Origin of the sequence: Streptomyces sp. NPDC048506 (assembly GCF_040651315.1) — a bacterium.
Classification (GTDB): domain Bacteria; phylum Actinomycetota; class Actinomycetes; order Streptomycetales; family Streptomycetaceae; genus Streptomyces.
Map to the genome: position 1 here is coordinate 57,672 of NZ_JBEZIX010000006.1, position 57,671 is coordinate 115,342.

The 57,671-nt window shown below is 72.4% G+C and carries 44 protein-coding genes and 1 tRNA gene (1 of these 45 only partly in view); 20 read left to right on the forward strand and 25 right to left on the reverse strand.

Translation table 11 applies throughout. The annotated features are described in order from the left end of the window. The 5 genes from AB0C96_RS06175 to AB0C96_RS06195 all read right to left on the reverse strand — a co-directional run. Positions 1 to 1,317 carry the 5' portion of a protein phosphatase 2C domain-containing protein gene (locus AB0C96_RS06175; protein ID WP_362914209.1) on the reverse strand. The gene continues 114 nt to the left of window position 1, outside the view, so only the first 1,317 of its 1,431 coding nucleotides appear in the window; the start codon lies at positions 1,315 to 1,317; the stop codon falls past the left edge of the window. Position 1,318: 1 nt separating this feature from the next. Further along, the gene (locus AB0C96_RS06180) at positions 1,319 to 3,928 is read right to left on the reverse strand and encodes a tetratricopeptide repeat protein (RefSeq protein ID WP_362914211.1); all 2,610 of its coding nucleotides are present in this window, start codon (positions 3,926 to 3,928) and stop codon (positions 1,319 to 1,321) included. Continuing rightward, the gene (locus AB0C96_RS06185) at positions 3,925 to 5,250 is read right to left on the reverse strand and encodes a hypothetical protein (RefSeq protein ID WP_362914213.1); all 1,326 of its coding nucleotides are present in this window, start codon (positions 5,248 to 5,250) and stop codon (positions 3,925 to 3,927) included. The genes AB0C96_RS06180 and AB0C96_RS06185 overlap by 4 nt, the downstream gene beginning before the upstream one ends. A gap of 232 nt (positions 5,251 to 5,482) precedes the next feature. Further along, complete coding sequence (locus AB0C96_RS06190) at positions 5,483 to 6,505, reverse strand: glutamate ABC transporter substrate-binding protein (RefSeq protein WP_362914215.1); 1,023 nt, start codon at positions 6,503 to 6,505, stop codon at positions 5,483 to 5,485. 20 nt (positions 6,506 to 6,525) lie between these two features. Next, complete coding sequence (locus AB0C96_RS06195; protein ID WP_362914455.1) at positions 6,526 to 7,878, reverse strand: hypothetical protein; 1,353 nt, start codon at positions 7,876 to 7,878, stop codon at positions 6,526 to 6,528. A gap of 362 nt (positions 7,879 to 8,240) precedes the next feature. Here AB0C96_RS06195 and AB0C96_RS06200 point away from each other — a divergent pair, with 362 nt between their 5' ends. Together AB0C96_RS06200 and AB0C96_RS06205 are read left to right on the forward strand one after the other, a co-directional pair. Further along, entirely contained in the window at positions 8,241 to 8,933 is a 693-nt protein-coding gene (locus tag AB0C96_RS06200) for a FadR/GntR family transcriptional regulator (protein ID WP_362914217.1), read from the forward strand. A 215-nt stretch (positions 8,934 to 9,148) separates the two neighbouring features. After that, a complete protein-coding gene (locus tag AB0C96_RS06205; RefSeq protein WP_362914218.1) occupies positions 9,149 to 9,472 on the forward strand; it encodes a hypothetical protein in 324 nt (107 codons plus the stop codon). Between the two features lie 136 nt (positions 9,473 to 9,608). On the opposite strand, the gene AB0C96_RS06210 is transcribed toward AB0C96_RS06205, so the two are convergent. From AB0C96_RS06210 to AB0C96_RS06240, 7 genes are all read right to left on the reverse strand, one after another. Continuing rightward, on the reverse strand, positions 9,609 to 10,589 hold the full coding sequence (locus tag AB0C96_RS06210; RefSeq protein ID WP_362914220.1) for a BadF/BadG/BcrA/BcrD ATPase family protein: 981 nt from the start codon (positions 10,587 to 10,589) through the stop codon (positions 9,609 to 9,611). Then, positions 10,580 to 11,872, reverse strand: coding sequence for a 6-phospho-beta-glucosidase (locus AB0C96_RS06215; RefSeq protein ID WP_362914222.1), 1,293 nt, complete (start codon positions 11,870 to 11,872; stop codon positions 10,580 to 10,582). Before AB0C96_RS06215 ends, AB0C96_RS06210 begins: the two co-directional genes overlap by 10 nt. 6 nt (positions 11,873 to 11,878) lie before the next feature. Then, complete coding sequence (locus tag AB0C96_RS06220; RefSeq protein WP_362914224.1) at positions 11,879 to 12,787, reverse strand: carbohydrate ABC transporter permease; 909 nt, start codon at positions 12,785 to 12,787, stop codon at positions 11,879 to 11,881. 6 nt (positions 12,788 to 12,793) lie between these two features. After that, on the reverse strand, positions 12,794 to 13,771 hold the full coding sequence (locus tag AB0C96_RS06225; RefSeq protein ID WP_362914226.1) for a sugar ABC transporter permease: 978 nt from the start codon (positions 13,769 to 13,771) through the stop codon (positions 12,794 to 12,796). 65 nt (positions 13,772 to 13,836) lie between these two features. Beyond that, positions 13,837 to 15,177 (reverse strand): ABC transporter substrate-binding protein, encoded by a 1,341-nt coding sequence (locus tag AB0C96_RS06230; RefSeq protein ID WP_362914228.1) that lies wholly within the window; start codon positions 15,175 to 15,177, stop codon positions 13,837 to 13,839. A gap of 82 nt (positions 15,178 to 15,259) precedes the next feature. After that, positions 15,260 to 16,399, reverse strand: a complete 1,140-nt coding sequence (locus tag AB0C96_RS06235; protein WP_362914230.1) for an ROK family transcriptional regulator — start codon at positions 16,397 to 16,399, stop codon at positions 15,260 to 15,262. A 372-nt stretch (positions 16,400 to 16,771) separates the two neighbouring features. Next, positions 16,772 to 17,860, reverse strand: coding sequence for a mechanosensitive ion channel family protein (locus AB0C96_RS06240; protein ID WP_362914232.1), 1,089 nt, complete (start codon positions 17,858 to 17,860; stop codon positions 16,772 to 16,774). A 292-nt stretch (positions 17,861 to 18,152) separates the two neighbouring features. Here AB0C96_RS06240 and AB0C96_RS06245 point away from each other — a divergent pair, with 292 nt between their 5' ends. Continuing rightward, entirely contained in the window at positions 18,153 to 18,689 is a 537-nt protein-coding gene (locus AB0C96_RS06245; RefSeq protein WP_018088296.1) for an HNH endonuclease, read from the forward strand. A gap of 135 nt (positions 18,690 to 18,824) precedes the next feature. Here the strand turns inward: AB0C96_RS06245 and AB0C96_RS06250 are convergent, their stop codons facing one another. After that, positions 18,825 to 21,827: a beta-N-acetylglucosaminidase domain-containing protein gene (locus AB0C96_RS06250; protein WP_362914457.1), complete on the reverse strand. Its 3,003-nt coding sequence runs from the start codon at positions 21,825 to 21,827 to the stop codon at positions 18,825 to 18,827. 498 nt (positions 21,828 to 22,325) lie between these two features. Here AB0C96_RS06250 and AB0C96_RS06255 point away from each other — a divergent pair, with 498 nt between their 5' ends. The 8 genes from AB0C96_RS06255 (at position 22,326) to alc (ending at position 31,554) form a co-directional block, all read left to right on the forward strand. Continuing rightward, positions 22,326 to 22,595: a hypothetical protein gene (locus AB0C96_RS06255; RefSeq protein ID WP_362914234.1), complete on the forward strand. Its 270-nt coding sequence runs from the start codon at positions 22,326 to 22,328 to the stop codon at positions 22,593 to 22,595. A gap of 6 nt (positions 22,596 to 22,601) precedes the next feature. Next, positions 22,602 to 24,812 carry a 4-alpha-glucanotransferase gene (malQ, locus tag AB0C96_RS06260; RefSeq protein ID WP_362914236.1) on the forward strand — a complete coding sequence of 737 codons (2,211 nt, stop codon included), beginning with the start codon at positions 22,602 to 22,604 and terminating at the stop codon, positions 24,810 to 24,812. Between the two features lie 130 nt (positions 24,813 to 24,942). Further along, positions 24,943 to 26,607 carry an alpha-L-fucosidase gene (locus AB0C96_RS06265; RefSeq protein WP_362914238.1) on the forward strand — a complete coding sequence of 555 codons (1,665 nt, stop codon included), beginning with the start codon at positions 24,943 to 24,945 and terminating at the stop codon, positions 26,605 to 26,607. Positions 26,608 to 26,666: 59 nt separating this feature from the next. After that, entirely contained in the window at positions 26,667 to 26,915 is a 249-nt protein-coding gene (locus AB0C96_RS06270; protein ID WP_362914240.1) for a hypothetical protein, read from the forward strand. Between the two features lie 262 nt (positions 26,916 to 27,177). Then, positions 27,178 to 28,155 (forward strand): acyl-ACP desaturase, encoded by a 978-nt coding sequence (locus tag AB0C96_RS06275; RefSeq protein ID WP_362914242.1) that lies wholly within the window; start codon positions 27,178 to 27,180, stop codon positions 28,153 to 28,155. A gap of 148 nt (positions 28,156 to 28,303) precedes the next feature. Further along, entirely contained in the window at positions 28,304 to 29,236 is a 933-nt protein-coding gene (locus AB0C96_RS06280; protein ID WP_362914244.1) for a DMT family transporter, read from the forward strand. Between the two features lie 17 nt (positions 29,237 to 29,253). Continuing rightward, on the forward strand, positions 29,254 to 30,252 hold the full coding sequence (locus AB0C96_RS06285; RefSeq protein ID WP_362914246.1) for a LysR family transcriptional regulator: 999 nt from the start codon (positions 29,254 to 29,256) through the stop codon (positions 30,250 to 30,252). A gap of 150 nt (positions 30,253 to 30,402) precedes the next feature. After that, positions 30,403 to 31,554: an allantoicase gene (alc, locus tag AB0C96_RS06290; protein WP_362914248.1), complete on the forward strand. Its 1,152-nt coding sequence runs from the start codon at positions 30,403 to 30,405 to the stop codon at positions 31,552 to 31,554. A 159-nt stretch (positions 31,555 to 31,713) separates the two neighbouring features. Here the strand turns inward: alc and pepN (AB0C96_RS06295) are convergent, their stop codons facing one another. Then, positions 31,714 to 34,287, reverse strand: coding sequence for an aminopeptidase N (gene pepN, locus AB0C96_RS06295; RefSeq protein ID WP_362914250.1), 2,574 nt, complete (start codon positions 34,285 to 34,287; stop codon positions 31,714 to 31,716). Positions 34,288 to 34,435: 148 nt separating this feature from the next. Between pepN (AB0C96_RS06295) and AB0C96_RS06300 the strand changes: the two genes are divergently transcribed. Then, positions 34,436 to 35,026, forward strand: a complete 591-nt coding sequence (locus AB0C96_RS06300) for a Uma2 family endonuclease (RefSeq protein ID WP_362914253.1) — start codon at positions 34,436 to 34,438, stop codon at positions 35,024 to 35,026. Positions 35,027 to 35,104: 78 nt separating this feature from the next. Here AB0C96_RS06300 and AB0C96_RS06305 read toward each other — a convergent pair whose 3' ends face one another. Further along, the gene (locus AB0C96_RS06305) at positions 35,105 to 36,136 is read right to left on the reverse strand and encodes an aspartate-semialdehyde dehydrogenase (RefSeq protein WP_362914255.1); all 1,032 of its coding nucleotides are present in this window, start codon (positions 36,134 to 36,136) and stop codon (positions 35,105 to 35,107) included. Positions 36,137 to 36,581: 445 nt separating this feature from the next. Here AB0C96_RS06305 and AB0C96_RS06310 point away from each other — a divergent pair, with 445 nt between their 5' ends. Further along, positions 36,582 to 38,327 (forward strand): TIGR03767 family metallophosphoesterase, encoded by a 1,746-nt coding sequence (locus tag AB0C96_RS06310; RefSeq protein WP_362914257.1) that lies wholly within the window; start codon positions 36,582 to 36,584, stop codon positions 38,325 to 38,327. A gap of 197 nt (positions 38,328 to 38,524) precedes the next feature. Here AB0C96_RS06310 and AB0C96_RS06315 read toward each other — a convergent pair whose 3' ends face one another. Together AB0C96_RS06315 and pepN (AB0C96_RS06320) are read right to left on the reverse strand one after the other, a co-directional pair. Further along, a complete protein-coding gene (locus tag AB0C96_RS06315; protein ID WP_362914259.1) occupies positions 38,525 to 39,547 on the reverse strand; it encodes a hypothetical protein in 1,023 nt (340 codons plus the stop codon). 124 nt (positions 39,548 to 39,671) lie between these two features. Continuing rightward, complete coding sequence (gene pepN, locus AB0C96_RS06320; protein ID WP_362914261.1) at positions 39,672 to 42,275, reverse strand: aminopeptidase N; 2,604 nt, start codon at positions 42,273 to 42,275, stop codon at positions 39,672 to 39,674. A gap of 156 nt (positions 42,276 to 42,431) precedes the next feature. On the opposite strand from pepN (AB0C96_RS06320), the gene AB0C96_RS06325 reads away from it, so the two are divergent. Beyond that, the gene (locus AB0C96_RS06325) at positions 42,432 to 43,076 is read left to right on the forward strand and encodes a DsbA family protein (RefSeq protein WP_362914263.1); all 645 of its coding nucleotides are present in this window, start codon (positions 42,432 to 42,434) and stop codon (positions 43,074 to 43,076) included. 126 nt (positions 43,077 to 43,202) lie between these two features. Here AB0C96_RS06325 and AB0C96_RS06330 read toward each other — a convergent pair whose 3' ends face one another. The 3 genes from AB0C96_RS06330 to AB0C96_RS06340 form a co-directional block, all read right to left on the reverse strand. Beyond that, on the reverse strand, positions 43,203 to 43,844 hold the full coding sequence (locus tag AB0C96_RS06330; protein ID WP_362914265.1) for a superoxide dismutase: 642 nt from the start codon (positions 43,842 to 43,844) through the stop codon (positions 43,203 to 43,205). Positions 43,845 to 44,020: 176 nt separating this feature from the next. Further along, the gene (locus tag AB0C96_RS06335; protein WP_362914267.1) at positions 44,021 to 45,463 is read right to left on the reverse strand and encodes an amino acid permease; all 1,443 of its coding nucleotides are present in this window, start codon (positions 45,461 to 45,463) and stop codon (positions 44,021 to 44,023) included. A 310-nt stretch (positions 45,464 to 45,773) separates the two neighbouring features. After that, entirely contained in the window at positions 45,774 to 47,201 is a 1,428-nt protein-coding gene (locus AB0C96_RS06340) for an amino acid permease (RefSeq protein ID WP_362914268.1), read from the reverse strand. 358 nt (positions 47,202 to 47,559) lie between these two features. On the opposite strand from AB0C96_RS06340, the gene AB0C96_RS06345 reads away from it, so the two are divergent. After that, the gene (locus AB0C96_RS06345) at positions 47,560 to 48,159 is read left to right on the forward strand and encodes a biotin transporter BioY (RefSeq protein WP_362914270.1); all 600 of its coding nucleotides are present in this window, start codon (positions 47,560 to 47,562) and stop codon (positions 48,157 to 48,159) included. Positions 48,160 to 48,262: 103 nt separating this feature from the next. Here AB0C96_RS06345 and AB0C96_RS06350 read toward each other — a convergent pair whose 3' ends face one another. Further along, complete coding sequence (locus tag AB0C96_RS06350) at positions 48,263 to 49,720, reverse strand: amino acid permease (protein WP_362914272.1); 1,458 nt, start codon at positions 49,718 to 49,720, stop codon at positions 48,263 to 48,265. Positions 49,721 to 49,934: 214 nt separating this feature from the next. On the opposite strand from AB0C96_RS06350, the gene AB0C96_RS06355 reads away from it, so the two are divergent. Next, entirely contained in the window at positions 49,935 to 50,420 is a 486-nt protein-coding gene (locus AB0C96_RS06355) for a ribose-5-phosphate isomerase (protein ID WP_362914274.1), read from the forward strand. 102 nt (positions 50,421 to 50,522) lie between these two features. After that, on the forward strand, positions 50,523 to 51,341 hold the full coding sequence (locus AB0C96_RS06360; protein ID WP_362914276.1) for a DNA-formamidopyrimidine glycosylase family protein: 819 nt from the start codon (positions 50,523 to 50,525) through the stop codon (positions 51,339 to 51,341). A 28-nt stretch (positions 51,342 to 51,369) separates the two neighbouring features. Here the strand turns inward: AB0C96_RS06360 and AB0C96_RS06365 are convergent, their stop codons facing one another. Continuing rightward, entirely contained in the window at positions 51,370 to 52,599 is a 1,230-nt protein-coding gene (locus AB0C96_RS06365; RefSeq protein ID WP_362914278.1) for a GNAT family N-acetyltransferase, read from the reverse strand. 128 nt (positions 52,600 to 52,727) lie between these two features. On the opposite strand from AB0C96_RS06365, the gene AB0C96_RS06370 reads away from it, so the two are divergent. Both AB0C96_RS06370 and AB0C96_RS06375 read left to right on the forward strand, forming a co-directional pair. Next, positions 52,728 to 53,873 (forward strand): PP2C family protein-serine/threonine phosphatase, encoded by a 1,146-nt coding sequence (locus AB0C96_RS06370; RefSeq protein WP_362914280.1) that lies wholly within the window; start codon positions 52,728 to 52,730, stop codon positions 53,871 to 53,873. A 190-nt stretch (positions 53,874 to 54,063) separates the two neighbouring features. Then, positions 54,064 to 54,951 carry an ABC transporter ATP-binding protein gene (locus AB0C96_RS06375; RefSeq protein ID WP_362914282.1) on the forward strand — a complete coding sequence of 296 codons (888 nt, stop codon included), beginning with the start codon at positions 54,064 to 54,066 and terminating at the stop codon, positions 54,949 to 54,951. Between the two features lie 27 nt (positions 54,952 to 54,978). On the opposite strand, the gene AB0C96_RS06380 is transcribed toward AB0C96_RS06375, so the two are convergent. Then, positions 54,979 to 56,148, reverse strand: coding sequence for an acyltransferase family protein (locus AB0C96_RS06380; protein WP_362914284.1), 1,170 nt, complete (start codon positions 56,146 to 56,148; stop codon positions 54,979 to 54,981). A gap of 625 nt (positions 56,149 to 56,773) precedes the next feature. On the opposite strand from AB0C96_RS06380, the gene AB0C96_RS06385 reads away from it, so the two are divergent. Beyond that, positions 56,774 to 56,968, forward strand: coding sequence for a hypothetical protein (locus AB0C96_RS06385; protein WP_361313555.1), 195 nt, complete (start codon positions 56,774 to 56,776; stop codon positions 56,966 to 56,968). Between the two features lie 54 nt (positions 56,969 to 57,022). Here the strand turns inward: AB0C96_RS06385 and AB0C96_RS06390 are convergent, their stop codons facing one another. Together AB0C96_RS06390 and AB0C96_RS06395 are read right to left on the reverse strand one after the other, a co-directional pair. Continuing rightward, the gene (locus tag AB0C96_RS06390) at positions 57,023 to 57,394 is read right to left on the reverse strand and encodes an arsenate reductase family protein (RefSeq protein ID WP_362914286.1); all 372 of its coding nucleotides are present in this window, start codon (positions 57,392 to 57,394) and stop codon (positions 57,023 to 57,025) included. A 134-nt stretch (positions 57,395 to 57,528) separates the two neighbouring features. Then, positions 57,529 to 57,599: transfer RNA gene (locus tag AB0C96_RS06395), tRNA-Gly, on the reverse strand. Positions 57,600 to 57,671 lie beyond the last annotated feature (72 nt).

Below are 57,671 nucleotides of genomic sequence, written 5' to 3' on the forward strand. Positions count from 1 at the left end.
CGGCCTGCCGGGGGCGTCGTGCGGCAGCACCGCGGCCATCTGCTGGGCGGTCTCTGCGTAGTTCCAGAGTCCGTCCGTGCACACCACCACGATGCCGGGGCCGTCCGGTTTGAACGCCGCGGTGTGCGGCTCGACCTCGTACGCGTCGGCGCCCAGCCAGCCGGTGATGGCGTGCGCCCGCTCGTCGGCGTTCGCCTCCTCCTCCGACATCAGGTTGTTGGCGACCATCTGGGCGGCCCAGGAGTCGTCCTCGGTGAGCCGGACGGGCGGTGCCGTGCGGTCGTCGGGGATCCAGTAGGCGCGGCTGTCGCCGACCCAGCCGATGGTGAGCAGTCCGCCGCCGACCACCGCGCCGACGAACGTGCAGGCCGGGGCGTTCTGCTGCTGTTGCTCGTGATGCGCCAGGGCGGGGTCCGCGGCCAGCGCGTCAACCGCGGCGGAGGCCGCCAGGACGGCCTGGTGCATGGCCTGCTGGGGGTGCGTGCCGCGCGGCAGCTCGGCCCGCAGCGCCTCACCGGCGGCCTCCGACGCCGCCTTGGACGCGTCGTCCGGGCGGGTCGCGGAGGAGACCCCGTCGCAGACCACCGCGATCACCGCGGGCGAACCGTCGGGCAGCGCGGTGGCCCGGAGCGCGAAGAAGTCCTCGTTGCGGTGGTGGCGGTGGCCCCGGTCGCTGACCGCCGCCATCCCCGCCAACTCGCGCTCCATGTGGTCGCGTTGCCGGGGCCGGGCGTGGCCGCACCGCTCGCAGTGGCCGTCCACGTCCACCGCACCGGAGCGACACACGGCGCAGACCGCGGAGTCCTCGACGGAGGCGTCGGTCGCCTCCGCCGCCGCGACCGGCTCCGCGGGCTCCGCCGCGGACCGGGCCGCCGCCTCCGCCGCTGCGTCGGCGACCACCTCGTATCCGGCGACCCGGGGGTCGGCGGGCGGCTGCGCCCCGTCCGCCGCCGCGGGGCCGGACGGCGCCGCCGGGGCACCGCCCGGCACCGGCGGAGCGATGTCGTCCCCGTCCGGCAGACGGGTCCCCGGATCCGGCGGCGGGGGCCCCACCGGCCCCACCGGGCCGGCCGGCCGGACGGCCGCGGCCGCTGCGGGCGGTGCCGCTGCGGGCATCGCCGGAGGTGCCGGAGGCGCAGGCGGTACCGGAGGCCTCGGCGGCAGCGGCGGTACCGGCGGCGCGGCGGCCGCCCCGTACGCCGGCGACACCGCGTACCCCGGCGTCAGCGACGCGGCTCCACACCGGCCGCAGAACTTGTCCCCCGCACCGAGCGGTTCACCGCACCCCGTACACCGGGACGGCCCAGTCACACCCATGTCACACCCACGTCCTGGGGCGGAAGCGGTTGGCCCGTTCCACCAGCTCGATCCTTCTCTCGCCACGCTGCGCCAGCCGTGCCAGCAGTCGGTACGACCGCTCCAGGCCGAAGCGCAGGCCGCGCTCGTCCAGCGGGCTGCCGAGCAGCGCCGGCCGCCCGTGCCCGCGTCCTTCGCCCTCCGCCGTCGCGCCGTGGCTCCCGGAGAGTACCCAGTCCAGGGCGCTGCCCAGTACCTCGGCGGTGAGGTGCTCCCGGCGCTCGGCGTCCAACCCGAAGTCCGCCAGGGCCTCGACCTGTTGGGCGGCCGCCCGCAGGTCCGGCAGCAGCGGATCGTCCGGCGGGCGCTGCCGCAGTCGGGCGCGCACCGCCGCGATCCGCGCCGCGGTGTAGTGGATGGACGACTCCGGTACGGACTCCAGCGCCTCGACCGCGCCCGTGCGGTCGCCCGCCGCGAGCCGCACCCGGGCCAGTCCGAACGCGGCGCTGACATAGCTGCGGTCGGCCGCCCACACCAGGCGGTAGTACTCCACCGCATTGTCCAACTGGTCCAGCAACTCCGCGCAGACGCCCAGGGCCAGCTTGGGCGCCGGCTCGCCGGGGAAGGCGTCGTAGGCCGCGTCGAAGGCCAGCGCGGCGCCTTCGAGGTCCGCCGTCGCCAGCGCCACCAGGCCGCGGTGCCACACCACCCGCCAGTCGGCTCCGCACGCCCCGGCGCCGCCGTGCCCCGTGCCCGACCACGGCTCGGCGGGCTCCGCCGCGATCGCCTCCAGCACCGCCCGCGCCGCCGTGCCGTCACCCGTCTCCAGGTGGGCGCGCAGCTCCCGCAGCCGGACCTCCAGCGAGCCGGTGGGCGCCGAGCGCAGCGCGGCGAGCAGTTCGGCGGGGGCGGCGGTCAGCAGCCCGGCGAGCAACCCGGCGTTCGGATCGGTCGGATCCACCCGTGGCACCGGCAGGGCGAGGGCGGCCCCGGCGACGTCCAGGGGGCGCAGCACCGGACCGCCGTGACCGCCGTGACCGCCAGGACCGCCAGGACCGCAGTACTCCGCGCCCGCGGGGCGCACCGCCGCCCCGCGGGCTCCCAGCAGCGAACTGTCCCCCTCCTGGGGAGCCAGCACCTCGGTGTCCACGGCGCGCAGCTCGGGCCCGAAGAGCGTCGACAGGGCCGGCCGCGGCTCGCCCGACTGGAGCGCCACCACCTCCCGCAGCACGCCGGTCAGCTGCTCGGCCATCTCCTCCGCGGAGCCGAACCGGCGCTCCCGGTCCGGGTCCGTGGCGCGCACCAGCAGCCGGTAGAAGGACTCGTAGGTGCGGAACACCTCGATGTTGTCGGGGTCGGGCAGGGAGTCCGCGAAGACGTTGGTGTAGCCCTGGAAGTCGAAGGTGAGGACGGCGAGGGTGCGCGCGACCGTGTACAGGTCGGAGGAGACCGACGCGCCCAGCTCGGCGATCTCCGGCGCCTGGTAGCCGATCGTGCCGTAGATCGGGCTCTCGTGGTCGTCCATCCGGCGCACCGCGCCCATGTCGATCAGCTTGAGCTGGTCGTGCTGCTGGATGGCGTTGTCGACCTTGAAGTCGCAGTACAGGAAGCCCCGGCTGTGCAGGTGCCCGAGCGCCTCCAGGGCCTCGATGCCGTAGGCGCAGGCCTGATCGACCGGCAGCGGATCGCGCCTCCCCTGGGGCGTACGCCGGTCGTTGGCGAGGTCCTTGAGCGACTTCCCGCCGACGTACTCCATGACGATGTAGCCGTCGAGGCTGCCCGTGGCCCGGTCGAGGTGCTCCACGAAGTTGTAGATCCGCACGATGTTGGAGTGCTCGATCTCGGCGAGGAAGCGGCGCTCGGACATCGCCACCGACAGCGCCTCCTCGTCGCCGGTGTCCAGCAGCCCCTTGAGGACCACCCAGCGGTCCGAGACCGCGTGGTCCATCGCCAGGTAGATCCAGCCCAGCCCGCCGTGCGCCAGGCAGCCGACGACCTCGTACTGGTCGTGCACCATCTCACCGGGCCGCAGTTTGGGTACGAAGCTGTACGGATGGCCGCACTTGGTGCAGAACCCCTCCGTGCGGCCCACCAGCTCACCGCGCGAACGGCCCACCGGCGCACCGCAGTCCAGGCGGCTACAGAACCGCTTGCGCTCCGGGACCTCGGGACGCTCCAGTACCGCCGTCCGCGGATCGGGCCGCGGCACCTGCGGCACCGCCACCAGGCCGGCGCCCAGCCGGCCGCGCGCCGACCCGGAGGACGCGCCGCTGCCCGCGCTGCGCACCAACACCGCCGCCCTGCCGCGCGTCGGCCCGCCGCCGGACGGCGACCGCGACAGCCGTCCGGAGACCGAGCGCCGGGACGGTGCCGAGCGCGCGGACCGCGACGTACCGCCCGAACCGGGGCCGGGGGAGGGGACCGTCAGCAGCGCCCCGGCCGTATCGCGGCCCGACGCGACACCCGCCGGTGCCCGGCCGGTCAGGCCCGTCGGCGGTGAGGACAGCAGGCCGCCCGGCGAGACCACCGGTGCCAGACCGCAGACGTCGCAGTACCGCTCCCCGCCGCCGACGTCCTCGTAGCTGCCCGTGCACTCCCGCCGTTGGCAGCGCTCGCCGGCCCGCTCCGTCACGAATCCCCCTCACCCTCCAGCGGCGGCGAGGCCATCGCCTCCGCCGCCGCCTGCTGATAGCGCCACACCGCGTGCTCGGCCGCCCGCAGGTCACACGGCGCGCTCCACAGCATCCGGCGGGCCACGTCGTACCGCTCTGTCAGCAGCGGGTCCTCCGCCATGCCGTGGCGCGCCACCTTCGCCTTGTACGCGTCCAGCCGGCCGCGCAGTTCGGCGCGGACCGCGAGCGGCGCGGTCACCGCCGTCAACGACTCGCGGGCGCGGTGGAGTTCGTCCTCGGCCCGATCCTCCAGGCTGTCCAGCAGCGGCGAGAGGCGGTGCCACTGCGCGCGCCTGCGGTACTCCGCGGCGGCGGCCAGCTGCTCGTGCAGCGCCGTCGACGGCCCGCTGACCGCCGGCACCTCCGAGGCGGCGATCTTCGCCAGCACCTCGCCGCGGGCCTGCCGCGCCTCGGTCAGCGTGCGGTCGGCGCGGGACAGCACGTCGCGCAGCAGCATCAGCCGCCGCTCGGCGTCCTGCCGGACGTCCAGCACCGCCGCCACCTCCCGCCGGATGTCCTCCAGCGCCCGCGCCGCACGGTCGTAGCGCGCGGTGTCCGGACGGCCCCCGCCGGGCGCCGAACTCCCCGCCGCCGACGACACCCAGAACGCCAACGGATCGGCGATCACCCGGGCGCGCAGCCGGTGCAGTTCGTCCGTGATCCGCTCCAGGTCGTCGCCCGCCGGGTGTTCGCCGGGCCGCACCCCCACCGAATGCGCCAGCGACCGCGTGCGTTGCAGCTCGGCGGAGAGCAGGTCTATCCGGGCCGGCAGCGCCGACCAGACCGCATCGGCGGCGACGATCACGTCCAGCGACCGCGCGTACAGCCCGTTCATCCGCCCGACGAGGTCCTCCAGGGTGTACCGCTCGGTCCGCCGGGCCGGGCCGCCTTCCGGGCCACCGCCCGCCGCGGTCGTGCCGGGCACCGTCACCGACTCGCCGTGCAGCAGCTCCGTCAGCTCCGCCAGCTCCTGTGGGCTCGGCCAGCGGTGCCGGGCCCGCAGCGCGCGCGCCGCCTCCAACGTCGCCGTATAGGCGTCGAACAGCGACCACAGGACCGCGATGGAGCGCTCGGTGGCGGCCCAGCGCTCCTTGGTGGTGCCCGACAGGTCGGCGCCCTCCAGCAGCCGGCGCCCGGCGTGGTCCTGTAGTGCCAGCAGCGACGTCTCGATCGCCTCGTACTCGGCGCCGAGCCGCGCCAGGGCACGGTCCACCTCCTCCCGGCCCAGCACCGGGGCATCGGGACTCCCCGGAGAACCGGGGACGGGTCCAGGGACCCCCATCGATCACCTCTCCAATACGCGTACGGTGCACGGCGATTGCTGCGACCGAGTGGCTGCTGCGGCGTCGGCTCCTGCGGCTACCTCTTCCCCGTTCCCTTCCCGCTCGTCCCCGTTCCCCTTCCTCGTTCCCGCCTCTTCATAGTGAACGCCATCGAGCCGCTGCGCGGGAGCGATCGGTCTCCCGCTCCGCTCCTTGGGGCGGTCCTGCGGCGGAGTGGGCCACACCGGCCGGTCAGTCGCTGTACTCCGGCGACGGCGGCCCCGATATCTCCGGCATGTCGGCCCGCAGCCACTTGCGGTAGGCCTGCATCCAGGGGCTGCCGGCGGCCCCGCCGCCCCGGTAGTCGTCCAGGACCTTGTTGACCCGCCGCACCAGATCCGTGTCGTCCTTGTTCATCGCGACGCCGTACGACTCGTCCGTGAACGGCTTCCCCTTGAGCTGCACCGTGGGGTCCTGCGCCGCCTGCGCCGCGGCCAGGGCGTTGTCCGTGACGACGGCGTCTGCCTGGCCCAGTTGCAGCCGTACCAGGCAGTCGAGTTGGTTGGGCACCGTGAGCACCTCGGCGCCGTGCCGCTGCGCCGTCAGCTCCGCCTCGCCCGTCGACCCCGCGGCCGTGCACACCCGCTTGCCGCGCAGCGAGTCGTCGAACGCCTTGATCGCCGACGACTTGGGGGCCAACACCTGCTGCCCGGCCTGGAAGTACGAGGTCGAGAACGCCACCTGCTGCTTGCGCGCACAGTTGATCGTCATCGTCCGCACCACCATGTCGACCGCGCGCTTCTGGAGGGCCGGTATCCGCTGGTTGGTCGGCACCGCCTTGAAGACCACCTTGGCGTCCGGCCCCAGGATGTCCTCGGCGATCGCCCGCGCCAGATCGATGTCGAAGCCCTCCAGCTTGCCGGTGGCCGGATTGCGGTACCCCCACCGGTAGGTGTTCTGGTCGACGCCGACGACCAGTTGCCCCTTCTCCTTGATCCGTGCCACCGCCGTGCCCTCGCCCGACGACGGCCGCAGGCTCTCCGCCGCGGTGCGCTCGGTGCACCGGGCCGCCGTCGGTGTGGCCGCCACCCCCGGCCCGTAGGTGCGGTGCGTCGCCGGCGGCGCGGACGCACCGCCGCGGCCGGCCCCGTCGTCGGCGTCGCTGCCCAGCGTCGGCACCAGAACGGCCGCAGCCGCCGCCATCACGGACATCCCCGACGCGACCGGCGCCAGGACGGCACGCAGATTCATCAGCCCTCGCGCGCGCATCCTCATGTCCCCCTCCCCGGGCCCCATCACCGGTACTCCGCCAGCCTGCGGCCGATCCCCAGCACCGCGCCGACCGCGGCCAGCGCCGCCAGCACCCCGGCGCCCACCGGCAGTCCGCCCAGCGCCCCGCGCCCGTCGTCCGCCGCCGACCGGAACTCCTCCTGCTCGTGCACCAGCGCCGCCTGCAACCCGGCCGCCACCCGGTCGAACGACTCCCCGGTGGAGCCGTCCGCGCCGATCACCTTCTTCAGCGCCCGTTCGTAGTCGCCCCTGTCGTCCGCCGCCCGCGCCTGGGCGTGCCGTGCCTGCCACTGCCGTACCTGTGTCAGCGCCTCGCGCACCGGGCCCCGCCCCGCCTCGTCGTCGGCCAGCGCCAGCGCCGCCCCCAGCCGGCCCTTCGCGGCTGCCGCACCATGATCGCCCGTCCCCACCAGATCCTTCATCCCGGTACGGAAACCGACCTCGTAGAAATCCTGTTGGTCGCCCGTGAGCACCGCACCGCGCGCCACCAGCGTCAGGTTCTCGTCCCCGCGCGCCTGTAGGGCATCGATCCGCGCCTCGTTGAGCACCCGCAGCGACCGGGCACCGTGCTCGTACGACTCCGTCAGTCCCGTACGCGCCACCGTTTGCCCCACCACCAGCCACATCAACACCGCGACGGAACCGGCCGTGGCGGCCAGCAGACCGCGGTTGAACACCCGGTTGGTGCGCCGGTAGTGCCGCCGCTGCGCCCACCCCAGCGCGCCGAGCGCCACGACGCCCGCCCCCAGCGCGAACCACGGCCGGGCCGTGGCGTCGTCGTAGTCCGCGGCGAGCCGTTCGGTCTCCGCCTCGTACAACGCGCGTGCCGCCGGCAGAAGTTCCGTACGCATCCGCTCGTTCGCATACCGCAGGTACGCGCCGCCGAGCGGCAGTCCCTGGCGGTTGTTCGCCCGCGCCGTCTCGACCAGGCCCGTGTAGCGGGGCAGCTGGCGGTTGAGACGGGCGATCTGCTCGCCCGCGCCGTCCGGACCCCGGGTGCTCTGCGCGGCCTTGGTCAGCAGGTCGGCCGCCGTCGCGATGTCGCGGTCGTAGCGCTCGCGGGTCGCCTTGCTGCCCTCCACCCCCGCGAGGAACCCGCCGGCGGCCGTGGTGTCCGCGTCCGCCAGCGACCGGTAGATGCTGGCCGCGTCCGTGGTCAGCGGCTGGCTGCGCTCCACGACGTCGTCCGCGGCCGTCGCCCGGTCCGTGACCTGCCAGGCCGTGGCCGCGCCGAACACCACCACCAGGAGTGCGAGTACGGCACCGATCACCCGCAGCCGGCCCGGTTCGGTCGTCGCCGCGGCCCGCAGGTCGTCCAGCCCCTCGACCCAGGCCGGCCGGCGCCCCGCGGCGGGCAGTGTCACGCTGCTGGTCGACGCCGAGCCGGTGGACACCGGGCTGGTCGACACGGACGACACAGAACCTCCCCCTGGTTGCCAACTGAGGGTCCGGCCGCGGCGCCGGACGCCCGAGAGCGCTCACGACAAGGACCGGTGCATGGGCAGCAGTATGTCCGCCGCCACTGACACGCACACCGCTATTGACCCGATCTTGTTCGGATCGCGATCCGCGGGGCGGTCCGGGGCGCGGGCGCGCGCGGGCGGTCCGCGCCGGCACGCGCGGCATTACAGTGACCGCATAGTCATCAGACATCAGGTGACCCCGGGCACCGGCTGACACGGGCACCGGGTGACACGGCCACGGAAGGGAGCGTGATCTCGTGCGATCGGTCCGCAAGGGCAGGGTGTCGCTCGTGGAGATCGCGACCGACGAGATCCGCGCCCAGATCGTGAACGGCACCTGGCCGGTGGGCAGCCGTATCCCGCCCGAGAGCGCCCTCTCCGAGACCCTCGGGGTGAGCCGGGCCTCGGTCCGTGAGGCCGTCCGCTCCCTCGTCCACACCGGGCTCCTCGAACCCCGGCAGGGCGACGGCACGTTCGTGATCTCCGACGACGACAGCGCGGTCGCCCTCCGCCGCCGCTTGGAGCGCGCCGAACTCACCCATGTCACCCAGATCCGCCAGGGCCTCGACGTGGTCGCCGCCCGGCAGGCCGCCAAGCACCGCACGGATGCCCAACTCGCCGGCATCGAGGCCGCGCTGGACCGCCGCAAGGCCGCGCTCGCCGCGCACGACACCGATGCCTTCATCGCCGCGGACGCCGAGTTCCACGTCCTGGTCGCCGAGGCCGGGGCCAACCCCGTCCTCGCCGACATCTACCGCTCGCTCAGCGCCGCGCTGCGTGCGGAACTCCGCCGCGCCGCCTGCCTGGACACCGCGACCGCGGCCGCCACCGACCCGCACGCCCGTCTCACCGACGCCATCCGCGCCCAGGACCCGCAGGCCGCCGTCGACGCCGCGGTCCTCCTCCTCGCCGGCCACGTGCGCGATCTCGCCCTGCCGCTCGACGACTGACCGGCCGCGGGGCGGCGGCGACCGTCCCGCGACGGAACGACCTGGCGTGTTCCGCGGGGCGCGCGCCCTCTTTTTCACTCCCGTGCGCCCTGCCAGGCCCACCCTCCTTCAATTACTCTGAGTGACGAAGGTCGACCTTGAAACCGACACCCGTCACAACGAACGGCGTGGGCCCGTCCACGCCCCACGAAGCGGAGGTACCCAGCATGCGCCGCATGGCGAAACTCCTCGGCCCCCTCACGGCCGCCCCGTCCCGAGGCGCCCCGGGCGCCCTCACATCCGCCTCGGCCAGGGGCTTCCTGACGATCGGCGGTACCACCTACATCGACCCCGGCGGCGGCAGCTACCCCCTCGACCACGGGATCGACGGCTCCGCCACCCTCGTCGTCAACGACACCGACCAGCACATCACCATCATCACGGAGCGCAACCACCATGCGCCCGCCGCGGCACCGGCCCACGCCCCGCCGCCGGTCGTCGTCCTCGCGCCGGGCGAGCGCACGGAGACCAGGACCGGGGACAGCGTGCTGGTCGGCTGAGCGACGGTGGCCGCGGGGGGGCGTGGCGTGGCCGTCCAGGGGTTTGCCTTGGGGCCGGTGGGTACGGGCCCGCCAGGTGCCAGGTGCCAGGTGCCAGGTGCCAGGTGCCAGGTGCCAGGTCCGGCAGGCACCGGGGCTACGCCCACGCGCCCCTCAGTCGGGCAGCGGCCCCCGGCTCCGCGCCCGCCCGGTCCAGCGCGTCGAGGGCCGCGCCCAGCACCGGGGGTGCGGTGACGACCTGGGGGACCGCCTTCGGGGCTCGTTCGGAGAGGAGGTGCAGGACACGGTCGTGGAGGAGGGGGTGGCGGGCCGCGAGCACGCCGCCGCCGAGGACCACGGGAGTGGGCTCGGCGAGGAGGTCGAGGCGCTGGAGGGCGACGGTGGCCATCAGGACGATCTCCTCGGCCTGGCGGGCGACGATGGCGCGGGCCATCGGGTCCCCGGCGGCCGCAACGGCGAAGAGGACCGGGGCCAGTTCATGGCGGCGGTGGTCGGGGATGCCCTGGAGGTGGAGTGCCTCGATCAGCTCGCCCATGGTCGTCAGGCCGAAGTGGGCGGGGAGGACGCGGGCCAGGTCGGTCGGGTCGCCACGGCCGTCCGCGGCGCGCGCCGCGGACCACAGGGCCTCGTCGGCGAGGTGGGAGCCGCCGCCCCAGTCGCCGGAGATCCGGCCGACGGAGGGGAAGCGGGCGGTGGCTCCGTGGTGGCCGAGGCCGGCGCAGTTGATGCCGGCCCCGCACACCACGGCGACGCCCACCGGCTCCCCGTCGTCCGGCAGTCCGGCCCTGAGCAGGGCGAAGGTGTCGTTGCGGACGGAGACCGTGCGCGCCCAGCCGCGGCCGGTGAGCTCGGTGGTGAGCACCGTCTCCTCGGCGGGGAGGTCGGCGTTGGCGAGGAAGGCGGAGAGATGGTCGACGGGGCCGGTCAGCGCGGCCTGGGCGAGGGTCGCGTCCACCAGCGGTGCCAGGGCGTCGACCGCGCGGCCGGCGCCCACCACCGAGGGTTGGAAGCCGCCGCCGCGGGCGGTCCCGAGCAGTCTGCCGTCCGTGGTCACGAGCGCCACGTCGGTCTTGCTGTTGCCCGCGTCGATGGCGAGCGCCGTGCCGGTCAGGCCCACGTGAGGTGCTCCCGGTTGTGCGCGATCAGCTGGTCGGTGAGCCGGTCCGCGTCGTCGATCTGGCCGATGAGGGGGTGTGCGAGGAGGGCGGAGAAGACCCGGTCCCGGCCGCCCTTCAGGGCCGCCTCCAGAGCCAGTTGCTCATAGCCGGTGACATGGGCGATCAGGCCGGCGTAGAGGGGCTCCAGAGAGCGTACGGGGAGGGGGGTGGGGCCGGCGGCACCCACCGCCGCCGGGACCTCGATCACCGCGTCGTCGGGGAGGAAGGGCAGGGTCCCGTTGTTGAGGGTGTTGACGACCTGGGTGTCGCCGGTGTCGCCGAGCAGGGAGGAGGTGAGTGCCACGGCGGCCTCGGAGTAGAAGGCGCCGCCGCGCCGCGCGAGGAGCTCCGGCTTCTCGTCGAGGGCGGGGTCGGCGTAGAGGCCGAGGAGCTGCTGCTCGATGGCGGCGACCTCGGCGGCGCGGGAGGGCTTGCTGCGCAACTCCTCCACCACCGCGTCGTGTTGGTAGTAGTAGCGCAGGTAATAGGAGGGCACGGTGCCGAGACGGTCGAGCAGCGGGCGCGGCATGTGCAGGTCGTCGGCGATGGCGTCGCCGTGTTCGGCGAGGAGCCGGGGAAGGACGTCCTCGCCGGCGACGCGGACGGACCGCTCCCAGGTGAGGTGGTTGAGGCCGATGTGCTCCAGCTCCACCCGGTCGGGGGAGACGCCCAGCAGCTTCGCGAACTTGCGCTGGAAGCCGATCGCGACGTTGCACAGGCCGACGGCCTTGTGGCCGTGGGTGAGCAGCGCTCGGGTGACGATACCGACGGGGTTGGTGAAGTCGACGATCCAGGCCTCGGGGTTGCGGCGGCGCACCCGTTCGGCGATGTCCAGGACGACGGGCACGGTGCGCAGCGCCTTGGCGAGGCCGCCGGCACCGGTGGTCTCCTGGCCGACGCAGCCGCACTCCAGCGGCCAGGTCTCGTCCTGGTTGCGGGCGGCTTGCCCGCCGACCCGCAGCTGCAACAGGACGGCGTCGGCGCCGTCGATCCCGGCGTCCAGGTCGTCGGTCCAGGAGATCGTGCCCGGGTGGCCCTGCTTGGCGAAGATCCGGCGGGCCAGGGCGCCCACCCTCTCCAGTCGGTCCGGTGCCGGGTCGATCAGGACGAGCTCCGCCAGCGGCAGGACGTCACGCAGCCGGGCGAATCCGTCGATGAGTTCGGGGGTGTAGGTCGAGCCGCCGCCGACCACGGCGAGTTTGACGCGGGGGCGCGGGGATCGTCCTTGGGGGGACGGCAGCATGCTGAATCAGCCCTTTACTCCGGTGAGGGTGACGCCTTCGACGAAGGCTTTCTGTGCGAAGAAGAAGACGATGACGACCGGCGCCATGACCAGAAGTGTTGCCGCCATGGTCAGGTTCCAGTTGACGCTGTGGGCGCTCTTGAAGGACTCCAGGCCGTAGGAGAGCGTCCAGGCGGCGGGGTTCTGCGCGGCGTAGACCTGCGGGCCGAAGTAGTCGTTCCAGCAGTAGAAGAACTGGAAGAGGGAGATGGCGGCGATGCCCGGCCGGGCCATCGGCACCACGATCCTCAGCAGGGTGCGCAACGAACCGCAGCCGTCGACCTTCGCGGATTCGAGGTACTCCTGAGGGATCGTCAACAGGAACTGTCGCAGAAGGAAGACGGAGTAGGCGTCGCCGAACGCCATCGGGATGATCAGCGGCCACAGCGAGCCCGCCAGGTGCAGCTGCTGCGCCCAGACCAGGTACATCGGGATCACGATGACCTGCGGTGGCAGCATCATCGTCGAGATGACCAGGATCATCGCGGTGCGGCGCCCGCGGAAGCGGAACGAGGCCAGCGCATAGGCGACCGGGACGGCCGAGCAGACCGTGAGGAGGGTGCCCAGGCCCGCGTACAGCAGGGAGTTCTTCCACCAGTCCAGGAACCCGGGGGTCTCGACGACGGTGACGTAGTTGGACCAGTGCCATGTGTGCGGCCACAGCTCGCCGCTCATCGCCTGGTCGTCGCTCATCAGGGAGGTCAGGAAGACGAAGACGAAAGGCAGTAGGAAGAAGAGGGCGGCGGCGACGGCGACGGAGTGTACGGCGATCCAGTGCAGCAGCCGGGTGCGGCGGGCGCGGGCGCGGTTGGCCGGGTCGCCGGCGGTGCCGGAACGGGCCGGGGCTCGGCGGGCGGTGAGCGTGGTGCCGGTCATCTCGGATCAGTCCTCCGTCGCGAGCAGGCCGGCGCGCTTGCGCATCAGCAGGGTGGTGACGGCCAGGGCGAGGACGAAGAGCACGAGCGAGAGCGCGCACGCCGCGCCGGTGTTGAAGTTCTGGAAGCCCAGCGCGTAGACGAGCTGTGGGACGGTGAGGGTGGAGTGGTCCGGGTAGCCGGGCTGGATGACGGTGCCGGGGCCGATGGAGACGCCGGAGGCGAGCTTCCCGGCGACCAGCGCCTGGGTGTAGTACTGCATGGTCTGGACGACGCCGGTGACCACCGCGAACATCACGATAGGGGTGAGCGACGGCCAGGTGACGTAGCGGAACCTCGCCCAGGCGCCGGCCCCGTCCAGCTCGGCGGCCTCGTACTGCTCCCTGGGCACGTCCAGTAGCGCCGCCATGAAGATCACCATCAGGTCGCCGATGCCCCACAGCGACAGCATCACCAGGGACGGCTTCGCCCAGTGCGGGTCGTTGAACCAGGACGGCGCGGGGATGCCGACCGCCCCGAGGATCTCGTTCACGGGGCCGGTGCCGGGGTTGAGGAGGAAGACGAAGGCGACGGTGGCGGCCACCGGCGGCGCCAGGTACGGCACGTAGAACGCGGTGCGGAAGAACCCGGCGCCCGTTTTGATCTTGGTGACGAGCAGCCCGATGCCCAGGCCGAACACCACCCGCAGGGCGACCATCACCACGACCAGCCACAGCGTGTTCCACAGTGCGGGCCCGAACAACGGCATCTGCGTCAGCACATAGGTCCAGTTCCGCAGCCCCACGAAATCGGGCGGTTCGATCTGGTTGTAGCGCATGAAGGAGAAGTAGACGGTGGCGATCAGCGGATAGCCGAAGAAGACCGAGAAGCCGATGAGCCAGGGCGAGAGGAAGCCGAGGGTGCGCAGCCGTTCGCGGGTGCGTTTGCGACGCAGCGCGGGAGCCGGCGCCGGCGTGGGCACCGGCGCGGGGGTGAGGGCAGCCATGGCGGTTCTCCGTCGATTCTCGGGGCCGGTGCTCGGGCGGAATGCGGAACGCGGGATGCTCGGCGTCAGTTCTGGGACTGGAGGTTGTCGGCGTCGATCTGGGCGTCGAGTGCGCGCAGACCCTTGGCGAGATCAGGGACCTTTCCGGCTTCCACGTCGTAGGAGAAGTCCTGTAGCGCGGTGACGTACTGCCCGCCGTTGACGGACGGCGGCAGGGCGACGCTGTGCGGGTTCTGCGCGATGTCGAGGAAGGTGCGGAACGTCGGATCGGGGTCCAGCTTCGGCGAGGCCAACGCCGCCTTCGTGGAGGGCACGTTGTGGATGTCATTGGCGAACCGGACCACCTGATCGGTGTTCACGGTCAGGAACTTCACCAGCTCCCAGGCCGCGTTCTGGTGCCGGCTGCTGTGCGCGATGCCGACCACGGTCCCGGTGAGGTAGCCCCGCCCGTAGCTGTCGGCCTGGTCGTCGGGCACCGGCATCGGTGCGGTGCCCCAGGCGAACCCCGCCTTCGACTGCCGGAGCATCAACCCGCGCCACTCGCCGTCCATGTGCATGGCCAGCTTCTGTGTGAGGAAGGCGTTCTGCGAGGACATCTCGTCGCCGAAGGTGGTGCGGAACCTCTCCAGCGGGCCGTAGCCGCCCTGTGCGTCGATCAGGGCGCGGGTGGTGGCGAAGAATTCCCTGCTCGCCGGGTCCTCGGCCAGCCGGGCCTTTCCCCGGGCGTCGAAGTACGTCGGTCCCCACTGGGCGAACATCCGGTCCGGACTGTTCTGGTAGAGCCGGAAGTCGGGCATGAAACCCACCTGCCGGTACGAGCCGTCCGCGGCGCGCCGGGTGAGTTTGACGGCGTCCCGTTTCAGCTCGGACATGGTGTGCGGCGGTCGGCTGATCCCGGCTCTCCGGAACGCGTCCTTGTTGTAGTAGAGCCCGTAGGAATCGGCGAGCAACGGCAGCGCGCACTGCTCGCCCCGGTAACGGGTGTAGTCCAGCAGGGTTTTGGGGAAGACCTGCGCCTTGTCCACCCCGGTCTTCTCCAGGAACGGATCGAGGTCCGCCCACATCCCCGACGAGCAGTACTGCCCGACGTTGTTGGTGGTGAAGGACGAGACCACATCGGGCGCATCGTCCCCGCCGGCCCGCAGCGCCTGGTTCATCGTCTCGTCGGTGACGTTGGGCACCACCTTCACCGTGATGTTGCGGTGGAGCCGCTCGAAGCGGGCGATGCTGTCCTGGACGGCCTTCGTCTCGCCCGGAGTCGACCAGCCGTGCCAGAAGGTGAGCGTGACCGGCTCGGTCGGATCGTCGCGGTCGCTGCCCACGCTCGGATGGGCGCAGCCCGCGAGGAACAGCCCGGCACCGGCCAGCGCCGCGGACATCCGGAGGCACAGACGCGAAAACGACATGGCGGACTTCCTTTACGGCGGAGGAGGTCGGGACGTGACGCGCCGGGAGGTGGCAGCCGGCGAGGGGGCCGGGCAGCGGCGGTCAGCCCGAGGTGTCGAACACCGCGTCGCGGGCCTGGGCGAGCGCCGTCCGCAGTGCGCCGATGAGGATCGGATTGCCGTCGATATGGCTGAGCCGCAGTGCGGGACGGGGCAGCGCGAGTCCGGTGAACTCCTCCTCGACCAGGGCGCGCAGCGCCTCCCCACCGGCCTGCGGAACCTCCCCGGAGAGCACCACCAGCCGCGGGTCGACGACCGCGACGACGGCCGCCAGCCCGGTCGCCAACCGCCGGGCGACCTCCTCCCGTACGTCGGCCCGGTCCAGCGCCTCGTCGACGGTACGGACGTCGCCGGCCCCGTACTCCCGGGCCAGCTCGATCACGCTCGGCGAGCCGACCAGCCGCTGGAAGCCGCCGCCGGCGTCCGGCCGGGCGGCGCTGCGGTCGCCGTCGCGGGCCAACGGCGCCCCGGGCAGCGGCATGTAGCCGATCTCCCCCGCACCGCCGGTGGCCCCGCGCAGCAGCCGCCCGCCGAGCACGATGGCCGCGCCGACGCCCTCGTCCGCCCACACCAGCACGAAGTCGTCGAAGTCCTGGGCGGCGCCGTCGTACTGCTCGGCGACCGCCGCCAGGTTCACGTCGTTCTCGATGGTGATCGGGGTGCCCAGCACCTCGGCCAGCTCCTCCTTCAGCGCCCGCGAGTGCCAGCCGGGCAGGTGCGGTGCGTAGCGCAGCCGGCCGGTCTGCGGGTCCAGCGCGCCGGGCGTGCCGATCACCGCCCCGTGCAGCTGCTCGCGCCCCAGCCCGGCCTTGGCCAGTGCCCCGTCGACGGCCTTGGCGACCAGCTCCGCGGTCCTGTTGGGCACGTCCTCGGCGACGGCGTCGGTGTCGACCCGCTCCTCCCCGAGCACCTGCCCGGTGACGTCCGCGACCGCGGCGGTGATCCCGAGCTGGTCGACGGCGAGCGCCGCGACGTGCGCGGCCATCGGGTTGATCTCGTAGAGCTGTGCGTTGGGGCCCGGGCGCCCGGTGACGTTCCCGGTCGTCCGCACCAGGCCCGCGGCCTCCAGCCGCGCCAGGAGCTGGGAGGCGGTGGGCTTGGACAGCCCGGTCAGCTCCCCGATCCGGGTGCGGGTCAGCGGGCCCTGCGACACCAGCAGGTCGAGCGCGGCCCGGTCGTTCATGGCCCGCAACACCCGTGGCGTCCCCGGGGTCCCCTGCGCTCCCTGCCCACCGGCCATGACCGTCACCCCGTTCACCGGCGGCGGCCGATCCGGATGACCGCCGCGCATCTGTTAAGAAACTTTCCAATCGATGAACAGGAAGGTAGGCCGCGGGTCACGGCGGCGTCAATGGGTGGGACGGGGCGAGTTGCCCGCTCGGAGGCATCGGCACGACGAGCGGGACACCCGCCGCGACGAAAGGGAGACGAAGGCGAAAGGGAGACGAAAGGGAGGGGCGTACCGCGTTTGCGCGGTACGCCCCTCACCGGTCCGGGCCGTGGACGGCTCCTGATCGTCCGCGGCCGGCTGCTTTCCCTACTTCACCGGCCTTGACTACTTCCCCAGCTTCGACGGCGCCGAGATCGGCTCGGTCGCCTGCGACTGCGGCGACGTCGGGTTGTTGAGCGCCGAGGGCGCCGCCACGCCGGAGGTGGGGTCGGCGGCGACCTGCACCGCGTCCTCCGGCTCCGGGCGCGGGGCGAGGTGGACACCGGCGGCGTCCAGGGCGCGCTTGATGCGCCAGCGCAGCTCGCGCTCCACGCCGGCCGACTTGCCGGGCATGGTCTTGGCCGAGACGCTGATGGTGACCGTTTCCAGGTGCACCTCGCTGAGGCCGAGCACCTCCACCGGCTCCCACAGCTGCTCGTTCCAGGGCTCGGCCTTGGACATCTCCTCGCCGGCGGCGGTGATGGTGTCGCGGGCCCGCACCAGGTCCTGGTCGGCGGCGATGACGACGTCCACGCTCGCCGTGGACCAGCCCTGGCTGAGGTTGCCGATCCGCTTGACCTCGCCGTTGCGGATGTACCAGATCGCGCCGTTGGCGCCGCGCAGCTTGGTGACCCGCAGGCCGACCTCGATGACCGTGCCGGAGGCCACGCCCGCGTCGATCTCGTCGCCGACGCCGTACTGGTCCTCAAGGATCATGAAGACGCCGGAGAGGAAGTCGGTGACGAGGTTGCGGGCGCCGAAGCCGATGGCGACACCGGCCACACCGGCGCTCGCCAGCAACGGTGCCAGATTGATCTGGAGGACGGACAGCACCGTCAGCGCCGCCGTGCCCATGATCACAAAGGACGCGACGCTGCGCAGCACCGAGCCGATGGCCTCCGAGCGCTGCCGGCGGCGCTCGGCGTTGACGAGCAGACCGCCCAGCGCGGTGCCCTGGGCGGCGGCCGCGGTGCGGTTCATCCGCTCGATGAGCTTGGTGATCGTGCGGCGTATCACATGCCGGAGCACCACCGCGATCACGATGATCAGCAAGATCTGCAGGCCGGACGTGAGCCACGTCCCCCAGTTCTCCTGCACCCAGCCGGCGGCGTTGGTGGCCTTCTTCGTGGCCTCGTCGAGCGAGGTCGGACCGGTTGAGTCGGGTGCGGCGGCGCCCAGGGGCGCGGTGGCGACCGACGAAGCGGACCAGAACACAGTCGAACCTTCCGTGTGGGACAGCAGACCCGGGAACCGTGGGCGGGACGTCGGCAACCGGGCAGATTCACCACACTAACGGGGCAACGGGGGCGGGCCGCGCCCGTGTTCGAGACGGGAGGTCCCCAGGGGGCCGGAATGAGCCGTATCTGGAGGGACGTGTGGGGGTGTGGTGGAAAACACCTCCGGCCCGTTACTCGGTGATGGTGGCGCTCCGACCAGGCACCGGGGGACACTGTGGGGAGATCGTCCCGGCGCGAGCCACGCGCCGCCGGCGTACAAGGAGGCACCCGTGCCGCATGTCCTGGTCCTCAATGCGTCGTACGAGCCGCTCGGCGTCGTACCGCTCCGCCGCGCGCTCATCCTCGTCCTCAATGAGAAGGCTGTGAGCCTTGAGGAGTCCGGCGCCCTTATGCACAGCGCGACCCGTGTGATCCCCGCTCCGAGCGTCGTCCGCTTGAAGCGGTTTGTGCGGGTGCCCTTTCGTGGCCCCGTGCCCCTGACCCGCCGGGCGCTGTTCGCCCGTGACGGCGGGCGCTGTATGTACTGCGGTGGCGTCGCAACCAGCGTCGACCACGTCATCCCGCGCAGCCGTGGAGGTCAGCACACCTGGGAGAACGTCGTCGCCGCCTGCCGGCGCTGCAACCACGTCAAGGCCGACCGTCATGTCGCCGAGATCGGCTGGCGACTGCGCCATCAACCCGCCCCGCCGTCCGGACTGGCGTGGCGGATCATCGGCACGGGCCATCGCGACCCGCGCTGGCTGCCCTACTTGCAGCCGTACGGCGCGGATGACGCGTTGGCCCGGATCGACGCCGTATCGGCGTAGACCGGGCCTTCGTACGTCCGGGCCGGGCCGTCCGTCCCCCCTCGCCGTCGCGGCTGATCGCCGTGGCGGCGAGATCATTCCTGGCCGTGCGGGCGGGACGAGCGCCCGCTCGCACGGCGCGCGCACCGCGATCGGTCACCCACGGTCCTCGACCGCATACGCCTCGACCGACCACAGCGAGTAGCCGAACGCCGTCGCCCGCTTCTCCCCCTGCACGCGGACGAACCGCACGTCCTTCGCGTCCATCCTGACCGATTCGCGGCCCCCCTTGCCGTCCCGCACCGTGGCCGCCGTGCGCCAGCTGCGGCCGTCCGCGGAGACCTGGATGCGGTAGCGGGCCGCGTAGGCGTCCTGCCAGTTCAGGACGAGCTGGCCGAGGCGGGTCGGGCGGGCCAGCGCGAACTGGAGCCAGGCGCCGTCGTCGGCGGGGGAGGACCAGCGCGTCCTGGGATCGCCGTCGGTGGCCGCGGAGGCCGGGAAGGCGGCGGTCTCGTCCCCGGACGAGGTGGTGACCGTGCCGCGCGCCAGGTCCTTGCCGCCGGTGCGCGGGTAGGCGCGTACGGTCAGCGTCTGCTCTTCGCCGCCGAGGGAGACCGGGATGTCGTACGTCCCGGAGGGCGCCGAGGCGGGGACGTCCACGGAGATCCGGACCATGGCGGTGCCGCCTCGCGGGGCGGTGACCTCCTTGGGCGCGTGCACGGTGAAGCCCTTGGGCGCCTTGACCGTCAGCTTCTCGTGGACGTCGTCGGGGCGGCGGGAGAAGACCCGGGCGTCGACCGTCGCCGTGCCGCCGGTCTGCGCGTCCGACTCCTTGCGGGCGAGTTCCAGCCCGGCCGGCGCGGTGTCGCCGAACCAGGGGGTGAGTGCGTGCACGGACGGGGCGTCCGCGCCGTTGGCCCAGGTCAGCCGCACCGCATCGGCATGCAGCCGGGACGTGCGGGACTCCGTCCAGCCGGTCGGGGAGAGCCGGTCCAGGCGGCGCCAGCCCTCGCCGGGGACGTGCGCCTCCACCGAGACCGCGCCCGCGGACGGGCCGGGGTCGGTCAGCGCGGTGACCGCGGTCAGCGGGCGGGTCCGCCCGAAGGGCACGGTCAGGGATGTCGGCTCGGCGCCCTCGGTGGGGCGCGGGGCGTCGCCGCGGGCGCCGGTCCAGGCGTCGGCCTCGGTCATCGCCCGGTCCAGGAACGGGGTGAGGACGCCCTTGCCGACGGTCACCGGGCTGTTCCCGATCTGCCGGCGCAGCTGCTGCACCGTGCGCTGTGCGGACCAGGCGGTGTCACCGTCGTCCCGGGCCTGCGCCAGCAGGGTGTCCACGGCCCGTTCGCCGGCCCGGCCGTAGCGGGCCAACTGCTCGGCCCAGGGCCGTATTTCGGCGGCCAGATCGGAGGTGAGGTCCTTGGGGGCGGTGCTCATGGCGTGGAAGGCGGCGTGCAGCGCCCCGGCCGCCCTGACGTAGTCCTCGTCCGTGCCGGGCCGGCCCCCGTTGACCGCGGTCTCACGGGTCTTCCAGAAGCGGTCGATCAGCGGCTGGAGGTACCCCGACTCGTCCTTGTCGAGCAGGGACGAGGCGGTGTTGCCGGCGAGCGCGCGGAGCGCGGCGCGGGCCCGCGGATCGCCGCCCGCCAGATCGTCGATGGCCGCGTCCCACGACTCGGCCGGGCGGTAGTCGCGCGGGTTCCACGCGAAGTCGGCGGCGGTGAACAGCGGGATGCGGGAGGCCAGCGGCTGCTCCATGGCGTTGGCCAGCAGCGCCGTCGAGCCGGTGGCGACGGCCGGCTCGCGGCCGCGGTACGGGCCGAGGAAGATCCGGTCCTGGGCGTAGTCGTTGACCGGATAGTTGTCCATGGTCACCAGCGGGTGCCCGAACGCCTGCCGGGCGGTTGCGAGCTCCCCGCCGGTGATGGTCCGCGGGACCACCCCGACGCCGGTCCAGGCCACCTCGACCCGGTCGCCGAGCGCATCGGCCAGCGCGCCGCGGTACGCCGTGGCGCCGTCCTGGTAGTACTCGGTCGGCATCAGCGACAGCGGAGCGGAGTCCGGGTACCGACGGCGGAGGTGATCGGCGAGCGCGTTGGCGACCCGGGCCTGGGCCTTGGCGGCGGCCTGCGGACCGGTGCCGAAGGTCTCCTCGTCGGCGTCGCAGTGCCATTCGTCGTAGCTGACGTCCTGGAACTGCAACTGGAAGGAGCGCACGCCCAGCGCCCACATCGCGTCCACCTTGCGCCGCAGCGCCCGCAGGTCCTCCTCGGAGGAGAAGCACATCGCCTGGCCCGGGGCGAGCGCCCAGCCCAGGGTGACGTGGTTGGCGCGGGCCCGCTCGGCCAGTGCCCGGAAGTCGGCCCGCTGCTCGGCCGGGTAGGGGTCGCGCCAGCGGGCCTGACGGTACGGGTCGTCGCCGGGTGCGTACAGGTAGCGGTTCTGTTTGGTGCGGCCCATGAAGTCCAGTTGGGCGAGGCGCTGGGCCTGGGTCCACGGCTGGCCGAAGAAGCCCTCGGTGGTGCCGCGCACCGCCGTGCCGGGCCAGTCCCGCACGACGACCGACGCCAGCGTCCGGCCGCCCGCCCGTCTCCCGCCACCGCCCCGGCCGGAATTGCTGCGCAATGCTTCCTCTTGATCCCCATCCGTGACCAACTGCCGCAGCGTCTGTGCGCCGTGGAAGAGGCCGTCCGGGCCGACACCGGCCAGGGCCACGGTGTCGCGGCCGGCGACCTGTCCGACGGCCAGCCGATAGCCGCCGGAGGGCAGGTCCCCACGGGCCGGGGCGCGCAGCGCCCGCAGCGCCTCCTCGGCCTGAGCGCCGCCGATCCGGATCACCGGCCCGGCCGCCGGCAGTGGGTCGCCGGGCGCCAGCTGCCGGACCGTGCGCACGCCGGCGTCCCGCAGCAGACCGCGCACCACGTCCAGCGCGTACGGATCGGTGTCCGGGGCGGCCACCAGCGCGGCCTCGTCGCCCAGCGGCACCGCGCTGCCCAGCTCCTGGAGCGACTGGGGGCGCGGCCAGACCGCGGGCAGACCGCCGGCGCCGGCCGGGCGGTCCGGCAGGTCGGGGGTGCCGATGGCAGGGTCCGAAGGACGCCCCGCCGCGGCCTGGGCGCTGGGCACCCCGCCGAGCAGGCCTCCGATGACCGCGGCGGCCAGCGCGGTGGTCCCCGCAACCCGTGCCCGGGCACCCGCGCCGCTCCCCCTGCCGCTCCTACCGATTCTTCCGACGCCCCACACGCCCCGGCCTCGCACGGCTGCTCCTCGTCCCGTCCAAGCTGTCCGCCGGTCCGCACCGGCACCCCGTTTTCCCGCAGTTCTCCCCGCCGGTGCCTGTTCGGACAGACCTTCGGCCGTGAGCCCACCATTGTGGCGGTGAGGGTGTCAACCGGGTGATGGCGGGGGTCCCGAACGGGCGCTTGTGGGCGGGTTCCGGGGCGCGGTCCGGGCGGGTGTGCAAGGGGCCGGCGATCCGCAGGACTTCCGGTGCGGAGCCCCGATCCGCCGCGTTCTGTGCGCCGTCCGGCGTCCCGTACAGGGAAAACGCCGGCCCGGGGCGTAATGTGACGTGAGTCACGTTTCGCGGGTGGAGGCGTCTGCGATCCTGCCGAGTGGGTAGGGCCCACGTGTCCCATCATCGATGAACGGGAGGCCCTCGTGGCCGCGTCCGCTCAACTGCTTCTCGACGCTCTCTCCGCCAAACCGGGAGGTATGACGGTGGAGCCCGACCTCTTCGCCGGGGTGTCCGACCCCGATTCCGGTCTGGACGGCTCCGGCTCTCTCAGCTTCGCCGAGCCGCCGCTGACCAGCGAGCCCCCACTCGCCGACGCCGCCCCGCTGACCAGCGAGGTCCCGATCGCCGCCGAACTGCCGCTGACCAGCGAGCCGACAGCCGCAGGTCTCGGAACGGAGTCCATGGAGGTCTGAGGACCCATGGGCCGCGCGCGGCTCGCCCGGCTGCACGGCATCGCCACGTCGTACGAGCCCTCGCCGGGCAGAAGCGTCCAGATCGCCGACGACACCGTCGTCGCCGTGCTCGCCGCACTGGGGGTCGACGCCTCGACCCCGCACGCCGTCCGCACCGCGCTGGCTGCGTACGAGGACGGCCCGGGCCGCGCCCTGCTGCCCCGTACGGTCACCGTCCGCGCCCCTCGACCCCCCGACCGCCCCGGTCTTCCCGGTCTCGCCGGTCTTCGTGGTCTCGCCGGTCTCCCCGAAGGCACCGCCCTGCGGGTGGAGACCGAGGACGGGCAGACGGGCGGGGAGATCCCGGCGGACACCGCGGTTCCGGAGACCCTGGCCCGGCTCCCGCTCGGTGTCCACGCCCTGCACGCCGAGGCCCCCGACGGCCGCACCGCCACCGCCCGGCTGATCGTCGCGCCGCACCGGGTGCCCGCCCCGCCCGTCCGCTGCCACGGCTTCCTGGTGCAGCTGTACTCCCTGCTGTCCCGGCAGTCCTGGGGCATGGGCGACCTCGGGGACCTCGCCGACCTCGCCGCCTGGTCCGGACGCGCCCTGGGCACCGGCTTCGTCCAGCTCAACCCGCTGCACGCGGCCGTCCCCGGCCCGCCCACCGACCCGTCCCCCTACCGCCCCTCCTCCCGCCGCTTCCCCGACCCGGTCCACCTGAGGATCGAGCACGTCCCGGAGTACGCCCGGCTGTCCGGCGCCGCCCGGTCACGGGCCGACGAGCTGGCCGCACGGGCCGGCGCGCTCCGTGCCGAGGTGCTGGAACGCGGTGCGCTGATCGACCGGGACGCCGTCTGGGCGCTCAAGCGCGAGGCCCTGGAGCTGCTGTGGGCGGTGCCGCTCACCCCGGGCCGCCGGGCCGCGTACTGCGACTTCCTCGCCGAGCAGGGTCAGGCGTTGGAGGATCACGCCACCTGGTGCGCGCTCGCCGAGCGGCACGGCCCGAACTGGTGCGACTGGCCCGCCGAACTGCGCGACCCCCGGTCCGCGGGCACGGCCCGGCTGCGGCCGCGGCTGCTGGACCGGATCGACTTCCACTGCCGGCTCGCCTGGTTCGCCGACCAGCAGCTGGCCGCCGCGCAACAGGCCGCGCGGGACGCCGGCATGCGCATCGGCCTGGTGCACGACCTGGCCGTCGGCGTGCACCCGACCGGCGCCGACACCTGGGCGCTCCAGGACGTCTTCGCCGCCGGGATGTCCATCGGGGCGCCGCCCGACGCCTTCAACTCCCGGGGCCAGGACTGGGGGCTGCCGCCGTGGCGCCCGGACGCCCTGGCCGCCACGGGCTACGCCCCGTACCGCGAGCTGCTGCGTGGCCTGCTGCGGCACGCGGGCGCCCTGCGCATCGACCATGTGATGGGGCTGTTCCGGCTCTGGTGGGTCCCGGAGGGCCGCCCGCCGACCGAGGGCGCCTATGTGCGCTACGACGGTGAGGCGATGCTCTCGGTGCTGGCCCTGGAGGCGCACCGGGCCGGCGCCGCGGTGATCGGTGAGGACCTGGGCACGGTCGAACCGGGCGTGCGCGACGCGCTCGCCGAACGGGGCGTACTGGGCACGTCGGTGCTGTGGTTCGAGCGCGATTACGGGAACGGGGACGGAGAGGGGCGTAGGGACGGGCTACGGGCGGAGGCGACGGCGGACGGGGAGGACGGAGCGGCCGACCCAGCCGACCCAGCCGACCCCGGGGCCCCGGTCGAGGCCCGGATCCTCGGCCCCGACGAATGGCGCAGTGCCTGCCTCGCCACCGTCACCACCCACGATCTTCCCCCCACCGCCGCCCGGCTGACCGGCGAGGACGTCGCGCTGCGGGCCCGGCTCGGGCTGCTGGCCGGGCCGCCGGACCGTGAGCGGTCCCGCGCCCGGTACGAACTCGCCGAGTGGCTGGGGGAGTTGACGCGGCGCGGGCTGCTGCCGGAGGGCGCCGGCGACGAGGAGGCGACGGTCCGGGCGGTCCACCGCTTTCTGCTGCGCACCCCGGCGCGGCTGGTCGGGGTGTGGCTGCCCGACGCGGTGGGGGACCGCCGTCCGCAGAACCTCCCCGGTACATGGGATGAATATCCCAACTGGCGCCTCCCGGTCGCGGGTCCCGACGGGCGTCCGCGGACCCTCGAAGAGCTGGCCGCATCGCCCCGACTGTACGCACTGATGCGGGAGTTCGCCGATCTGAGCCGGTGAGGGCGCGCGTCGGACGCGTCCTCGTCGCCACCCTTCCGGTACGCCGTACCGTCCGGCACCATGCCCTGGAACCCTCCATACGTCCGACCATTCCTCAAGCGCCTCTCCCTGACGGCGAGTTGGAGGAACCATGGCACTCCGCAACAGCCGGAGGGCGCTGTGCGCGCTCGCGCTCACCGCGGCCGCCGCGCTCGTCCCCGTCCAGAGCTCCCTGGCCCGGTCGTCGTCCGCCGCCGGCCCCTGCGACCGGCCGGTGCGCCCCGCCTCCCAGATGACGGTCGAACCCTGCGACACCCCGGCACGGATCATCGAGAAGGCCGCGAACACCGTCCCCACCAAGGGCCAACTCGCCTGGCAGCACCGGGAGGTCACCGCCTTCACCCACTTCGGCATGAACACCTTCACCAACCGGGAGTGGGGCTCCGGAGCGGAGGACGAGCGGCTCTTCAGCCCGTCCCGGATCGACGTCGACCAGTGGATGCGCGCCTACCAGGCGGCCGGCGCCGAGCAGGTGATGCTCACCGCCAAGCACCACGACGGCTTCGTGCTCTACCCCAGCCGCTACACCCCGCACTCGGTCGCTGCCGGCCCCGGCCGGCCCGATGTCGTCGGCGCCTACGTCCGGGCCGCCCGCCGGGCCGGGCTGAAGGTCGGCATCTACCTCTCGCCGTCCGACGGCGCCGAGCTCCCGCACGCCTGGCACGCCCGGTGGGTCGAGGAGATCCGCGCGAAGCAGCAGCGGGGCGAGCCGCTCAGCCTGCCCGAGCGGGTCGCGCTGGAGGACGGCGACCACGCCCCGCGCGGTCTGGGCCGGTTCGGCAACGGCAGCCGGGCCACCGCGCGCACCATCCCCACCCTCGTCCCCGGCGACGACCGCGCCGCGGCCGTCCGCGGCGGCCGGCTGCCGGTCTTCCACGTCCGGGCCGACGACTACGACGCCTACTACCTCAACCAGGTGTACGAGCTGTTCACCCAGTACGGCCCGATCGACGAGCTGTGGTTGGACGGCGCGAACCCCTGGGCCGACTCCGGTGTCACCCAGCGGTACGACGTCGCCCAGTGGTTCCGGATGATCCACCGGCTCGCCCCGGACACCGTGGTCTTCGCCGGACCGCAGGGCGCCCGCTGGGTCGGCAACGAGAACGGCGTCGCCCGGGAGACGGAGTGGAGCGTCACCCCCTCCGCCCAGGACCCCTGGACGGTGCTGGCCGGCGGGCTGCCCCACGACTCCACCGACCCCGACATCGGCTCCCGCGCCAGGCTCCTCGCGCCCACCACCAAGTACCTCCAGTGGTACCCGGCGGAGGCCGATGTCTCGCTCCGCCCCGGCTGGTTCCACCACCCCGGCGAGCGGCCCAGGACCCCGGCGCAGCTGATCGACCTCTACGAGAAGAGCGTGGGCCGCAACGCCTCGCTGCTGCTGAACGTCCCGCCGGCCCGGGACGGCCGGATCGCGGCCGAGGACGTCGCCTCGCTCACCGCCTTCGGCACCGCCGTGGCGCGGACCTACGGCACGGACCTGCGGGCGGCCGGTCCCGGGCCCTGGACCTTCGACCGGATCGGGCTTTCCGAGGACATCCGGCACGGCCAGCGGGTCGAGCGCTTCACCGTCCGGGCGCGGAGCAGCGGGACGTGGACGACGGTCGCCGGGGGCACCACCATCGGGCACCGGCGGATCCTCGCCCTGCCCCGGCCGGTGACCGCGGACGCGGTACGGGTCGTCGTCCGGGAGGCCCGCGGGCGGACCTTCCTCGGGCCGGTCACGCTGCACCGCAGCCGCGGCGCAGGGGGCTGAGGCGACCGTTGCGCCACCCCGGACGCGCGGGGCGGCAGGGCGTCGGATACGTTGAGTTCGTGAGCAACCAGGTCAAGAAGAATGCGCTGCGCGCCGGCACGGTCACGGCCGCTACCGCGCTACTGATGCTGATGTCGTCCCCCGCGTTTGCGCTCATTCCCGACGACGGTGACGACCCGGGGCCGGGCCTGAACGTGGTCGAGACGCTCGGCCTCTACGTCGTCGCCCCCATCGTGCTCTTCCTGGTCATTGCCGGACTGGTCATCGTGACCGACAAGTCCCGCAAGCAGGCCAAGTCCAAGGGCTGAGCCCGCGGACCGGCCACGGGCCGGCGCGGAGTTCCGGCGACGCCTCCAGGGCGCCCATCGGTGACAAGAACCGAGGGGCGCCCTTTGTCGTACCCGGATATTTCCGCAGCTCAAAAAGCGGTTGCGAGGCGGCGCTTGCATGCTTTTCACCCGGTTTGCGGGGGTGCGGCTTTTAACCGGCCCTAACCTACGATGACGTAACCTACGCAGCCGTAGATCCAACCTGCGCTGCCGTAGGTCATCGTCCCCCTGGAGTTCCCCCGTGACCATCGCCCCCGCCCGCCATCACGGAGAGCGCGGCCAGGCCGCCTGGAGTGACGCCCAGCTGCTCTACGCACTCGAAGAGGTCGTCGAGAAGGAACTCAACCGGCACGAGAAGGTCGCCAAGGAGTGGATGCCCCACCAGTACGTGCCGTGGAGCGACGGCCGGAACTTCCCCGGGGTGCTGGACGGCGGTGAGCCGTGGGCTCCCGAGCAGTCCAAGGTCAGCGACATCGGCCGGATCGCCCTGGTGGTCAACCTCCTCACCGAGGACAACCTCCCCAGCTACCACCACGAGATCGCCACGCTCTTCGGGCGCGACGGCGCCTGGGGCACCTGGGTGCACCGCTGGACCGCCGAGGAGGGCCGGCACGGCATCGTGATGCGCGACTACCTGCTCACCAGCCGGGCCGTCGACCCGGACGAGCTGGAGCGGTTCCGCATGGCCCACATGTCGGAGGGCTTCGAGTCCGACAACGGGCACAGCATGCTGCACTCGGTGGCGTACGTCGCCTTCCAGGAGCTGGCCACCCGGATCTCGCACCGCAACACCGGGCACCACTCCGGCGACCCGGTCTGCGACCGGATGCTCGCCCGGATCGCCGCGGACGAGAACCTCCACATGCTCTTCTACCGCAACCTGCTCGCCGCGGCGTTCGAGCTCGCCCCCGACCAGACCATGTGCGCGGTCCGCGACGTGGTCACCGGCTTCCGGATGCCCGGCCACGGCATGCCCGGCTTCGAGCGGGCCGCCGTCCGGATGGCCGTCGGCGGGATCTACAACCTGCGCATCCACCACGACGACGTGCTGGCGCCGGTGCTGCGCCACCTGAAGGTGTTGCAGATCAGCGGCCTGGGGCCGGCCGGTCTGGCCGCGCAGGAGGAGCTGGGGGTCTTCATGGACGGTCTGGACGGCCAGGCGCGGAAGTTCGACGAGCGGCAGGCGGCCATCCTCGCCCGCCGCGCGGCCCGCCAGTAGGCCGTCGCCGGCAGCCGCCCGTGCGGGGCGCGCCCCCTCCCGCCAATCATTAAGCTCAACTGCACGATCTCATCGAGATTATTCGATGGACCTGATGTTTGGCGGACTGCCACGGTGGAGGCCCACCACCGCCGAGGGAGAGGAAACCGTGGCAGTCCTGGAGAGGGCCCGCGCCCGCCGCACGAGCGGCCGCCGCGCACCGTCCGCGCAGGCGGCCGGCCTGACGCTCGCGCTGACCGCGACCGTCGTCTGGTCCGGCAACTTCGTCATCGCCCGCGCCCTGCACGACACCGTCCCACCCGTCCAGACCGCCTTCTGGCGCTGGATCATCGCGCTGCTCGCGGTCGCCCCGTTCGCCGCCCCGCACATCCGCCGCCAGTGGCCGGTCATCCGACGGCACCTCGGATTTCTGACGCTGGCCGCGCTGCTGGGCGTCACCCTCTTCAACACCCTCATCTACCAAGCGGGGCGCTCCACTTCGGCCACGAACATGGCGATGATCGCGGCCGCCTCGCCGATGCTGATCGCCCTGTTCGACCGGGGCGGGGAGCGGCTGGGCGGCCGGCGGATCGCGGGGATGGTGATCGCCCTGGCCGGAGTCGTCACGCTGGTCGGCAAGGGCTCACCCGGCGCCGTGCTGCACCTCGACCTCGCGGCCGGCGACCTGTGGATGCTCGCCGCCACGGCCACCTTCGCCGGCTACAGCGCCCTGCTGCGCCGCCGCCCCCAGGAGCTCGGCGGGGTCCCGTTCCTCTTCATGACCTTCGCGCTGGGCGCCGCGATGCTGCTCCCCGCCTACGGCGTCAGCCTCGCCGTCGAAGGCGGCTTCGCGCCCACCGCCGGGACGGTCGGGCCGCTCCTCTACATCGGGATCTGCTCGTCCGCCGTCGCCTACTTCACCTGGAACAAGGCCATCGCCCTCGTCGGCGCCGCACGGGCGGGGGTCGTCTACTACCTCCAGCCGGTCTGCGTCGCGCTGCTCTCCCTCGCGGTCCTGGGGGAGCCGGTGGGCGTCACCCAGCTGGTCTGCATGGCCCTGATCGTGGCGGGCGTCGCGCTCGGCGCCGGCAACAGACGCTGACTGCGTACGCTGCCCGCATGGCCGACTGGGACATCAAGAAGCTGCGCATCCTGCGCACACTCCAAGAGCTGGGCACGGTCACCGCGACCGCCGAGGCGCTGCACATGACGCCCTCGGCGGTCTCGCAGCAGCTGACCGGGCTGGCCAAGTCGCTCGGGGTCACGCTCCTGGAGGCCCATGGCCGGCGGGTGCGGCTGACCGGCGCCGCGCAGCTGGTGCTGCGGCACGCCGAGGCGGTCTTCGCCCAGCTGGAGCGCGCGGACGCGGAGCTGCTCGGCTACCTCCAGGGCGAGGCCGGCCAGGTGCGGGTCGGCGCCTTCTCCACCGCCATCCCCGCGCTGGTGGTCCCGGCCGTCCAGGAGCTGCGCCGTACCCATCCGGGCCTGTCGGTGACGGTACGGGAGGCCGAGGCGGAGGCCGCGTACGAACTGTTGGCCGAGGGCAGCGTCGATCTGGCGCTGTCGCTGGCGGCGCACGCCCCCACGCCGCGCGACCCCAAGTTCAGCCGGGTCGCGCTGCTCGCCGACCCGCTGGACGTGGCGCTGCCGGCCGGCCATCCGCTGGCCGCCGAACCCGGCCTGCGGCTGGCCGACCTGGCGCACGAGCCCTGGATCTTCGGCAGCAGCGGGCCGTGGTCGCAGATCACCACCACCGCCTGCGAGAACGCCGGGTTCGTGCCCGAGCAGGCGCACGCCGCCGCCGACTGGAGCGCGATCTGGGCGATGGTCGCCGCGGGGATGGGCGTCGCGCTGGTGCCCCGGATGGCGATGGCGGGCGGCCTCGGTGCCGTCGACCGGGACGCGGGGGGCGAGCGGGGCACGCGGGGCGGTCACGGCGCCCACGGGGGATCCGGGGTCGCGCTGCGGGTCCTCTCCGGAGACCAGCCGCGCCGCCATGTGATCGCCGCTGCCCGCCGCGGCTCCGAAGGGGCGCCGGGGCTGGCGCGGGTCCTGGCGGCGCTGCGCCAGGCGGCCGCCGCGCAGCTGCCCGGGGACTCCTCGCTGCACTCCGGCTGAGCCGCCGTGCCGCGCGGCGGCCATGCCGTACCGCACGGGCGATCATTCAGCTCTGCTGAACACATTCCTCAAAAACTTTCGATGGACCTGTGAGGTGGTCCGCTGCGACCGTGGACCGGTCCGCAGCAGCCGACCCGTAGAAGGGCGACGATGACCACCACTCCGGCCGACTCCACTGATCCGCACGCCAACGACGCCAACCCGTACGCCGGCGGGGACCCCTACGCCGACTACCGGGGCGGGGACTTCCCGTTCACTTCGCTCGTCGACCTCGCCGACCGCCGCTTCGGCGCCGGTGTGATCGCCGCGAACGACGAGTTCTTCGCCGAGCGCGAGAACCTGCTGAAGCCGACCCCGGCGGTCTTCGACCCCGAGCACTTCGGCCACAAGGGCAAGATCATGGACGGCTGGGAGACCCGGCGCCGCCGCGGCGTCGACGGTGACCACCCCTTCCCGACCGACGACGAGCACGACTGGGCGCTGATCCGCCTCGCCGCCCCCGGCGTGATCCGCGGCATCGTCGTCGACACCGCCCACTTCCGCGGCAACTACCCGCAGCAGGTCACCGTCGAGGCCACCGCGCTCCCGGGCAGCCCCGGCCCCGAGGACCTGCTCGCCGACGACGTGAAGTGGGAGGAGCTTCTCCCGCGCACGCCGGTCCGCGGCCACGCCGCCAACGGCTTCGAGGTGACCGTGGAGCGCCGCTTCACGCACCTGCGCCTCAAGCAGCACCCCGACGGCGGCATAGCCCGCCTCCGGGTCCACGGCGAGGTCGTGCCGGACCCGGAGTGGCTCGATGTGCTCGGCACCCTCGACCTGGCCTCCGTGATGCACGGCGGCACCGTCGAGGACGCCTCAGACCGCTTCTACTCCTCGCCCACCCAGATCATCCAGCCCGATCTGTCCCGCAAGATGGACGACGGCTGGGAGAACCGCCGCCGACGGGTCAGGGGCACCCACGACTGGGTGCGCTTCCGCCTCGCCGCGCAGGGCGAGATCCGCGCGGTGGAGATCGACACCGCCTACCTCAAGGGCAACTCCGCGGGCTGGGCGGCGCTCTACGGCTGCGACGCGGAGTCCGCCGACCCCGCGGACGCCTCGGCCTGGGTCGAGATCCTGCCGCGCACCAGGCTCCAGCCCGACACCCCGCACCGCTTCGCGCTGCCGCGCCGGGTCACCGCCACGCACGTACGGCTGGACGTCTTCCCCGACGGCGGCCTGGCCCGGATGCGGCTGCACGGCGACCTCACCGAGGCCGGGCGCGCCGCCCTGGTCCGCCGGTTCGACGAGCTCAGCGGCTGATCCGCGTCCCACAGTGACCCACCCGGCGGCCGGTGCAACGCACCAGGCGCCCTCTCCCAAGCCCTCAAGGAGCAGGGGGAACCCCATGCCGGGCGTCACCACGGGGGCGGCGGGTGCCCTTCGGCCACAGCCGGAGGGCACCCGCCGCCGCGGGGTCGACTACGCCGCGGCGTCCGCCGCCTGCGCCTTCAGCGCCCGCTCGATGCCCGCCCGGGACTCGGTCACCAGGCGCCGCAGTGCGGCGTTCGGCTCGGCCGAGGCGAGCCAGGCGTCGGTGGCGTCCAGGGTCTCCTGGGAGACCTGGAGCGCCGGGTAGAGGCCCACCGCGATCTGCTGGGCCATCTCGTGGCTGCGGGAGTCCCAGATCCCCTTCACCACGTCGAAGAACCTCGCGGTGTACGGCGCCAGCAGCTCCCGCTGGTCGGTCTGGACGAAGCCGCCGATGACGGCCTCCTGCACGGCGTTGGGGAGCTTGTCGGACTCCACCACCGAGGCCCACGCCTCCGCCTTCGCCGCCGTCGTCGGACGCGCCGCCCGCGCGGTGGCCGCGTGCCGCTCACCGGCGGAGGTCTTGTCCCGCTCCAGCTCCGCCGCGACGGCCTTCTCGTCCGCCCGGCCGGTCGCGGCCAGCCGCTCCAGCAGCGACCAGCGCAGCTCGGTGTCCACGGCCAGCCCGGCGATCTCCTGCGTACCGTCCAACAGGCCCTGGAGCAGGTCCAGTTGCTCGTCGGTGCGGGCCGAGGCGGCGAACGCCCTGGCCCACGCCAGCTGGTGGTCGCCGCCCGGCTCGGCCGCCCGCAGGTGCGTGAGCGCCGCCTCGGTCCAGGTGGCCAGCCCCGTCTCGCGCCACTCCGGTGCCGCGTACAGGTCCACCGCCAGCTTCACCTGGCGGTGCAGCGACTGGACGACACCGATGTCGGACTCCTTGCCGATCCCGGACAGCACCAGCGACAGGTAGTCGCGGGTGGCCAGCTCGGCGTCCCGGGTCATGTCCCAGGCCGACGCCCAGCACAGGGCGCGCGGCAGGGACTCGGTGAAGTCGCCCAGGTGCTCGGTGACCGCCTTCAGCGACTCCTCGTCGAGACGCACCTTGGCGTAGGACAGGTCGTCGTCGTTGAGCAGGACGACGGCCGGCCGCTCCTTGCCCACCAGCTGCGGTACGGCGGTCAGTTCGCCGTCCACGTCCAGTTCGATCCGGTCCGTGCGGACCATCCTGCCGTCCTGGAGGGCGTACGCGCCGATCGCGATCCGGTGCGGCCGCAGCACGGGCTCGCCCTTGGCGCCGGCGGGCAGCGCCGGGGCCTCCTGCCGGACCGCGAACGCGGTGATCACGCCGTTCGCGTCCACCTCGATCTCCGGCCGCAGGACGTTGATCCCGGCGGTCTCCAGCCACATCTTCGACCAGGTCTTCAGGTCGCGGCCGGAGGTCTCCTCCAGCGCGCCCAGCAGGTCCGACAGCCGGGTGTTCCGGTAGGCGTGCCGCTTGAAGTACGCCTGGACGCCCTTGAAGAACTCCTCCATGCCGACGTACGCGACCAGCTGCTTGAGGACGCTGGCGCCCTTGGCGTACGTGATGCCGTCGAAGTTGACCAGCACGTCGTCGAGGTCGCGGATCTCCGCCATGATCGGGTGCGTGGACGGCAGCTGGTCCTGCCGGTACGCCCAGGTCTTCATGGAGTTGGCGAACGTCGTCCAGGAGTGCGGCCACTTCGAGCCCGGCGCGTAGGCCTGGCAGGCGATCGAGGTGTAGGTGGCGAACGACTCGTTCAGCCACAGGTCGTTCCACCACTCCATGGTGACCAGGTCGCCGAACCACATGTGCGCCAGCTCGTGCAGGATCGTCTCGGCACGCACTTCGTACGCCGCGTCCGTCACCTTCGACCGGAAGACGTACTGGTCGCGGATGGTCACCGCACCCGCGTTCTCCATCGCGCCGGCGTTGAACTCCGGCACGAAGAGCTGGTCGTACTTGGCGAACGGGTAGGCGTAGTCGAACTTCTCCTGGAACCAGTCGAAGCCCTGCCGGGTGACCTCGAAGATCGCGTCCGCGTCCAGGTGCTCGGCCAGCGACGGCCGGCAGTAGATCCCCAGCGGGACGTGCTGCCCGTCCTTCTCGTACGAGGAGTGGACGGCGTGGTACGGGCCGACGATCAGGGCCGTGATGTACGTCGAGATGCGCGGCGTCGGCTCGAACCGCCAGACGGTGCCGTCCTCGCCGCCCGGCTCCGGCGTCGGGGAGTTCGAGATCACGGTCCAGCCCTGCGGGGCCTTCACGGTGAACTGGAACGTCGCCTTCAGGTCCGGCTGCTCGAAGGACGCGAACACCCGCCGGGCATCCGGCACCTCGAACTGCGTGTAGAGGTAGGCCTGTTGGTCCACCGGGTCGACGAAGCGGTGCAGCCCCTCGCCGGTGTTGGTGTACGCGCAGTCGGCGACGACCGTCAGCTCGTTGCGGCCGGCCCGGAGCCCCGGCAGCGCGATCCGCGAGTCCTTGAACACCTCGGCGGGATCCAGCGCCGCACCGTTGAGCACCACCTCGTGCACCGTCGGTGCCACCAGGTCGATGAACGAGTCCGCGCCCGCCTCGGCGGCATCGAACCGCACCGTCGTCGCGGACCGGTACGTACCGCCCTCCTGTGCCCCGGAGAGGTCGAGATCGATCTCGTACGCGTCCACGGTCAGCAACCGCGCCCGCAGCTGCGCCTCGTCGCGGGTCAGATTCGTGCCAGGCACCCCGTCATCTCCTTCGCGTTGGTCATCGCACCAGATGTCCGAGCCATCCTTCCACGGCGCGGGCATCACCCGATCGTGGGCCGTGCTGGCTATCGTGGTACCGAGGCTGCCGCCTTCCGACAGGCTGAGACCGGGGGGAGGCGCCGCGATGACACTGATGCATCACGAGACTGCCGAGGACGCCGTGCGAGGCAACACCGGTCACGACCTGCTGCGCTTTCTGGAGGAGCTGCCCGAGCTCGATCAGCTCAAGATCGAGCTCATCGACGGAAAGATCGTGATGCAGGCGTCGGCCACACCGTTCCACAACCTCATTGTCACCAAGCTCGCCACACAGTTCGATGCGGGGGGCTGGACGGCGCTGGCCGAGCAGGCGCTCATCTCCGAGATCTCCAGCTTCGAGCCGAAGCCGGATCTGATCGTCACGACCGCCGAGGCCATCCAGGACAACCGGAATCCCCTCCCCGCCGACCGGGTCGACCTGGTCATCGAGGTGGTGTCGTCCGACCGGGACAGCGACTACATCAAGAAGCGCATGTGGTACGCGATGAGTGAGATCCCGCTGTACCTCCTCGTCGACCCCAACGAAGGCCTGATCGAGCTGTACTCGGACCCGAGCAACCTGAGCTACCGACGTGTGGACCCGTACCGGTTCGGCGATGCCGTCGAGCTGCCGAGGCCCTTTTCCTGCTCCGTCCACACCTCGGGTTTCAGGCTGTATCCGCCCAAGACCCCGTAGCGCCGAAGGCCCGGGACGACGGGGCGGGGTCGGTACGTGCGTACCGGCCCCGCCCCGCTCCGTACGGTCGGCCGCTGGTCAGCCGCGCAGCTCCGCGGCGACCAGCTCCGCGATCTGCACGGCGTTCAGCGCCGCGCCCTTGCGGAGGTTGTCGTTGGCGATGAACAGCGCCAGGCCGTTGTCGACGGTCTCGTCCGCGCGGATGCGGCCCACGTACGACGCGTCCCGGCCGGCGGCCTGGAGCGGGGTGGGGACGTCCGAGAGGACGACGCCGGGCGCGCCGGCCAGCAGCTCCTGGGCCCGGGCGGGGCTGATCGGACGCGCGAAGCGGGCGTTGACCTGGAGGGAGTGGCCGGTGAAGACCGGGACGCGGACGCAGGTGCCGGACACCTTCAGCTCCGGGATCTCCAGGATCTTGCGGCTCTCGTTGCGGAGCTTCTGCTCCTCGTCGGTCTCGCCCAGGCCGTCGTCGACGATCGAGCCGGCCATCGGCAGGACGTTGAACGCGATCGGGCGGACGTACTTGTCCGGGGCGGGGAACTCCACCGCCGAGCCGTCGTGCGTCAGCTTGGTGGCGTCCTGCTCGACCGCCTTGCGGACCTGGCCGTCGAGCTCCTCCACGCCGGCCAGGCCGCTGCCGGAGACCGCCTGGTAGGTGGAGACGACCAGCGAGACCAGGCCGGCCTCCTCGTGCAGCGGACGCAGCACCGGCATCGCGGCCATGGTCGTGCAGTTCGGGTTGGCGATGATGCCCTTGGGGCGGTCCGCGATGGCGTGCGGGTTGACCTCGGAGACCACCAGCGGGACCTCGGGGTCGCGGCGCCAGGCCGAGGAGTTGTCGATCACCACGGGGCCCGCGTCGGCAACCTTCTCCGCCAGCGCCCTGGACGTCGCGCCGCCGGCCGAGAAGAGGACGATGTCCAGCGCGGAGTAGTCGGCGATGGCCGCGTCCTCGACGGTGATCTCGGTGTCCTGCCAGGGCAGGGTGCGACCCGCGGACCGGGCCGAAGCGAACAGCCGCAGCTGCTCGACCGGGAAGTTCCGCTCGGCGAGAATGCCCCGCATCACGCCGCCGACCTGTCCGGTGGCTCCGACGATTCCGACCCTCATGGGACTCCTTCTTTCTCGCCTGACATAGGTGTCTGCTGGGAACACCTGCTCAGTAGTGCCTCCATCATGTGTGTGACACCCGTCGCCTTGTCCAATCCATTCCAGTCTGTGGAGCACTGCCGGGTGATTGAGCGACGGACCGTGTTCGTGATGTCACGCTCCGCGACGTCCCGGCGGGCGGTGGGTGGCGCGGATACCCCGCCGGGTGAACGCGCGGTGACCGCCGGTCGCACCCGCGGGCAGGGCTCCATGGCCGTCCGGTGGTCGGTAGATCCCTGTGCGGTGATGGGTTCCCGGCGTTGCGACGGCGTTCACGCGCAGGTCACCCCCGGTGCCAACGATCCCTGGTGACAGGGCAGTTGCGCTGCTGGACGGCGGCGAGGAGGGCCACTCCCGCCGCCACCGGCCGCGGCCGCCTTCGCGTTCGCACTCGGGGAGCTCGTGCATGTCCCGTATACGGTCCGCCGCCAGTCTCGACCGCCGTACGTTCCTCGCCGCCACCGGCGCCGTCGGCGCCGCCACCGGGCTCGGGCTCGCCTTCGGCGTCGGCCCGGACCGGGCGGCCGAGGCCGCCACCGTCACCCCCGGCCCGGCCCCGGCCGTACCGGTGTCCGTCGACGCCCCCGCCGCGCCCCACGCGCCGTACACCAAGGGCACCACCCTCGGCAGCGTCGCCACCCCGCGCGGCAGCGGGGGCTACCGCCGGCTCGCCGACGGCCCGGCCTGGAACCGGGTCTTCCGCGCCGAGCTGGCCGCCGCGCACGGCGGGCGGGAGCGGCGGCGCACCGCCCTCGCGTCGTTCGTGCAGTTCACCGACCTGCACCTGGTCGACGTGCAGAGCCCGCTGCGCTACGAGTACCTGCGCGCCGAGACGGCGAGTGCCTGGCGGCCGCAGGAGGCGCTGTCCGTCGCCGGCGTCGTCTCGCTGATCGAGCGGGTCAACGCGCTGCCCGGCGGGCCCGCCACCGGCGCCCCGCTGTCCTTCGTGATGACCACCGGCGACAACACCGACAACAACTCCAAGCTGGAGCTGGAGTGGTTCCTGACCGCGATGAGCGGCGGCCGGATCACCCCCAACTCCGGTGACCCGCGCCGCTACGAAGGCGTCCAGGACAGCGGACTGAAGCTGTACTGGCAGCCGGACAGCGCTCTGCGCGACGCCGACAAGCAGCTGGGCTTCCCGCACCTGCACGGGTTCCTGGACGCGGCGATCCGCACCGTGCACAGCCCCGGGCTGCGGCTGCCCTGGTACTCGACGGTCGGCAACCACGACGCGCTGCCCGGCGGGTGCTACGCCCCCGGCGACCCGTTCTTCACCGAGATCGCCACCGGCGGCCGCAAGCTGGAGACGCTGCCGGCGGCCGAGGCGGCCAAGGTCTGGAAGGCGGTCAAGGACGGGCTCGACCCCAAGGGGGAGGACTTCAAGCGGCTGCTGAAGGCCCACGCCCGACAGGCCCGGAGGGTGACCCCGGACGAGCGCCGGGCCCCCTTCACCCGCGCCGAGTACCTGCGCGCCCACCTCGACCCGGCCCGCACCGGCCCCGGCCCGCACGGCCACGGCTACACCGCGGCGAACCTGGAGCAGAACCGCCTCTACTACACCTTCCGGGTCGCCGACCACGTCCTCGGCATCAGCCTGGACACCACCGACCCCGGCGGGCACTACACCGGCTCGATCGGTGAGGCCCAACTGCGCTGGCTGGAACGGACGTTGAAGGAGAACGAGCGGGGCGAGAAGGCGCACGTACTGGTCTTCAGCCACCACACCAGCAAGACCATGAACAACACCCGCCCGGACCCGGCCCGGCCGCACGAGAAGCGGCACGGCGGCGCGGAGCTGGTCGAGCTGCTGGCCGCCCACCCCAGCGTCGTCGGCTGGATCAACGGCCACAGCCACAAGAACGACATCACTCCGCACGGCAGCTTCTGGGAGGTCTCCACCGCGTCGCACATCGACTTCCCGCAACTGGCCCGGGTCATCGAGCTGGTGGACAACCACGACGGGACGCTGTCGCTGATCGCCACCCTGGTCGAGTCGGCCGCCCCGCACCGCACGGACTTCACCGACCTCTCGCAGACCGGGCTGGCCGCCCTCTACCGCGAGCTGTCCTTCAACGCGCCCGAGGCCCGCAAGGACCTGGTCGGCACGGCCCGGGACCGCAACGTCGAGCTGCTGCTCAAGCGGCGCTGACGGGGGCCTTAGGGGGTGGCCGAACAGATCCCGTAGGGGATGCGAGCACCCCCTGTGGGGCCACAACGAGGAGCGGGTGGGCGGTATTCCGGGGTCGGGAGCGACCGGGGTCGGGAGCGACCGGGGCCTGGAGCGACCGGGGCCTGGAGCGACCGGGGCTGGGGCCGGGGGGCCGGGAGCGACCGGCACCGGGACCGTCAGCGCGGTAGGGCCACGACATACGCTGCCGGTTCCCGGTCCGGTGCCGCCATCAACGCCGTACGGACCACCGCGGCCTGCTGCTCGGGCGCCTCGCGCAGGGTGCGCGGCAGGCAGCGGACGACGGCGATGCCGAGCCGCTCCAGATGCTCGCGCTTGTGGTCGAAGGCCGAGTGCAGCGGGTCCTCCTCGGGCCGTGGCGCCCGGGTGTCGATCTCCAGGGCCACCCCGTGCTCCGGCCAGAAGGCGTCCACCCCGCCCAGGTGCGGCCCGCCCGGCAGCCGCAGGTCCACGTTCCACAGCGGGTCGGGCAGGTCGTGCTCGCGCACCATGGCGTACAGCCGCTGCTCGGCCAGCGCCCGTCCCTCGGCGAGCAGGGCGTCGACCGCGTCGACCACGTGCGGCCGGGTCAGCAGCCGGGCCCGGCTCAGCTCGCGCACCACCGCCGGGGCCTCGCAGTGCCCGCCGCGGACCGCCTCGGTCAGCAGCCGGCGCACCGCCGCGGCGTCGTTGAGCCCGGCGACCGCATCCGCCAGGGCGCGTGGCACCGGCGCCGTCGGCACCCCCGTGACTTCCTGCGGCACCGGCAGGTCCACCGCCCGGACGACCTGCGCGAAGCCGGTCGAGCGGAGCCGCCGGGTGCGGGCGACCAGCACCTCGATGCGGTCCAGGACGAGCAGTGGGGGAGCCTCGGAGAAGCCGTGCAGGGCGAGCGCCGCCAGACCGGTGATCATCGCCTGGGGGGTGTCCCCGGACGGGCCGGGCTGCTGGGGCACGGCCGGTCCGCGGTGGGCGGCGTACAGCAGCACCGCGTGCAGCCGCTCCTCGCTGGTCGGCGGCCCGGGGTGGAGCAGGTAGACGCCGGGGAGCACCTGCTGCCAGCAGCCGCCGGGGCGGCAGCGCTCGGTGAGCTCCGCCGCCGGGACGCCGTGGTCCCGCAACTGACGGGCAGTCAGTACCCGGCAACGGAGCCCGGACAGGTGGTGGAGGGGGAGGGGGGAGAGTGGGGTGTCGTGGTTCATGACCGCCAGATTCCCGCGCCCGTTCCACCCCCTAACCGCTGTTACACGCCCGTACCCCAACCCGGACATTCCTGGGCTAAAGTACGGGCGTTCGACTGCCGAAAAGAGCTGGTCGGGGCGGAGGTTACGGCCGCGGTCCGGCCGTCTCGTCACAAGCCTGTGCGCGCAGCGCCCGGGCCAGATCGTCCCGCTCCTCCAGCACCAGCCGGCGCAGCGCGGGCGCCGCCTGCGCGTGCTCGGCCAGCCAGTCGTCCGCGGCGTCCAGCGTGGACTGCTCCACCAACCACGCCGGGAACAGCCCGCGCACCACGGACATCGCGATCTCGATGGACCGCTCCCGCCAGATCCGCTCGATCGCCGCGAAGTAGCGCGGCGCGTACGGCGTCAGCAGCTCCCGCTGCCCGGGCTGCGCGAACCCGGCGATGGTCGCTTCCACCAGAGCGTTGGAGAGCGCATCGGACTCCACCACGTCCGCCCACGCCTGCGCCTTGACCTCGGCCGACGGGCGGGCCGCCAGACAGCGCACCTGATAGCGCTTGCCGGACGCGGTGTCGTCACGGGCCAGCTCCGCGGAGATCGCCGCTTCGTCCGCGACGCCGTGCGCGGCCAGCGGCTCCAGGAACGACCAGCGCAGCTCCTGGTCCACCTCCAGGCCGTCGATCTTCGCCGTACCGTCCAGCAGGCCCTTGAGCAGCTGGAGGTCGGCCGGCGTGGCGGCGATGGCGGCGAAGTGCCGGGCCCAGGTGAGCTGGTGACCGCTGCCCGGCTCGGCGAACCGCAGTTCGTGCAGCGCGCCCTCGGCCAGCTCACGGGCGGCGAGCTCCCGGCGGTCCGGTGCGGAGTAGTGCTCCAGCGCCGTCTGCGCCTGGGCGTGCAGCGACTGAAGGACACCGATCTCGGTCTCCTGGCCGGCGAACCGCCGCACCAGGTCGAGGTAGTCGCGGGCCGGCATCAGCCCGTCGCGGGTCAGCCCCCACAGCGCCGCCCAGCACAGCGCCCGCGCCATCGGGTCGGTCAGGTCGCCGAGCCGGGCCCGCAGGGTGGCCAGCGACCCCTCGTCGAACCGGACCTTGCAGTACGTCAGGTCCTCGTCGTTGACCAGGACCAGCTCGGGCCGCTCCGCGCCGGCCAGCTCCGGCACCTCCGTGCGCGGCCCGGCCACGTCCACCTCGGCGCGGGCGTAGCGCACCAGCGCCGCGTCCCCGCCGTCGGAGAACGCCGTCTGGTGCCGGTAGAGCCCCACCGCCACCCGGTGCGGCCGCAGCTCCGGCTGCTCGGAGGAGGCCTCCTGGAGGATGCTCAGCTCGGTGATCCGCCCGTTCGCGTCATAAGTGACCTGTGGCGTCAGCGAGTTGACGCCGGCCGTCTCCAGCCAGGACCGCGACCAGGCCGTCATGTCCCGCCCGGAGGTCTCCTCCAGCACCGCCAGCAGGTCCGCGAGCCGGGTGTTGCCGTACGCGTGCCGCTTGAAGTAGCGCCGGGCACCCTCCAGGAACGCGTCCTGCCCCACGTACGCCACCAACTGCTTGAGCACCGCCGCGCCCTTGGCGTACGTGATGCCGTCGAAGTTGAGCTTGGCGTCCTCCAGGTCGCGGATGTCGGCGGTGACCGGGTGGGTGGAGGGCAGCTGGTCGGCGCGGTAGGCCCAGGCCTTGCGGCGGTTGGCGAAGGTGATCCAGCCGTTCGCGAACCGGGTCGCCTCCACCAGCGCGAACGCGCCCATGAAGTCCGCGTAGGACTCCTTGAGCCACAGGTCGTCCCACCACTGCATGGTGACCAGGTCGCCGAACCACATGTGCGCCATCTCGTGCAGGATGACGTTGGCCCGGCGCTCGTAGGACGCCTCGGTCACCTTCCCGCGGAAGATGAACTCCTCGCGGAAGGTGACACAGCCCGGGTTCTCCATCGCGCCGAGGTTGTACTCGGGCACGAAGGCGGTGTCGTACTTCCCGAACGGGTACGGGAAGTCGAAGTGGTCGTGGAAGAAGTCCAGGCCCTGCTTGGTGACGGTGAAGACGTCGTCCGCGTCGAAGTGCTTGGCCAGCCCCTTGCGGCAGAGCGCACCCAGCGGCACCTCAAGCTCCGTGCCGTCCTCGAAGGTGCGGTGGTAGCTGTCCGAGACGTAGTGGTACGGGCCGGCGACCACGGCGGTGATGTACGTCGAGATCGGCCGGGTCGTCGCGAACCGGTGCGTCCCCCCGTCGGCCGCCCCCTCCTGGGCGCCGTTGCTCAGCACCACCCACCCCTCGGGCGCGGCGACCTCGAAGGTGAACGGCGCCTTCAGGTCCGGCTGTTCGAAGTTGGCGAAGACCCGACGGGCGTCGGCCGGCTCGTACTGGGTGTAGAGGTAGACCTCGCCGTCCTCGGGGTCCACGAAGCGGTGCAGGCCCTCGCCGGTCCGGCTGTAGGCGCACTGCGCGTCGACGGTGAGGGTGTTCTCGGCGGCCAGGCCGTCCAGCGCGATCCGGGTCCCGTCGAAGACCGCTGCGCAGTCCAGCTCCCGGCCGTTGAGGGTGACGGAGGTGACCTGGGGCGCCAGGAGGTCCGCGAAGGTCGACGCACCGGGCTCGGCGCAGCGGAAGCGGATCGTCGTGCGGGACCGGAAGGTCGCCGCGGCCGGCCCCTGGGTGACCGCTGAGCGGACGTCCAGCGCCACGTCGTAGGCGTCGACGCTCAGCAGCCGGCCCCGCTCACGTGCCTCGTCCCGGGACAGATTCTCACCTGGCACGACGTGACTCCCTCGTCCTCGCCTCGAATATCGAACAACGGGAATCATGGCACGGCCGCCGTCGGTTGAAGCGTCCACAGAACCACACCGTCCACAAGCAGCCTGGCAGCGTCCGTGAACCGACGCAGCGCCGCTCTCACGAGGAGACCCGACGACGTGTCCGAGAACGCCAAGACCCCCGCAGACTTCTGGTTCGACCCGCTGTGCCCCTGGGCCTGGATGACCTCCCGCTGGATGCTGGAGGTGGAGAAGGTCCGCCCCGTCGAGGTGCGCTGGCATGTGATGAGCCTGGCCGTGCTGAACGAGGACAAACTCGATCAGCTGCCCGAGGAGTACGCCGCCAACATGCGTCCGGGCGGCAAGGCGTGGGGCCCGGTCCGTGTGGTGATCGCCGCGCAGCAGCTGCACGGCGACGAGGCCGTCGGCAAGCTGTACACCGCGCTCGGCACCCGCTTCCACAACGAGGGCCTCGGGGTGACCCCCGAGAGCATCGCCGCCGCCCTCGACGACGCGGGCCTGCCCGCCGACCTGATCGAGTACGCCGACAAGGACACCTACGACGCCGAGCTGCGCGCCTCCCACAAGGAGGGCATCGAGCTGGTCGGCCAGGAGGTCGGCACCCCGGTCATCGCCGTCCCCGGCTCGGACGGCGACCAGATCGCCTTCTTCGGCCCGGTCGTCACCCCCGCCCCCAAGGGCGAGGAGGCCGCCAGGCTCTGGGACGGCACGCTGATGGTCGCGTCCATCCCCGGCTTCTACGAGATCAAGCGCACCCGCACCCAGGGCCCGATCTTCGACTGACCCGGCCCGACAACGGGCGAGGCCCCACGAGTCCTGTCCTCGTGGGGCCTCGCCGTTCCTCCGCCTGCCAGGTGAAGGGTGAGAAGACGATCACGAGGCAGGACGTCCGGGGCGCCGGTCAGCCGGTCACGGCGCCAGCAGCAGGTTGTGCGCGCGCTCCTTGGCGGCCGCGTACCGCTTGGCCACGTCCTGCCAGTTCACGACCTTCCACATGGCCTCGATGAAGTCCACCTTCTGGTTCTTGTACTGGAGGTAGAAGGCGTGCTCCCAGGCGTCGAAGACCAGGATCGGCACCGAGCCCTGGCCGATGTTGCCCTGGTGGTCGTAGACCTGCTCGACGATCAGCCGGCCCGTGACGGGCTCGTACGCCAGCACGCCCCAGCCGGAACCCTGGGTGGTCGCCGACGCCTTGGACAGCTGCGCCTTGAACTTGGCGAACGAACCGAAGGACTCGGCGAGGGCGTCGACCAGTTCGCCCACACCGTCCTGCTCCAGCGGCTCGCCGCCGCCGTCACCGGTCATGTTGTGCCAGTAGATGCTGTGCAGGATGTGGCCGGAGAGGTGGAACGCGAGGTTCTTCTCCAGGCCGTTGATGTTGCCCCACTGGTCTTTGTCGCGCGCCTCGGCGAGCTGCTCCAGGGTGTCGTTCGCCCCCTTCACATACGCCGCGTGGTGCTTGTCGTGGTGCAGCTCGATGATCTCGGGGCTGATGACCGGCGCCAACGCCGCGTAGTCGTAGGGAAGTTCCGGAAGTGTGTAGGTCGCCATGCCGATCCCGCCTCCAAGCTGCCCAAGAGCAGTAGTTGCAAATAATGTGCAAGAGCACGCTATCAGCAGGATGGATCACCGGCCGGTTGCGGGCACCGGACTGGTCCCAAAGACGGAGGCGGGGCGGGACCTCGGAAGGAGGTCCCGCCCCGCCTCGGGGACGTTCGGGGTGGGGGCTACTGCGACGCCGAGTCCGCACCGCTGCGCAGGGCCCGCTGCCGCAGCACGCCGATCACGGCCAGCACCGCACCGAAGCCGCCGGTGAACAGCAGCTGGATGCGCTGGTTCTCGTCGCGCAGCATCAGCAGCAGGACCACCGTGATGCCCGCCAGCGCCACCCAGGTCAGCACCGGGAAGGCCCACATCTTGACCACCAGCTTCTCCGGCGCCTCGCGCTCCAGCCGGCGCCGCGTCCGCAGCTGGGCGACGGCGATGAAGCCCCACACCACCAGGACGGCCGCGCCGACCATGTTCAGCAGCCACTGGAAGACCGTGGTGGGCCACCAGAAGCTGAACAGCACCGCCAGGAAGCCGAAGGAGGCGCACATCAGCACCGTACGGCGCGGCACCCCGTTGCTGACCTTGCCGAGGAAGGCCGGGCCCTGGCCGCGGGAGATCAGGGAGTACGCCATCCGCGAGGAGCCGTAGATGTTGGCGTTCACCGCGGAGAGCAGCGCCACCAGGATGACGACGTTCATGATCTGGCCGGCCGCCGGGATCTTGAGGTAGTCCAGGACCGCCACGTACGGGCCGGACTTGGCGATCGAGGGGGCGCTCCAGGGGATGACCGTGACGATGATGGCCATCGAGCCGACGTAGAACAGGGCGATCCGCCACATCGCGGTGCGCACCGCGCGCGCCACGCCGCGGACCGGGTCCTGGGACTCGGCCGCCGCGATCGTCACCGTCTCCAGACCGCCGTACGCGAACACCGATGCCAGCAGACCGACCATCAGGCCGTCCACGCCCTTGGGGAGGAACCCGCCGTCACCGGTGAGGTGCGAGGCGCCCGGCGCGTGGGTGCCCGGGAGCACACCGAGGATGGCCAGCACGCCGAGCACCAGGAAGATGCCGATCGCCGCGACCTTCAGGGCCGCGAACCAGAACTCGAACTCACCGAAGTTGGAGACCGCGGCGAGGTTCGTCCCGGTGAAGATCACCATGAAGAGCAGCACCCACATCCAGGGCTCGGTGCTCGGGAACCACTGGTGCATCACATCCGCGGCGCCCAGCGCCTCCGCGGCCACCGCCACACACAGCAGCGCGGTGAACATCCAGCCCACGGTGAAGCCGGCCCACGAGCCGATGGAGCGCTCGGCGTGCACGGAGAAGGAACCGGAGTCCGGGTTGGCCGCGGACATCTCGCCGAGCATCCGCATGATCAGCATGACCAGCGCGCCGGAGACGGCGTAGGCCAGCACGATCGAGGGGCCGGCCGCCGCGATGCCCTCCCGCGAGCCCACGAACAGGCCCGCGCCGATCACCCCGCCCAGGGCGATCATCGACAGATGGCGCTGCTTGAGGCCGTTGGACAGCGAGGGGCCACTATCGTGGCCGGCGCCCGGCGCGGCGCTGGTCTGCTCGCGCGCGGGTGCGGCGGACGAGGGTGTCCGATTCATGTCGTACCTGTCCCAGTAGGTGAGAGCGGAGCAAGGCGATACTGCGTTCACCCGGGGCCGCGACCGGTGCGACACTGCTGCCAGCCCCCGGCCCCTGCCGGGGCAGCGGATCGCGTAGGGGCCGCCGACGGCTCAACTCCGGGGTCCTCGGCAAAGCTGGCTCAGTTTGAGCGCCGGTGTCCGCTCAGGGCAACAGTCGTGCAGCGAATGTTCGGTATTCAGACGTGATCGTCACCGTGCGTACCTGAATCATCGTCGAATACGACGCCGTGTGACGCCCGTCTCGGTCCGGCCGGGGTGCGGCGCGGGCTCAGTGCCGCGTCCGACGGGCCCTCAGCTCCCGCACGCCGGCGACGACCAGCACCGCGCCGGTCGCCCCGGCCGACCACAGCAGCTGGGGCCGGGCCGCGTCATCGGTCAGCATCAGCACGACCACCCCGGCCATCGCCAGCAGCGCCACCCAGGTCAGATACGGGAAGGCCCACATCCGCAGGGGCAGCTGCCCGCCCGCCGCACGTTCGAGGCGCGGCCGCAGCCGCAGCTGGGAGACCGCGATCAGTCCCCAGACGAACAGCAGGACCGCGCCGACCGCATTGAGCATGTAGAGGAAGACCGAATCCGGCCACTTCAGATTGAGCAGCACCGAGACGAACCCGAAGGCCACCGAGGCCAGCACCGCCCGCCGCGGCACCCCTCCGCCCGACACCTTCAGCAGCCCCCGCGGCGCCTCGCCCCGCTCGGCCAGCGAGAACACCATCCGCGACGAGCCGTACAGATTGGCGTTCAGCGCCGAGAGCAGCGCCACGAACACCACGACGTTCATGATCTGCCCGGCGCCCGGCACCCCGAGGCGGTCCAGCACCGCCACGTACGGGCTCTGCCCCGGCTGGAGCGACGACCACGGCAGCAGCGCGACGATGACCAGCATCGAGCCGACGTAGAAGAACAGGATCCGCCACACCGCACTGCGCACCGCCCGGCCCACCGCACGCGCCGGATCGTCCGACTCGGCCGCGGCGATGGTGACCACCTCCAGCCCGCCGAAGGCGAACACCACCGCCAGCACACCGGAGACCACCCCGCCCCAGCCGTGCGGCAGGAACCCGCCGTGCCCGGTGAGGTTCGCCATCCCGACCGGCTCGCCCGAAGCGTGCGGCCCGTCCGGCAGCACCCCCACGATCGCCAGCACGCCCAGCACGAGGAACAGCACGATCGCGGTGACCTTCAGCGCCGCGAACCAGAACTCGAACTCCCCGAAGTTCTTCACCGCCGCCAGGTTGGCCACCGTGAACACGACCATGAAGAGCAGCACCCAGCCCCACTGCGGCACCGCCGGCACCCAGCCGGCCGCGATCCGCGCCGCGCCGGTCGCCTCCACGGCGAGCACCACGACCAGCAGGAACCAGTACAGCCAGCCGACGCTGAACCCCGCCCAGCGGCCCAGCGCCCGCTCCGCGTGCACCGAGAACGCCCCCGACGCCGGCATCGCCGACGACATCTCGCCGAGCATCCGCATGATCAGCATCGCCAGCGCACCGGCGATCAGATACGACAGCACGATCCCCGGTCCGGCCACCGCGATCCCCGCGCCGGACCCCACGAACAGGCCCGCGCCGATCACCCCGCCCAGGCCCAGCATCGTCAGATGGCGCTGCTTGAGCCCCGCGGACAGCGGCTCCTGCTCGCCGGCGCCCGCGCCGAGCGGGGTCTGCCCGGTGGTGGTCGGTGTGTCGTGCATCAGCTGGTCTCTCTCACTGGGAGGAAAGGAGGAGTGGGGGCGAGGGGTGCGGAGGGTGCGGCGCCGGGAGGTTTGGGGGAACTCCACAGCTCACCGCGGGGCGGAGCCAGTGTCGCCGGACGCCGCGCGCTACCACAAAACCGGCGCCGCGGAACCGCCCCGGCCGTGACGAGCATCACGTGACCTGCGCAGACGCCGAGCAGCCGCCCGGAGCCGGGCCCCGCGGAGGTTGTTCGGAACTCTCCAAGCCGGCCGGTACGGCTTTGTCACCGCCACACGATGATCGCCGGCGGTCGGCTGGACTAACGTCAAGCCGTCCCGACCCGTCCCGCACCACTCACACACCCGCGGAGCCCCGATGAGCACTGCCGCTCTCCACCGCCCCGGCACAGTTCTCGCCGACCTGCTGCCGGTCGCCACCACCGCCTCCCGCGCCCGCGTCCGCGACGCCGCGCTGGTCGTCGGCGGTGCCGTGCTCACCGGCGTCGCCGCCCAGATCGCCGTTCCGGTCCCCGGCTCCCCGGTCCCGGTCACCGGCCAGACCTTCGCCGCCCTCCTGGTCGGCACCTCCCTCGGCGCGGGCCGCGGTCTGCTCTCCCTCGGGCTGTACGCCCTGGCCGGCATCGCCGGCGTGCCGTGGTTCGCCGGCGGGGCCTCCGGCGCCGGCAACGTCACCCTCGGCTACATCCTCGGCATGCTGCTCGCCTCCGGCCTCGTGGGCGCACTGGCCCGCCGCGGCGGCGACCGCGGAGTGCTGCGCACCGCCGCCACCATGGCCGCCGGCACCGCCGTGATCTACGGCGTCGGCGTCCCCTACCTCGCGCTCAGCACCGGCATGTCCCTGGGCCAGGCCGTCGCCGTCGGCCTCGTCCCGTTCCTGTTCGGCGACGCCCTCAAGGCGGCGCTGGCGATGGGCGCGCTGCCGACCGCCTGGAAGCTCGTCGGCCGCCGGGATTGATCCGCACGGCGCGGAAGAACGAGCGGAAGGGGCCCGCACCGACGAGGTGCGGGCCCCTTCCCTGTCGTCTTGCGTTCGTTCTCGCTCGCTCCGTAGCGCGCGACTAGCGACGTGCCCGCCGGCGCTCCAGCAGCAACCCGACGGCCAGCACCACCGCGGCCGCGACCACCGACAGCACCATCTGCTCACGGCCGTCCGGGTCGTAGAACATGTAGCCCACGACGAAGACGATCAGCGCGATCGTCGCGTACGTCAGCCACGGGTACAGCCACATCCGCACGGTCAGCAGCTCCGGCGTCTCCCGCTCCAGCGTCCGGCGCATCCGCAGCTGCGAGAAGCAGATGACCAGCCACACGAACAGCGCCACCGCACCCGAGGAGTTCAGCAGGAACTGGAAGACGGTGTCCTTCGAGGTGTAGCTGAAGATCGTCGCGATGAAGCCGAAGGCGACCGACGCCCAGGTCGCGACCGCCGGCACCCCGCCCTTGTTGACGGTGGCGAACGACTTCGGCGCGTCCCCCCGCTCACCGAGCGAGAACGCCATCCGGGACGCCGTGTACAGCCCGGAGTTCAGACAGGACAGCACCGCGGTCAACACCACGACGTCCATCACCGTGCCCGCGTACGGGATGTCCAGCGACGTCAGCACCGCCACGTACGGGCTCTTGCGCACCGCCGGGTCGTTCCACGGCAGCAGCGTCACGATCACCGTGATCGAGCCGATGTAGAACAGCGCGATCCGCCAGATGACGCTGTTGACGGCCTTGCGGACGGCCTGCACCGGGTTCGGCGACTCACCCGCCGCCAGGGTGACGATCTCGCTGCCCATGAAGGAGAAGACCACCAGCAGCATGCCGGAGAGGATCGCCCCGGGACCGTTCGGCAGGAAACCGCCGTGCCCGGTCAGATTGCTCAGCCCCGCCGCATGGTCACCGGGCGGCAGCCCGAATATCGCCAGTGCCCCGACCAGGATGAACACCACGATCGCGACGACCTTGATCCCCGCGAACCAGAACTCGAACTCGCCGAACGAGCCGACCGAGACCAGGTTGGTGCCGGTCAGCACGATCATCACCAGCAGCGCCCAGGCCCACTGCGGGACGGCCGGCACCCAGCCGGTGAGGATCGCGCCGGCCGCGGTCGCCTCGACCGCCAGCACCACCGACCAGAAGAACCAGTACAGCCAGCCGATGGTGAAGCCCGCCCAACGGCCCAGCGCCCGGTCCGCGTACGCGGAGAACGAACCCGAGGCGGGCGACGCCGCGGCCATCTCGCCCAGCATCCGCATCACCAGCACGACCAGCAGCCCGGTCAGCGCGTACGACAGCAGGATGCCCGGGCCGGCGGCGGCGATACCCGCGCCGGAGCCGACGAACAGACCGGCGCCGATCACCCCGCCGATGGCGATCATCGACAGATGGCGGTTCTTGAGTCCTGCCTGGAGGCCCTCCTGCGACTGCCTCCCGACGGGGTCACCGCCGAAATCGCCGCCAACGGGTACCGCTGTGGTGGTGGGAGTGCCCCCTGCTGCTTGAGAGCGTGGGGGAGGGTGCGCGCCCATGGACACCGTCCTTCGTGGTTCGCGGATGGGAACCCCCGCATTAGATCTTCGTTCACCCATGGATTGGAAGGGCCTGACTCCGGATCGTTGTAGGAAACCCTGGAGTTGGCGGGTGCCTGGCATACGTACGGAAGGCGGGGGAGGAGGACCGTACGCAGAAACGGTGGAAGACCCAGCGGCGCCTACCCGGCGAGTGCCATGTCACACTCATGCCATGCGCGTGTATCTCGGCTCCGACCATGCAGGCTTCGACCTCAAGAACCACCTCGTCGAGTGGCTCAAGGCCCACGGCCACGAGCCCGTCGACTGCGGTCCCCACATCTACGACGCCCAGGACGACTACCCGCCGTTCTGCCTCCGCGCCGCGGAGCGGACCGCGGCCGACCCCGACAGCCTCGGCGTCGTGATCGGCGGCTCCGGCAACGGCGAGCAGATCGCCGCGAACAAGGTCAAGGGCGTACGCGCCGCGCTGGCCTGGAGCGAGGAGACGGCGAAGCTCGGCCGCGAGCACAACAACGCCAACGTCATCTCCGTCGGCGGCCGGATGCACACCCAGGAAGAGGCCACGAAGTTCATCGAGGTCTTCCTCGACACGCCCTACTCCGGCGAGGAGCGGCACACCCGCCGCATCGACATGCTCTCCGCGTACGAGACCACCGGCGAACTGCCCGCCATCCCCGCGCACCACCCGCAGGGCTGACCGCCGCACCCCTCCCCCACGCCTGAACGGCGCGGGGGGGACCCCCATCGCCCGCCCACCCCGGCCGCCGGGGAGGGCGGGCGCACCCACTGGAGAGCACCCATGCCCGAGGGCCACACCATCCACCGCCTCGCCGCCGACTACGGCGAACGCTTCCTGGGGCGCACGGTCCGCGCCACCAGCCCGCAGGGCAAGTTCTCCGACGGTGCGGCCCTCGTCGACAACCAGGTCCTCAGCCGCACCGAAGCCCACGGCAAGCACCTGTTCCTCGGCTTCGGTCCGGACCGCTGGGTCCACATCCACCTCGGCCTCTTCGGCAAACTCGGCTTCGGCGGCGCCCCCGCCCCGCCGCCCACCGACACCGTGCGGCTGCGCCTCGCCGGCCCCACCGCACACGCCGACCTCCGCGGCCCCACCACCTGCGCACTGATCACCGACGCCGAGAAGCAGGCCATACACGACCGCCTCGGCCCCGACCCGCTGCGCCCCCACGACGACGGCACCCGCGCCTGGCAGCGGATCTCCCGCAGCCGCACCACCATCGCAGCCCTGCTGCTCGACCAGAAGATCATCGCCGGGGTCGGCAACGTCTACCGCGCCGAGGTCCTCTTCCGGCACGGCATCGACCCCTACCTCCCCGGCCGCGACCTCACCCGCCCCCAATGGGACGCCGTCTGGGCCGACCTGGTGTTCCTGATGGCCGAGGGCGTCCGCCACAACCGGATCGACACCGTACGGCCCGAGCACATGCCCGAGGCCATGGGCCGCCCGCCCCGGGTCGACGACCACGGCGGCGAGGTCTACGTCTACCGCCGCGCCCAGCAGCACTGCCACATCTGCGGCAGCGAGATCCGCACCGCCGGCCTCGCCGCCCGCAACCTCTTCTGGTGCCCGGGCTGCCAGCCCACCACCGGACGCTGACCACCGCCCCTGCCCCCTCGGGCACGCCCTAGAAGCCGTGCGGCAGCCACGGCGCGACGTCCGTCCCGAACGCCACCGAAGCCGCCCCCAGCGCACCCCGCCGCTCCTCCCGCACCCGCCCCGCCGCCGCCAGCGCCGACAGCGTGAAACCCCCGAGGTACGCCGACCCCAACTCCCGAACGGACAGCGTCAGTTCGGCCGGGTCCGTGGTCCGCGCGCAGCCGGCGCCCGTCGCGTCACCGGACAGCCGCCACCGTCCCGCGTTCCACGGGCAGAACGCGTCCGCCACCTCCAGCACCACATCCACCGGCGTCTGATACGTCCGCGCCGCCAGCGCCGCGCCCACCTCCACCGGCCGCACGAACAACGACTCCCGCAGCGCGATCCGGCAGCGCCGCTGGTCCGCCACCAGATGGAGCAGCGGATCGTCCACCGGCCGCGTCGGCACCGTCACCGACGACGTCAGATCGATCCCGAACAGATAGCGCCACAGCGCGGCGTACACCACCGGATCCAGCGCCTCGACGTCCCGCAGCAGCACCACTCCGGCCGGCCCCGCGTCCGCCCACTCCGGTCGGACCGCATAGCGCGCGTACCCCCGCACCTCGCCGTCCACCTCGGCCAGCACGCACTGCAACGCCCCCGCCCCGCCCCGCTCGGCCGGCAGGTCGAGCACCGGCACCCGCTCCCAGCCGGGCCGGCGGGCCAGCATCCCGGCCCGGCCCGGCACCAGGCGGGCGTACACCCGCTCGCACGTGTCCAGCGCGGCCACCGGGTCCACCAGGCGCAACCGCACACCGTCCGCCCCGGGCAGCTCGGGTGCCGCCAGCTGCACCGTGTCCACGGTCAGCCGCATGTCCTGGGCCGCCGCCCCGTAGCCGAACCGCCCGTAGATCGCCGGCTCCGACGCCGTCAGCACCGCCAAGGCCTCACCGCGCTCGTGGACGTCCGCCAGCTGGTGGCGCATCATCGCGCGCAACAGCCCCCGCCGGCGGTGCGTCGGCCGCACCCCCACCATCGTCACCCCGGCCACCGGCACCCCGAAACCGCCCGGCACCGTCAGCCGGAACGAGAACGCCCCCGCCGTCGCCACGATCTCGTCGCCGTCCCAGACCCCGAACGACCGGTCGACCTCGGTGAGCACCCGCCGCAGCGCCAGCTTCTCGGCCGGCTGCGGCACCCCGCCGAACGCCAGGTCCAGCGCATCGGACCAGGTCTCCCACTCGGCGTCCCGCAGCGCCCGCAGCTCCGTCTCCATACCTCCATCCCTAGCAGCACACTCTCCGGCCGCGCGACCGTATTTCGAACGGGGTTTCCCGGCAATTAGCCGGAGCGACGTGCGGCGAATCGACGCGCCGCCGAACGGGTGGATAAGGTCCCAGAGCGATGACGAGTGGCCCGGGAACGGAAACCCTGACGGCCCGGGTGCACAAAGGTCTGCACCGGGCCCGCGTCGGCGTGCGCAAGGCCGGGGTCGACTACTTCCGCGGCGAAGGCTCCGACCGGTTCGCGCTGATCGCCCTGCTCATCGCCATCGCCGTGATCGCCGCCGGCACCCTCTGGCGCCCCGAATGGTTCGCCCCCACCGCCCTGGTCCTCCCGGTGATCGCCGGGGGGCTGCTGCTGCGCCCGGCCAACCTCCTCGTCCTCTACGGCGCCTCGGCCGCCGCCCTGGTCGTCGAGTCCGCCCTGTTCGGCCCGTACGACGAAGGACCCGACCGGATCACCCCCGGCACCGTCCTGGTCGTCGCCGCCGTCGGGTTCTTCGGCCTGCTCATCGCACAGTTCCGCAGCCGCGTCGGAGTGCCCTGGCGGCGCGGCGGCACCATGCTCTTCGACCTGCGCGAACGCATCCGCGTCCAGAGCACGCTCCCCAGACTGCCCAAGGGCTGGCACCACGAGATGGCGCTCCGCCCGGCCGGCGGCCAGTCCTTCTCCGGCGACTTCGTGGTGGCCTCGCGCACCCACGGGGGCAGCATCCTCGAAGTCGTCCTCACCGACGTCTCCGGCAAGGGGATGGACGCCGCCTCCCGCGCCCTGCTCCTCTCCGGCGCCTTCGGCGGGCTGCTCGGCTCCCTCCCGCCGCACGGCTTCCTGCCCGCCGCCAACGGCTACCTCCTGCGCCAGGACTGGGACGAGGGCTTCGCCACCTCCGTCCACCTCGTCCTCGACCTGGAATCCGGCGACTACGAACTCCTCTCCGCAGGGCACCTGCCGGCGCTCCAGCTCAGCGCGGGCAGCGGCCGCTGGGAGGAGAAGCCGGGGGACGGCCCGCTGCTCGGCGTCTACGACGGCGCCCAGTTCGACCCCGTCAAGGGCACGCTGCGCCCCGGCGACGTCCTGATGCTCTTCACCGACGGCCTGGTGGAGGCCGCCGACCGCGACATCGCCGAGGGCATCGACCGGCTCACCGGCGAGGCCGACCGCTACGTCGCCAGCGGCTTCGCCGGCGCCGCCTGGCATCTGATCGAAGCCGTCGCCAAGGACGTCAACGACGACCGGGCACTGCTGCTGATCTGCCGGGACGCCTGACCCACCACCGCGGCCCAGACCCGCCCGGCCGGCCAGGGGTGGGGTTTTCCCCAGTCCCGACCTGCGGTGATCCGCAGGTCGATTGTGCGGTCCTCCTCATGGTCCCGGCACCGTCCCGATCCGTACGGTGAAACAGGTGAGACCGGCCGCGACGGGGGCCGGGGCCGGACGAGACGAGGGGCGCGCCACCATGATCCTGCGCAACCGGCGGGACACCGCACGGAACACCACACCCGGCAGCGGGCCGGCCGGCCACCACGCCGTCGAACTCCGCGGAGTGCACCGCCGCCACGGCCGCGGGGCCACCGCCGTGCACGCCCTGCGCGGTATCGATCTGACGCTTCCCCACGGCTCGTTCACCGCCGTCATGGGCCCGTCGGGCTCCGGAAAGTCGACGTTCCTCCAGTGCGCCGCCGGCCTGGACCGGCCCACCGCGGGCTCCGTCCGTCTCGCCGGCACGGAGATCAGCCGGATGAGTGAGAACCGTCTCACCACCCTGCGCCGCAACCGCCTGGGCTTCGTCTTCCAGGCCTTCAACCTCCTGCCGGCGCTCACCGTCGAGCAGAACGTCCTGCTGCCGATGCGGCTGGCCGGCCGCCGTCCCGATCCCCGGCGGGCGGCCTCGGTGCTGGCGCGGGTCGGCCTGGGCGAGCACGCCCGGCGCCGCCCCGGCCAGCTCTCCGGAGGCCAGCAGCAGCGCGTGGCGATAGCCCGTGCCCTGGTCACCGAACCCGACGTGGTCTTCGCGGACGAGCCGACCGGTGCCCTGGACACCGGCACCGCCGCAGAGGTGCTCGGCCTGCTGCGCCACGCCGTGGACGGCCTCGGCACCACGGTCGTGATGGTCACCCACGACCCGGTGGCCGCCGCCTGGGCCGACCAGGTCCTGATCCTCACCGCCGGCACCCTCACCGACCGCCTGCGGTCCGCCACCCCGGACCAGATAGCCGCCCGCATGGCCACGGCCACGGCCACGGCCACGGACAGGGCTGCGGCGACGGCCACGGACAGGGCTGCGGTGACGGCCAGGGCCACAGCCACGGTCAGGGCGACCGCCGCGGCCCGGCCGGCGGCGTAGGACCCCGGTGTCCGTCCGCAGGGCCCCTCAGGTGGTGGCCTGGGCGCGGGTTCGGGCCGCGTCGGCCGGGTCCTTGCGGAACGCCCAGGCCATCGTCGGCTCCATGGCGAAGCGGAAGACCCGGCGGACGGGGGGTGTGCACAGCGCCGTCACGACCAGTGCGGCGATGAGGGTGACGGTGATCTCGCCGAGCGGGCTGTGCAGCCAGGGGTAGTCGTCGAACCAACCCCAGAAGCGGGAGCCCTTCGCCAGGAAGCCGTGCAGCAGGTAGCCGTACAGCGTCCCGGCGCCCAGCACGGTGAACCACGTCCGCCGTGTCGGCACCCAGGCGAAGAAGCAGGCCACGAGCACGAGCGAGCAGCCGAACAGAGCCAGTGTCATCACCACGCCGACCCACCAGCTGGTGCCCAGTTCCTGTGCGCTGTCGCGGTGGTAGAACCACGCCGACGTCATCCGGGGCGCCGCCCAGTAGGCCGTGACCAGTGCGGCCGCGAAGACCGGCAGCGAGGCGATGCGCACCCGGCGCCGCTGCACCAGCGCGAAGTGCTCCGGCCGCAGCGCCAGTCCCAGCACGAAGAACGGGAGGAACTGAAGAACGCGCTGCATGTCCAGGTCGTCGCCGATGTCCGGCGAGACGGAGGCCAGTACGGCGATGGCGAGGGCGAGCGGAATCGGCCAGCGGACGATCTTCCACAGCGGGGTGGTCAGCCGCCATACGAACAGCGCCACCAGGAACCACGTCAGGAACCACGGATCGAGCAGGCTGATCGGGTGCCCGGGGTCGTCGTCCGCCCAGCGCTTGAAGAAGGCATAGGCCGTCTCGAAGTGGACGTAGGGGACCGCGACGCCGGTGACCAGGCGCTGTAGCCGGTCCTTGCGCATGTCGAAGCTGCGCGAGAAGTAGCCGGAGATGATGATGAACGCCGGCATGTGGAAGGCGTAGACGGTCATGTAGAGCGCCTCGGCCGCCCGGCTGCCGTCGGTCAGCGGCTCCCATGCGTGGCCCATCGCCACCAGCACGATGGCCAGGTACTTCGCGTTGTCGAAGAACGCATGCCGCCCCCCGGACGAGGATGCCGGCGCGGCAGCGCCCTCGGGTGCGCCGGAGGGCGCTGCCGAGGGCGCGGCCGGGTCCGTACCCGCCGCCTCCCGGAGAGGGGGGAGCTCGCGTCGTGGGGTGGGGGCAGCCGGAAACATTTGAGGCACGATAGCGGCGCTCGACGAATGCGTAAAACCGCCTCCACGTCATTCCCTATTTCCCCGGGCGCGGTCATCGATATGACCTGCGATCGACCCGCGATTGACCTGCGATAAAGCTGGCGTTCAGCGAGGCGCACACTCCACCGATCGCCCATTTTGCCGCACTTCATACCCCCAAAAAGGGCGATATCCCCAGCGAACGACGCAGGCGGAATGTCCGCTCCTTCCCTCTTATGTTCCATGAAGGAGGTCACGCCGATTGCGCGGTGTAAAGCCGTGACGGACACCACGAATAAGTGAATTCGACGGGCTGTGCACCCGGGGAAATGATCAGCGGCGACGGGGCGGAGGTGAAGAGGGAATGGGCGATGGGGCGCCAGGCCGAGCGAATTGCCGGGCCTCCGTACGGCGTTCGGCCGTCATGCCGCGGATGCCCGTCGGTCACCCTGGCGACGCCCTGTCGGTGCCCCGCGGTCACCGTCGGCCGGAATCGGGCAAAGCGTTGGCCGATGATTCGTCACCGGCCTGCAGTGGGCATGGAGTTGGTGGCACGATGGTGCCGGGGGTGTGCGCAGCATGCTCCCGGGCGGGTGAGGCGTTCCGACCAAGGGTGTGATCAGTTGTGGCTCTTTCGCTGTCAGTTGTGCTGCTGTTGGGGATCATCATGATCGTGCTGATCAGGGGGAAGTCGCTCAAGGCGGGCCCGGCACTGGTCGCCATACTGTTCGGCTTCTTCCTCGCCTCCACGGGAATGGCGCCGTCGATCAACAGATTCCTCAACTCCCTGGCGGACACCATCAACCACATCACGTTCTAGGTGCCCGCCGGTCCCGGGCCGGCCGGTCGCCGATGAGGCCCGGCGGTGCGGGGTCTATGCGTCCCCGGTCCGCCCCAGCGCCTCGCGTACGGCCTCCTCGGTGCGTCCCACCAGCGCCGTTCCGTCATCCGCGGTGATGATCGGCCGCTGGATCAGCCGAGGCTGTGCCGCCAGCGCCGCGATCCACCGCTCACGCGCGGCGTCGGTGCGCTCCCATCCCCCGATCCCCAGTTCCTTCGCCGCGGCCTCCTGGGTCCGGGTGATGTCCCAGGGCTCCAGGCCCAGCCGTACCAGCACCGCGCGCAGCTCGTCGGCGCTCGGCGGGTCTTCCAGGTACCTGCGGACGGTGTACCGAGCGCCCTCCTCGTCGAGGATCTCGACGGCGGAACGACACTTGGAGCACGCGGGATTGAGCCAGATCTCCATGCCGGTCACTCTATTGACCGCCGCGCGAGGGGCGAAGTGGGGTGCACGCCGGCGGATGTCGGGGCGACCACCCGCAATTGCCGTTCCGGAAAGCGGAAAACCCCAGGCCGTCCGGCCCGGGGTCTCCTCGTCAGAGCGGGCGACGGGAATCGAACCCGCGTAGCTAGTTTGGAAGACTAGGGCTCTACCATTGAGCTACGCCCGCAAGCGCCGCAGGTCACGGACCTCGGCACGCAGTGCATCCTAGCGGGTCATCGCGGTGCGCCGCACACCCCTT

What these genes read in the sequence shown, in the direction of transcription:
- AB0C96_RS06185 (WP_362914213.1), bottom strand. Translation starts at nt 5,250, where the DNA reads ATGGGGGTCCCTGGACCCGTCCCCGGTTCTCCGGGGAGTCCCGATGCC.
- AB0C96_RS06190 (WP_362914215.1), bottom strand. Translation starts at nt 6,505, where the DNA reads ATGAGGATGCGCGCGCGAGGGCTGATGAATCTGCGTGCCGTCCTGGCG.
- AB0C96_RS06205 (WP_362914218.1), top strand. Translation starts at nt 9,149, where the DNA reads ATGGCGAAACTCCTCGGCCCCCTCACGGCCGCCCCGTCCCGAGGCGCC.
- AB0C96_RS06215 (WP_362914222.1), bottom strand. Translation starts at nt 11,872, where the DNA reads ATGCTGCCGTCCCCCCAAGGACGATCCCCGCGCCCCCGCGTCAAACTC.
- AB0C96_RS06220 (WP_362914224.1), bottom strand. Translation starts at nt 12,787, where the DNA reads ATGACCGGCACCACGCTCACCGCCCGCCGAGCCCCGGCCCGTTCCGGC.
- AB0C96_RS06225 (WP_362914226.1), bottom strand. Translation starts at nt 13,771, where the DNA reads ATGGCTGCCCTCACCCCCGCGCCGGTGCCCACGCCGGCGCCGGCTCCC.
- AB0C96_RS06230 (WP_362914228.1), bottom strand. Translation starts at nt 15,177, where the DNA reads ATGTCGTTTTCGCGTCTGTGCCTCCGGATGTCCGCGGCGCTGGCCGGT.
- AB0C96_RS06235 (WP_362914230.1), bottom strand. Translation starts at nt 16,399, where the DNA reads ATGAACGACCGGGCCGCGCTCGACCTGCTGGTGTCGCAGGGCCCGCTG.
- malQ (WP_362914236.1), top strand. Translation starts at nt 22,602, where the DNA reads ATGGGCCGCGCGCGGCTCGCCCGGCTGCACGGCATCGCCACGTCGTAC.
- AB0C96_RS06265 (WP_362914238.1), top strand. Translation starts at nt 24,943, where the DNA reads ATGGCACTCCGCAACAGCCGGAGGGCGCTGTGCGCGCTCGCGCTCACC.
- AB0C96_RS06285 (WP_362914246.1), top strand. Translation starts at nt 29,254, where the DNA reads ATGGCCGACTGGGACATCAAGAAGCTGCGCATCCTGCGCACACTCCAA.
- alc (WP_362914248.1), top strand. Translation starts at nt 30,403, where the DNA reads ATGACCACCACTCCGGCCGACTCCACTGATCCGCACGCCAACGACGCC.
- AB0C96_RS06300 (WP_362914253.1), top strand. Translation starts at nt 34,436, where the DNA reads ATGACACTGATGCATCACGAGACTGCCGAGGACGCCGTGCGAGGCAAC.
- AB0C96_RS06305 (WP_362914255.1), bottom strand. Translation starts at nt 36,136, where the DNA reads ATGAGGGTCGGAATCGTCGGAGCCACCGGACAGGTCGGCGGCGTGATG.
- AB0C96_RS06310 (WP_362914257.1), top strand. Translation starts at nt 36,582, where the DNA reads ATGTCCCGTATACGGTCCGCCGCCAGTCTCGACCGCCGTACGTTCCTC.
- AB0C96_RS06315 (WP_362914259.1), bottom strand. Translation starts at nt 39,547, where the DNA reads ATGAACCACGACACCCCACTCTCCCCCCTCCCCCTCCACCACCTGTCC.
- AB0C96_RS06330 (WP_362914265.1), bottom strand. Translation starts at nt 43,844, where the DNA reads ATGGCGACCTACACACTTCCGGAACTTCCCTACGACTACGCGGCGTTG.
- AB0C96_RS06335 (WP_362914267.1), bottom strand. Translation starts at nt 45,463, where the DNA reads ATGAATCGGACACCCTCGTCCGCCGCACCCGCGCGCGAGCAGACCAGC.
- AB0C96_RS06340 (WP_362914268.1), bottom strand. Translation starts at nt 47,201, where the DNA reads ATGCACGACACACCGACCACCACCGGGCAGACCCCGCTCGGCGCGGGC.
- AB0C96_RS06345 (WP_362914270.1), top strand. Translation starts at nt 47,560, where the DNA reads ATGAGCACTGCCGCTCTCCACCGCCCCGGCACAGTTCTCGCCGACCTG.
- AB0C96_RS06350 (WP_362914272.1), bottom strand. Translation starts at nt 49,720, where the DNA reads ATGGGCGCGCACCCTCCCCCACGCTCTCAAGCAGCAGGGGGCACTCCC.
- AB0C96_RS06355 (WP_362914274.1), top strand. Translation starts at nt 49,935, where the DNA reads ATGCGCGTGTATCTCGGCTCCGACCATGCAGGCTTCGACCTCAAGAAC.
- AB0C96_RS06360 (WP_362914276.1), top strand. Translation starts at nt 50,523, where the DNA reads ATGCCCGAGGGCCACACCATCCACCGCCTCGCCGCCGACTACGGCGAA.
- AB0C96_RS06365 (WP_362914278.1), bottom strand. Translation starts at nt 52,599, where the DNA reads ATGGAGACGGAGCTGCGGGCGCTGCGGGACGCCGAGTGGGAGACCTGG.
- AB0C96_RS06370 (WP_362914280.1), top strand. Translation starts at nt 52,728, where the DNA reads ATGACGAGTGGCCCGGGAACGGAAACCCTGACGGCCCGGGTGCACAAA.
- AB0C96_RS06375 (WP_362914282.1), top strand. Translation starts at nt 54,064, where the DNA reads ATGATCCTGCGCAACCGGCGGGACACCGCACGGAACACCACACCCGGC.
- AB0C96_RS06380 (WP_362914284.1), bottom strand. Translation starts at nt 56,148, where the DNA reads ATGTTTCCGGCTGCCCCCACCCCACGACGCGAGCTCCCCCCTCTCCGG.
- AB0C96_RS06390 (WP_362914286.1), bottom strand. Translation starts at nt 57,394, where the DNA reads ATGGAGATCTGGCTCAATCCCGCGTGCTCCAAGTGTCGTTCCGCCGTC.